Origin of the sequence: Bradyrhizobium sp. CCBAU 25338 (assembly GCF_028128965.1) — a bacterium.
Classification (GTDB): domain Bacteria; phylum Pseudomonadota; class Alphaproteobacteria; order Rhizobiales; family Xanthobacteraceae; genus Bradyrhizobium; species Bradyrhizobium liaoningense.
This window is the reverse complement of sequence record NZ_LFKY01000034.1, coordinates 57,672-113,508: the sequence shown is the minus strand read 5'-3', so window position 1 is coordinate 113,508 and position 55,837 is coordinate 57,672. Positions and strand designations below refer to the sequence as shown.

The 55,837-nt window shown below is 64.6% G+C and carries 57 protein-coding genes (2 of these 57 only partly in view); 32 read left to right on the top strand and 25 right to left on the bottom strand.

Annotated elements, in window-relative coordinates:
• The 8 genes from scpA to ACM42_RS14505 all read right to left on the bottom strand — a co-directional run.
• Positions 1-542: the beginning of a methylmalonyl-CoA mutase gene (gene scpA / locus ACM42_RS14540; protein ID WP_271528562.1), read on the bottom strand. It extends 1,615 nt beyond the left edge of the window; 542 of the gene's 2,157 nt are visible here — the first part of the coding sequence; the start codon lies at positions 540-542; the stop codon falls past the left edge of the window.
• Positions 543-565: 23 nt separating this feature from the next.
• Positions 566-1,030, bottom strand: a complete 465-nt coding sequence (locus tag ACM42_RS14535) for a GFA family protein (protein ID WP_271528561.1) — start codon at positions 1,028-1,030, stop codon at positions 566-568.
• Complete coding sequence (locus ACM42_RS14530; RefSeq protein ID WP_271528560.1) at positions 1,027-2,898, bottom strand: methylmalonyl-CoA mutase family protein; 1,872 nt, start codon at positions 2,896-2,898, stop codon at positions 1,027-1,029. Before ACM42_RS14530 ends, ACM42_RS14535 begins: the two co-directional genes overlap by 4 nt.
• Before the next feature lie 81 nt (positions 2,899-2,979).
• The gene (folK, locus tag ACM42_RS14525; RefSeq protein ID WP_271528559.1) at positions 2,980-3,471 is read right to left on the bottom strand and encodes a 2-amino-4-hydroxy-6-hydroxymethyldihydropteridine diphosphokinase; all 492 of its coding nucleotides are present in this window, start codon (positions 3,469-3,471) and stop codon (positions 2,980-2,982) included.
• A gap of 1 nt (position 3,472) precedes the next feature.
• Entirely contained in the window at positions 3,473-3,841 is a 369-nt protein-coding gene (folB, locus tag ACM42_RS14520) for a dihydroneopterin aldolase (protein WP_028176687.1), read from the bottom strand.
• Positions 3,838-4,698, bottom strand: a complete 861-nt coding sequence (gene folP, locus ACM42_RS14515; RefSeq protein WP_271528558.1) for a dihydropteroate synthase — start codon at positions 4,696-4,698, stop codon at positions 3,838-3,840. Before folP ends, folB begins: the two co-directional genes overlap by 4 nt.
• 272 nt (positions 4,699-4,970) lie before the next feature.
• On the bottom strand, positions 4,971-5,378 hold the full coding sequence (locus ACM42_RS14510) for a DUF4332 domain-containing protein (RefSeq protein WP_028176685.1): 408 nt from the start codon (positions 5,376-5,378) through the stop codon (positions 4,971-4,973).
• A 25-nt stretch (positions 5,379-5,403) separates the two neighbouring features.
• Positions 5,404-5,769 (bottom strand): DUF2267 domain-containing protein, encoded by a 366-nt coding sequence (locus tag ACM42_RS14505; RefSeq protein ID WP_271528557.1) that lies wholly within the window; start codon positions 5,767-5,769, stop codon positions 5,404-5,406.
• 345 nt (positions 5,770-6,114) lie between these two features.
• On the opposite strand from ACM42_RS14505, the gene ACM42_RS14500 reads away from it, so the two are divergent.
• The 3 genes from ACM42_RS14500 (at position 6,115) to ACM42_RS14490 (ending at position 10,660) form a co-directional block, all read left to right on the top strand.
• On the top strand, positions 6,115-7,737 hold the full coding sequence (locus ACM42_RS14500; protein WP_271528556.1) for a helicase HerA-like domain-containing protein: 1,623 nt from the start codon (positions 6,115-6,117) through the stop codon (positions 7,735-7,737).
• Positions 7,738-7,957: 220 nt separating this feature from the next.
• Entirely contained in the window at positions 7,958-9,241 is a 1,284-nt protein-coding gene (locus ACM42_RS14495; RefSeq protein WP_271528555.1) for a glycosyltransferase family 87 protein, read from the top strand.
• A gap of 24 nt (positions 9,242-9,265) precedes the next feature.
• Positions 9,266-10,660: a M20/M25/M40 family metallo-hydrolase gene (locus tag ACM42_RS14490; RefSeq protein ID WP_271528554.1), complete on the top strand. Its 1,395-nt coding sequence runs from the start codon at positions 9,266-9,268 to the stop codon at positions 10,658-10,660.
• A gap of 200 nt (positions 10,661-10,860) precedes the next feature.
• Here the strand turns inward: ACM42_RS14490 and ACM42_RS14485 are convergent, their stop codons facing one another.
• A complete protein-coding gene (locus ACM42_RS14485; protein ID WP_035671190.1) occupies positions 10,861-11,640 on the bottom strand; it encodes a class II aldolase/adducin family protein in 780 nt (259 codons plus the stop codon).
• Between the two features lie 210 nt (positions 11,641-11,850).
• The gene (locus tag ACM42_RS14480; protein WP_271528553.1) at positions 11,851-13,500 is read right to left on the bottom strand and encodes a glycosyltransferase family 39 protein; all 1,650 of its coding nucleotides are present in this window, start codon (positions 13,498-13,500) and stop codon (positions 11,851-11,853) included.
• Positions 13,501-13,812: 312 nt separating this feature from the next.
• Between ACM42_RS14480 and ACM42_RS14475 the strand changes: the two genes are divergently transcribed.
• Together ACM42_RS14475 and ACM42_RS14470 are read left to right on the top strand one after the other, a co-directional pair.
• On the top strand, positions 13,813-14,649 hold the full coding sequence (locus ACM42_RS14475; protein WP_271528552.1) for a DUF308 domain-containing protein: 837 nt from the start codon (positions 13,813-13,815) through the stop codon (positions 14,647-14,649).
• Between the two features lie 147 nt (positions 14,650-14,796).
• Positions 14,797-15,213: a MucR family transcriptional regulator gene (locus ACM42_RS14470; protein ID WP_271528551.1), complete on the top strand. Its 417-nt coding sequence runs from the start codon at positions 14,797-14,799 to the stop codon at positions 15,211-15,213.
• Between the two features lie 4 nt (positions 15,214-15,217).
• Here the strand turns inward: ACM42_RS14470 and ACM42_RS14465 are convergent, their stop codons facing one another.
• Both ACM42_RS14465 and ACM42_RS14460 read right to left on the bottom strand, forming a co-directional pair.
• Positions 15,218-15,646, bottom strand: a complete 429-nt coding sequence (locus ACM42_RS14465; protein WP_271528550.1) for a SufE family protein — start codon at positions 15,644-15,646, stop codon at positions 15,218-15,220.
• Between the two features lie 67 nt (positions 15,647-15,713).
• Positions 15,714-16,154 (bottom strand): DUF5330 domain-containing protein, encoded by a 441-nt coding sequence (locus ACM42_RS14460; protein ID WP_271528549.1) that lies wholly within the window; start codon positions 16,152-16,154, stop codon positions 15,714-15,716.
• 410 nt (positions 16,155-16,564) lie between these two features.
• Here ACM42_RS14460 and ACM42_RS14455 point away from each other — a divergent pair, with 410 nt between their 5' ends.
• The 4 genes from ACM42_RS14455 to ACM42_RS14440 all read left to right on the top strand — a co-directional run bounded on the left by ACM42_RS14455 (position 16,565) and on the right by ACM42_RS14440 (position 19,894).
• Positions 16,565-18,433: a PAS domain-containing sensor histidine kinase gene (locus tag ACM42_RS14455; RefSeq protein ID WP_271528548.1), complete on the top strand. Its 1,869-nt coding sequence runs from the start codon at positions 16,565-16,567 to the stop codon at positions 18,431-18,433.
• Positions 18,426-19,127, top strand: a complete 702-nt coding sequence (locus ACM42_RS14450) for a peptidoglycan-binding domain-containing protein (RefSeq protein WP_271528547.1) — start codon at positions 18,426-18,428, stop codon at positions 19,125-19,127. The genes ACM42_RS14455 and ACM42_RS14450 overlap by 8 nt, the downstream gene beginning before the upstream one ends.
• Positions 19,128-19,283: 156 nt before the next feature.
• Positions 19,284-19,496, top strand: a complete 213-nt coding sequence (locus tag ACM42_RS14445) for a hypothetical protein (protein WP_271528546.1) — start codon at positions 19,284-19,286, stop codon at positions 19,494-19,496.
• A 53-nt stretch (positions 19,497-19,549) separates the two neighbouring features.
• Positions 19,550-19,894, top strand: coding sequence for a DUF1491 family protein (locus ACM42_RS14440; protein ID WP_271528545.1), 345 nt, complete (start codon positions 19,550-19,552; stop codon positions 19,892-19,894).
• Between the two features lie 241 nt (positions 19,895-20,135).
• Here the strand turns inward: ACM42_RS14440 and ACM42_RS14435 are convergent, their stop codons facing one another.
• Positions 20,136-21,083 carry a DUF2336 domain-containing protein gene (locus ACM42_RS14435; protein WP_271528544.1) on the bottom strand — a complete coding sequence of 316 codons (948 nt, stop codon included), beginning with the start codon at positions 21,081-21,083 and terminating at the stop codon, positions 20,136-20,138.
• 255 nt (positions 21,084-21,338) lie between these two features.
• Between ACM42_RS14435 and ACM42_RS14430 the strand changes: the two genes are divergently transcribed.
• The 12 genes from ACM42_RS14430 (at position 21,339) to ACM42_RS14375 (ending at position 31,815) form a co-directional block, all read left to right on the top strand.
• Positions 21,339-21,527, top strand: coding sequence for a hypothetical protein (locus ACM42_RS14430; RefSeq protein WP_271528543.1), 189 nt, complete (start codon positions 21,339-21,341; stop codon positions 21,525-21,527).
• Positions 21,528-21,543: 16 nt separating this feature from the next.
• Complete coding sequence (locus ACM42_RS14425) at positions 21,544-22,305, top strand: hypothetical protein (RefSeq protein WP_271528542.1); 762 nt, start codon at positions 21,544-21,546, stop codon at positions 22,303-22,305.
• A 348-nt stretch (positions 22,306-22,653) separates the two neighbouring features.
• Complete coding sequence (locus ACM42_RS14420; protein ID WP_271528541.1) at positions 22,654-25,932, top strand: CHAT domain-containing protein; 3,279 nt, start codon at positions 22,654-22,656, stop codon at positions 25,930-25,932.
• A 23-nt stretch (positions 25,933-25,955) separates the two neighbouring features.
• Entirely contained in the window at positions 25,956-26,399 is a 444-nt protein-coding gene (locus tag ACM42_RS14415) for a hypothetical protein (protein WP_271528540.1), read from the top strand.
• Positions 26,396-26,593 carry a hypothetical protein gene (locus ACM42_RS14410; RefSeq protein WP_271528539.1) on the top strand — a complete coding sequence of 66 codons (198 nt, stop codon included), beginning with the start codon at positions 26,396-26,398 and terminating at the stop codon, positions 26,591-26,593. Before ACM42_RS14415 ends, ACM42_RS14410 begins: the two co-directional genes overlap by 4 nt.
• A 29-nt stretch (positions 26,594-26,622) precedes the next feature.
• Positions 26,623-27,363, top strand: a complete 741-nt coding sequence (locus ACM42_RS14405; protein ID WP_442868931.1) for a hypothetical protein — start codon at positions 26,623-26,625, stop codon at positions 27,361-27,363.
• A gap of 408 nt (positions 27,364-27,771) precedes the next feature.
• On the top strand, positions 27,772-28,191 hold the full coding sequence (locus tag ACM42_RS14400; protein WP_271528537.1) for a CopG family transcriptional regulator: 420 nt from the start codon (positions 27,772-27,774) through the stop codon (positions 28,189-28,191).
• Between the two features lie 3 nt (positions 28,192-28,194).
• Complete coding sequence (locus tag ACM42_RS14395; RefSeq protein ID WP_271528536.1) at positions 28,195-29,385, top strand: extracellular catalytic domain type 1 short-chain-length polyhydroxyalkanoate depolymerase; 1,191 nt, start codon at positions 28,195-28,197, stop codon at positions 29,383-29,385.
• A 152-nt stretch (positions 29,386-29,537) separates the two neighbouring features.
• Complete coding sequence (locus tag ACM42_RS14390; RefSeq protein WP_271528535.1) at positions 29,538-30,044, top strand: Phasin protein; 507 nt, start codon at positions 29,538-29,540, stop codon at positions 30,042-30,044.
• Between the two features lie 546 nt (positions 30,045-30,590).
• Positions 30,591-30,977: a nuclear transport factor 2 family protein gene (locus tag ACM42_RS14385; protein ID WP_271528534.1), complete on the top strand. Its 387-nt coding sequence runs from the start codon at positions 30,591-30,593 to the stop codon at positions 30,975-30,977.
• A 240-nt stretch (positions 30,978-31,217) separates the two neighbouring features.
• The gene (locus ACM42_RS14380) at positions 31,218-31,469 is read left to right on the top strand and encodes a hypothetical protein (RefSeq protein ID WP_271528533.1); all 252 of its coding nucleotides are present in this window, start codon (positions 31,218-31,220) and stop codon (positions 31,467-31,469) included.
• Positions 31,470-31,524: 55 nt separating this feature from the next.
• Positions 31,525-31,815 (top strand): hypothetical protein, encoded by a 291-nt coding sequence (locus tag ACM42_RS14375; RefSeq protein ID WP_271528532.1) that lies wholly within the window; start codon positions 31,525-31,527, stop codon positions 31,813-31,815.
• Between the two features lie 415 nt (positions 31,816-32,230).
• On the opposite strand, the gene arsC is transcribed toward ACM42_RS14375, so the two are convergent.
• From arsC to ACM42_RS14355, 4 genes are all read right to left on the bottom strand, one after another.
• Positions 32,231-32,632, bottom strand: coding sequence for an arsenate reductase (glutaredoxin) (gene arsC, locus ACM42_RS14370; RefSeq protein WP_271528531.1), 402 nt, complete (start codon positions 32,630-32,632; stop codon positions 32,231-32,233).
• A gap of 67 nt (positions 32,633-32,699) precedes the next feature.
• Positions 32,700-33,755, bottom strand: coding sequence for an ACR3 family arsenite efflux transporter (gene arsB, locus ACM42_RS14365; protein ID WP_271528694.1), 1,056 nt, complete (start codon positions 33,753-33,755; stop codon positions 32,700-32,702).
• A gap of 2 nt (positions 33,756-33,757) precedes the next feature.
• Positions 33,758-34,285 (bottom strand): arsenate reductase ArsC, encoded by a 528-nt coding sequence (locus ACM42_RS14360; protein ID WP_271528530.1) that lies wholly within the window; start codon positions 34,283-34,285, stop codon positions 33,758-33,760.
• Positions 34,278-34,640, bottom strand: coding sequence for an ArsR/SmtB family transcription factor (locus tag ACM42_RS14355; protein WP_271528529.1), 363 nt, complete (start codon positions 34,638-34,640; stop codon positions 34,278-34,280). Before ACM42_RS14355 ends, ACM42_RS14360 begins: the two co-directional genes overlap by 8 nt.
• A 128-nt stretch (positions 34,641-34,768) precedes the next feature.
• Here ACM42_RS14355 and ACM42_RS14350 point away from each other — a divergent pair, with 128 nt between their 5' ends.
• From ACM42_RS14350 to ACM42_RS14300, 11 genes are all read left to right on the top strand, one after another.
• A complete protein-coding gene (locus ACM42_RS14350; protein WP_100230259.1) occupies positions 34,769-35,086 on the top strand; it encodes an ArsR/SmtB family transcription factor in 318 nt (105 codons plus the stop codon).
• Between the two features lie 48 nt (positions 35,087-35,134).
• Complete coding sequence (locus ACM42_RS14345) at positions 35,135-36,499, top strand: NAD(P)-binding protein (RefSeq protein WP_271528528.1); 1,365 nt, start codon at positions 35,135-35,137, stop codon at positions 36,497-36,499.
• Positions 36,484-37,671, top strand: coding sequence for an MFS transporter (locus ACM42_RS14340; protein ID WP_442868929.1), 1,188 nt, complete (start codon positions 36,484-36,486; stop codon positions 37,669-37,671). The genes ACM42_RS14345 and ACM42_RS14340 overlap by 16 nt, the downstream gene beginning before the upstream one ends.
• Before the next feature lie 60 nt (positions 37,672-37,731).
• Positions 37,732-38,919: an MFS transporter gene (locus tag ACM42_RS14335; RefSeq protein ID WP_271528693.1), complete on the top strand. Its 1,188-nt coding sequence runs from the start codon at positions 37,732-37,734 to the stop codon at positions 38,917-38,919.
• Between the two features lie 158 nt (positions 38,920-39,077).
• Positions 39,078-39,443 carry a hypothetical protein gene (locus tag ACM42_RS14330; protein WP_271528526.1) on the top strand — a complete coding sequence of 122 codons (366 nt, stop codon included), beginning with the start codon at positions 39,078-39,080 and terminating at the stop codon, positions 39,441-39,443.
• 104 nt (positions 39,444-39,547) lie between these two features.
• Complete coding sequence (locus ACM42_RS14325) at positions 39,548-39,940, top strand: FixH family protein (protein ID WP_271528525.1); 393 nt, start codon at positions 39,548-39,550, stop codon at positions 39,938-39,940.
• 82 nt (positions 39,941-40,022) lie between these two features.
• Positions 40,023-41,444, top strand: coding sequence for an efflux RND transporter periplasmic adaptor subunit (locus ACM42_RS14320; RefSeq protein WP_271528524.1), 1,422 nt, complete (start codon positions 40,023-40,025; stop codon positions 41,442-41,444).
• Positions 41,441-44,632, top strand: coding sequence for an efflux RND transporter permease subunit (locus ACM42_RS14315; RefSeq protein WP_271528523.1), 3,192 nt, complete (start codon positions 41,441-41,443; stop codon positions 44,630-44,632). Before ACM42_RS14320 ends, ACM42_RS14315 begins: the two co-directional genes overlap by 4 nt.
• 178 nt (positions 44,633-44,810) lie before the next feature.
• Positions 44,811-45,422, top strand: a complete 612-nt coding sequence (locus ACM42_RS14310) for a class I SAM-dependent methyltransferase (protein WP_271528522.1) — start codon at positions 44,811-44,813, stop codon at positions 45,420-45,422.
• A gap of 51 nt (positions 45,423-45,473) precedes the next feature.
• Positions 45,474-45,965 (top strand): DUF411 domain-containing protein, encoded by a 492-nt coding sequence (locus tag ACM42_RS14305; protein ID WP_271528521.1) that lies wholly within the window; start codon positions 45,474-45,476, stop codon positions 45,963-45,965.
• A gap of 152 nt (positions 45,966-46,117) precedes the next feature.
• Positions 46,118-46,648, top strand: coding sequence for a Spy/CpxP family protein refolding chaperone (locus tag ACM42_RS14300; protein WP_271528520.1), 531 nt, complete (start codon positions 46,118-46,120; stop codon positions 46,646-46,648).
• Between the two features lie 68 nt (positions 46,649-46,716).
• On the opposite strand, the gene ACM42_RS14295 is transcribed toward ACM42_RS14300, so the two are convergent.
• The 8 genes from ACM42_RS14295 to ACM42_RS14260 form a co-directional block, all read right to left on the bottom strand.
• Positions 46,717-47,124 (bottom strand): GFA family protein, encoded by a 408-nt coding sequence (locus ACM42_RS14295; RefSeq protein WP_271528519.1) that lies wholly within the window; start codon positions 47,122-47,124, stop codon positions 46,717-46,719.
• A gap of 380 nt (positions 47,125-47,504) precedes the next feature.
• The gene (locus ACM42_RS14290) at positions 47,505-48,293 is read right to left on the bottom strand and encodes a DUF4198 domain-containing protein (protein ID WP_271528518.1); all 789 of its coding nucleotides are present in this window, start codon (positions 48,291-48,293) and stop codon (positions 47,505-47,507) included.
• Positions 48,290-50,236: a TonB-dependent receptor gene (locus tag ACM42_RS14285; RefSeq protein WP_271528517.1), complete on the bottom strand. Its 1,947-nt coding sequence runs from the start codon at positions 50,234-50,236 to the stop codon at positions 48,290-48,292. Before ACM42_RS14285 ends, ACM42_RS14290 begins: the two co-directional genes overlap by 4 nt.
• A 784-nt stretch (positions 50,237-51,020) precedes the next feature.
• On the bottom strand, positions 51,021-53,051 hold the full coding sequence (locus ACM42_RS14280) for a TonB-dependent receptor (protein WP_442868928.1): 2,031 nt from the start codon (positions 53,049-53,051) through the stop codon (positions 51,021-51,023).
• Positions 53,052-53,505: 454 nt separating this feature from the next.
• On the bottom strand, positions 53,506-53,889 hold the full coding sequence (locus tag ACM42_RS14275; protein ID WP_271528515.1) for a DUF2946 family protein: 384 nt from the start codon (positions 53,887-53,889) through the stop codon (positions 53,506-53,508).
• Between the two features lie 441 nt (positions 53,890-54,330).
• On the bottom strand, positions 54,331-54,915 hold the full coding sequence (locus ACM42_RS14270; protein ID WP_271528514.1) for a DUF1254 domain-containing protein: 585 nt from the start codon (positions 54,913-54,915) through the stop codon (positions 54,331-54,333).
• The gene (locus ACM42_RS14265; protein WP_028177842.1) at positions 54,912-55,490 is read right to left on the bottom strand and encodes a DUF1214 domain-containing protein; all 579 of its coding nucleotides are present in this window, start codon (positions 55,488-55,490) and stop codon (positions 54,912-54,914) included. Before ACM42_RS14265 ends, ACM42_RS14270 begins: the two co-directional genes overlap by 4 nt.
• A 9-nt stretch (positions 55,491-55,499) precedes the next feature.
• Positions 55,500-55,837, bottom strand: the 3' end of a protein-coding gene (locus ACM42_RS14260; RefSeq protein WP_271528513.1) for a transglycosylase domain-containing protein. It continues 1,951 nt past the right edge of the window; the window shows 338 of its 2,289 coding nt (coding positions 1,952-2,289); its start codon lies beyond the right edge, outside the window; the stop codon is at positions 55,500-55,502.

The following is a 55,837-nucleotide window of genomic DNA, read 5'->3' as shown; positions in this document are numbered from 1 at the left end:
AGCTTCTCCGGGGGCACGCCCTGTTCCTCGGCGGCCGCGACGTAGAGCGCGAGGATCGGCAGCACCGCGCCGTTCATGGTCATGGACACGCTCATCTGGTCGAGCGGAATCCCTGCGAACAGCGTGCGCATGTCGTAGATGGAGTCGATGGCCACACCGGCCATGCCGACGTCGCCGCCGACGCGCGGATGATCAGAATCGTAACCGCGATGGGTGGCAAGATCGAAGGCGACCGAGAGGCCCTTCTGTCCCGCCGCGAGGTTACGCCGATAGAACGCGTTGGAATCCTCCGCCGTGGAGAAGCCGGCATATTGCCTGACCGTCCAGGGCTGGTTGACGTACATGGTCGGGTAGGGGCCGCGCAGGAACGGCGCGATGCCCGGATAGGTCTCGAGGAAATCGAGCCCGGTAAGATCAGCCTCGCCATAGGCGGGCTTCACCAGAATGCCCTCCGGTGTCAGCCACGGCTCGGCGCTGCCTGACGGCGCGGCAGTGGTGGCTCGCTCGAAAGCGACATCGGCAAAATTGGGAATGCTGCTCATGGCTTCAACCATATCATAGACGGTCAATCATGATCCGGATGCTGATGGCTGACGATGGTCGCCATCTTCTCCGGTCCGTAATTCTGCTGCGTTGTCTGGCTCGGCAGGTTGGCGATGCCGACCACCCAGCCGAGGCGGGATTCAGTGCCGAACTGCCGCGTCGGGATCACCCGGTCGGGGCGGTCGAAGGTGCCGGTCATGATCTCGATGCGGTCGCCGTCGATGCGGCCGAAGCTCAGCGGCGTGCCGCAGGCGGCGCAAAAGCCGCGCTCGGCGATGGTGGAGGAACGGAAGAACGAGGGCTGTCCCTTGGTCCAGGCGAAGTCCGTCTTGTTGATGTCGGCAAAGGAGGCGAATGGCGCACCGGCTGCCTTCTGGCACATACGGCAGTGACAGATCGAGATCCTGGTCGGCGCCGTCATGACGGCAAAGCGCACCGCGCCGCATTGGCAGCCGCCGGTGAGAACGGGTTTGCTGGTGTCGGTCATGGCTGCTCCATCCGTCGATAGGCGTCTTGCAGTGTCGCAAGCGCATCGCCTCCGGCGAAGACAAAACCCGTGACGCCGGCGGCCCGCAGCGCCGCCTCGGCATCAGTCGGGCGGCCCGCCAGATAGATAAGTCTGCTGCCTGCCGTTTGCAGGGCCCGGGCAGCGGGTTCCGCCTGACCGGCATAGACCTTGTCGCTGGAGCAGAGGCACGCAAGCTCGGCGCCTGAGGCCTTGAACGCGGCTGCCAATTTGGCCGGATCGGCAAAGCCCTCGCTGTCCAGGGCCTCGATGCCGCCGGCTTCGAAGAAGCTCTTCGCGAAAGTGGCGCGCGCCGTGAAGTCGGCGGGCGTGCCGAGATTGGCCAGGAACACGTTTGGCCGCGCGCCACGTGCCTTCAACGCCGCGTCGGATTTGTCGCGCAGCGCCTCGAACGGTTCCGCCAGCCGGATCGGCGGCAGCGCATCGAACTTGTATTTCTGTTCCCCGTAAGGCGGAAGCGCGATCGGCGTTGTCGTCAGCACGGTCGCTTCGCGCTCATGCAGGTTCGGAAACTCGCTGGCGCCGGTCAGCACGTCGCGGCGCTTTGCGATGTTAGCCTCACGCGCCTTTCGCGCGGCCGCCACCTTGCTCTGGAACACGCCCTGCTGAAGCGCCGCGAAGGCACCACCGGCTGTCTCGCTTTCCTGGAACAGCGCCCATGCGGCGTCGCAAAGCTGCGCGGTCAGCGTCTCGATGCCGCCTGCGCCTGCCGCGGGATCGCTGACCCTGGCGAGGTTGCTTTCTTCCAGCAAGAGAAGCTGCGTGTTGCGCGCTACGCGCCGCGCGAACGGATCGGGCAGGCCGAGCGCCAGCGTATGCGGCAGCACTGTGATCGCATTCGCGCCAGCGAGCCCGGCGGCGAACGTCGCCATGGTCGCGCGCAGCATGTTCACGTAAGGGTCACGCTGCGTCAGCATGCGCCAGGCTGTATCGGCAGCGATGTACAGCGGTTTCGGCGTCAGCCCGCAGGCCTGCTCGATGCGTGCCCACAGCAGCCGCAGCGCGCGGAATTTGGCCATGGTCAGGAATTGGTCGGCATCTGCGGCAAGCCGCGCATAGACCATGCCCTGCGCCTGCTCGAGGGGAATGCCGGCGCCTTCGATCGCGCGCAGATAAGCGACGCCGCAGGCAAGCACGAAGGCAAGCTCCTGCACCTCCGAGCCACCGGCATCATGGATCACGCGCCCGTCGGCGGAGGCAAACGGTCCCTTGAAGCCGAGCGCGGCAAGGCCCTTGATGGCGCCGGCGACGGCAGGAACGATCTCGTCCCAGGTATAGGGGCTGTGGCCCCACACTGCGGCGGCCGCGAGCGGATCGAGGCCGAAGCGGATGTTGCAGGCTGCGGGATCGAGCCCCTTGCTCTTGACATATTCCGCGACATGGACCGCGGCCATCCGCGATTGCGGGCCGATCTGAAGCTCGAGGCCGATGCCGGCGTCGAGATGAATATCTTTCAAAACCTTTGCGACAGCATCCGCCGAAGGTTCCAGGCCGAAACCATGGGCGCCGCTGCCGCCGGCGAACACCAGCGCGAGCCCTGTCGCGCCGTTCTCGAGGTCGGTGAGGGCCTGGGCATTCGCGAGCGCCGCGTCGGGATGGTCGATCCGCTGCACGATCTGCCACGGCGCAGCCGGCGGGCGTCCCACCACGGCCGCAACGCCCTTGGCGCGCGGATAGAGCGGATCGATCCTGATGCCGTCATAGGTCTTGCCGACCAGCTTCTCGAACGGCGCGCCCTTGAGCACGCCGTCGACCAGCTTGCGCCAGTCCTCGACGGTCGCCTTGGGAAAATCCGCCGCCAGCGGCAGGTCGTCAGTCACGGAGGTCATGCGGCGAGGGGCTCCCAAACGTCTCGTTATTCGCAGGCGAAATTGCCACGGCAGACCGTCCCTGCAAACGGTTGTTTTTGGTTAACCGGTATCCGGAAGCCGCTCAATGCCTTGCGTGGAGACGCTGGCGAGGCCGTCACGCACACGAATGCCTGAGATCACGCGGTCGGGCGCAATTTCGGCCAGCGGCACCAGCACGAAGGCGCGCTCGAACAGGCGGGGATGCGGCAGCGTCAGGTCGGGCTTCTGCAAGCTGACGTCATCATAGGCGATCATGTCGAGATCGAGCGTGCGCGGGCCCCAGCGTCGCTCCTTGGTTCGCACGCGGCCGAATTTCTGCTCGACTTTCTGCAGCACGAGCAATAGCGCGTGCGGATCGAGACCGGTCTCGATCTCGATGCAGGCGTTGATGAAGGGATCCTGGTCCTCGTCGCCCCAGGGTGGGGTGGCATAGTCCGAGGAGCGTGCGATCAGCGTGCCTTGCGCCATGCCGCAGATATGGGCGATCGCCTTGCGGAACGTCGCGCGGACATCGCCGACATTGCCGCCGAGTGCGATCAGCACGTTCGCCATCTCAGGGATGCCGCGAGCGTGTCAGCATGATGCCGACATCGTCGAAGATCGCGGCGATCGGCGCATGCGGCTTGTGCACCGTGATCTTCACGGCGCGGACACGCGGGAAGTTCGACAGGATGGCGTCGGCCACCGCGCCGGCCGCGCGCTCCAGCAGCTTGTAATTGGTGTTCTTGAACGCCGCTGTCGTCGTCGCCACGACATCGGCGTAGGACACCGTGTCCGCGAGCCGGTCGCTGCGCGACGGCTCGGACAGGTCGGTATAGAGTTCGAGATCGATGACGAAACGCTGGCCGACTTCGGTTTCGTGATCCATCACGCCGTGGCGGGCATGGATCGACAGGCCGGTGACGAAGATCGTATCGGTCATTGCTTGCTCTCGATTGCATGCGCCACCCGCAGGGCCTGCAGGGTTTCGCCGACGTCATGGGTGCGGATGATCTTCGCGCCGCGCTGCGCGGCAATCAGATGGGCCGCGATCGAGCCGGCGAGCCGCTCTAATGGTTCCGACGGCGACACCGAGGCGATGAAGCGCTTGCGCGAGGCGCCGACCAGGATCGGCAGGCCGAACACGTCCAGCTCGCGCAGCCGCGCCAGAGCGGTCATGCTCTGCTCGGGCGTCTTGCCGAAGCCGATGCCGGGATCGAGCACGATCTTGTCGCGCACGATGCCCGCCTGCGCGGCGATATCGAGCGAGTGCCGAAAGAACGCCTTCATGTCCGCGATGATGTCGATCGCGGGATCGACGCTGTCGCGGTTGTGCATGACGACGACGGGAACGCCTCTTGCGGCGATCAGCGGCGCCATGTCGGCATCGCGTTGCAGGCCCCAGACGTCGTTGGCGATCGCCGCGCCCTGGTCGAGCGCGAAGGCCACCACCTGTGCCTTCATGCTGTCGATCGAGACGGGCACGCCGAGCGCCACCACATCGGCCAGCACCGGCTCAAGTCGTGCCAATTCGTCTTGCGCTGTGACCGGCCGGGCGCCCTTGTAGGGCCGGGTGGATTCGGCGCCGATATCGATGATGTCGACGCCATCGGCGATCATCGCCCGAGCCCGCTCCAGCGCCCGCGCGGGCGCGATGAACTCACCGCCATCGGAGAAGGAATCCGGGGTGATGTTGAGCACGCCCATCACCGCGGGAAGAGGCCGTTTCAGCAGCGTCCGCAGCGCATCAAGCCCGGCCGAGCCGGCCGGCGGGACGGAAGGGGAGAGCGAGGCGTTCATGCGGCCCGCTTTGCGCGGTCGGCGAGAGGGAGTCAAGACGGGATGGGCGGTGTCGGTGTCTGCGGGCGGCGTCGATATTGTGGCACTCTCGCGCATCACCCCAGTTGTCGCCCCGGCGAACGCCGGGACCCATAGCCCCAGGGAAAAGTTTGGCGAAGACTCGTAGTCCGGTACTCCACCGTCTACGATCGATAGATTCCGCGGTATGGGTCCCGGCGTTCGCCGGGACGACACCGAGAACGCCGCGCGAGAATCCGTTCGAGGGGACCGCCCTAATACGTGATCTTCGGCGGCAGCTTCTTGGCCTTGGCGATGATGTCGCCGACCGACTTCTCGGAAGGCAGGATGCGGACGAGCTTCTTCTTCTCGTTGGCTTCGCGCATGCTCTGGGCGAGCCTCGCCGGATTTCGATAGGCGAGCTCGCGCACGGTGGTGACGCCGGCGGCGCGGACCAGGCCGACCTTGGCCTTGCCCATGCCGGGAATGCGCATGTAGTCGGAGACGTTGGCCCATTCCAGCAGCGACTGCTCGCTGATGCCCGTCTTGGCGGAAAGCGCCTTGCGGCCCTTCACGGTCGAGGCCGCCTCGAGCAGCGCGTCGGTGGTGCGGATTCCTTGCGCCTTCAACTTGTTGGCTGCAAAGGTCGACAGGCCCTCAATCTCGGAGATTGGATATGTCATGACACTCGATGTGAAATGCGTGGCTTCAGGCGAATTGGCTGAGGCCTGGAGTCCCAGCGATGATCTTGCCCATCTGATCCGCTCCGATTTTGTCTCGCCCGTAGCGGAAAAGTTCACGGGCGACCTTTTGTATATCGGACATGCCAAGTCCCAGGCCCATCAGGCGCGTGCCGACCGCCATCAAGCCGCCACCCATCAGCCGCGACAGGCCACCGCCGCTCCTGGACGCCTCGATCGCAGCTTCCGCTCCAGGGATCTGGTCGATCAGGGCCTGCACGCTCTCGGAAGGACCCTCGCTGCGGAGGAAGCCCAGGATAATGCCGACGGTCTTTTCAGCGACAGCACCATCTATGCTGGCGCTTGCCGCCAGCCGTCCGATCAGCTCGTCCATAAGGCCCCTCAGCCGGTTTGCACGCCGGAGTATTGCTTTCGAAAATGATCTTGAGCCGGTGTGATGTGAAATTCAAGCGATGAACGCACGTGCGGTCGCGATTCATCCTCGAACGCGCGAAAAGTGTTGCAGCCGTGCAAGAGCCGAGATCGAATCGGCAAAAAATTGCCGCGCTGCGAATACCCCGTTCCTACTTTCGGCTGATGTTGCCCATTCGTGTCCGACAATGTCGCATGCTCGGGGCGCGTTGAACGGTTTTAATCGGTGTGCGACATGCGTTAAACTACGGAACTGGTGCATTTGAGTTTCAATACGCGAAACTCGGCAAAGAGATCAGAGAGAATAATGACCGCACAGGACAGCAAGCTCGGCGATACCGACGACAAGATTTTCGTCGGCAAGGGAAACGAGCAGGCATGGCTGACGCTGGCGCTCGCCAATCGCCACGGCCTCGTCACGGGCGCGACCGGAACCGGCAAGACCGTGTCGCTTCAAGTGATGGCGGAAGGATTTGCGCGCGCCGGTGTGCCGGTCTTTGCGGCGGACATCAAGGGCGACCTCTCCGGCATCTCCGAGCTGGGAGAGGCCAAGGACTTCATCCTCAAGCGCGCCACCGAAATGGGGCTGACATTCCAGCCCGATCAGTTCTCGACGGTGTTCTGGGATGTGTTCGGCGAGCAGGGCCACCCCGTGCGCGCGACTGTCACGGAAATGGGGCCGCTCCTGCTCGCGCGCATGCTCGACCTGAACGACGTGCAGGAAGGCGTGCTCAACGTTGCCTTCCGTGTTGCGGACGAGAGTCTTCTGCCATTGTTGGATATGAAGGATCTGCGGTCGCTGTTGGATGCGATCGTTCCCGCCAGCGGCAAGAAGGCAGCGGATGCCGAGGAAGATCCATTTGCCGAGATCCGCAAGGCCGCGCAGAGCTTCGGCAATGTCAGCAAGGCGACGGTTGGAACCATTCAACGCCAGCTCCTGGTGCTGGAAAACCAGGGCGGAACGAAATTCTTCGGTGAGCCGGCACTGGAGCTGAAGGATTTCATGAAGACCGATAGCGACGGTCGCGGCATCGTCAACATTCTGGTTGCCGACAAGCTGATGGAGAGCCCCAGGCTCTACGCTACCTTCCTGTTGTGGTTGCTGTCGGAGTTGTTTGAGGAACTGCCTGAAGCCGGCGATCTGCCGAAGCCAAAACTGGTGTTCTTTTTCGACGAGGCGCATCTGCTGTTCAACGATGCGCCGAAGGCACTGATGGACAAGATCGAGCAGGTGGTTCGTCTGATCCGTTCCAAGGGCGTCGGCGTCTATTTCGTCACGCAGAATCCGATCGACGTGCCAGACAAGGTGTTGGCCCAGTTGGGCGGTCGCGTGCAGCATGCGCTGCGCGCCTTCACGCCGCGCGACCAGAAGGCGGTCGCCGCTGCGGCGCAGACCTTTCGGCCCAACCCGAAGCTCGACACTGCCAAGGTGATCACGGAGCTCGGCAAGGGCGAGGCGCTGGTGTCCTTCCTCGAGGGCAACGGCACGCCGTCGATGGTGGAGCGGGTGATGATCCGGCCACCGTCGGCCCGCATCGGACCGATCACGCCGGACGAGCGCAAGGCGATCATGGCTGCAAGCCCGGTGAAGGGCAAATATGACACCGCCGTCGATTCCGAATCCGCCTACGAGATGCTCCAGAAGCGCATCGCCGACACGGCGGCCACGGCGGACAGTCCAGCGGGCGGAAGCGGCGGCGGCATCCTGGGCCAGATCGGCTCGATCGTCGGCACCATCTTCGGCACCAACGTCAAGCGAGGCCGTCTGTCGACCGGCCAGGTCATCGCGCGGGACGTGACGCGATCGGTCACCAATCAGGTGATCGGTGGGATGGCCGCCAATATCGGCAAGTCGGTCGGCGGTCAGCTCGGCGGCTCGATCGGCCGCACGCTGGTCCGCGGCGCGCTCGGTGGATTGCTGCGGCGGTAGGCAGAACGCCCGACGGGAAGGCAATTCGTCCGCCGAGCTCATCGACCTCTCCCCTGATCTGGTCCTGATGTGGGAGGGGCCGAACGTCGCACACATTCAGGTGAGGGGGGCTACTCCAAGCCTCTGCCGGTCTGCTACGTCCTGTTTCGTCGCCGCACCGGACTGCCCTCGCACCGTGACCCCGCCCGCCCCCTTAGCCAAGCCTGATGCGCCGAGACGTTTGTCGCTGCGTGCTCCGCTGGATCTGCTTTTTCTGTTCTGCTGCGTCCTCCTGACGGCTGACGTGCTCGTCCCCGAGATTTTCGGCCACGGCAAGACCAAGGATTACGTGCTCTGGTACTGGGCCGGACAGCAGGTCTTGCAGGATGGGCCGCTCTATCCTGCCACGGCCCGCGACTATTTCGACTTCATCTATCCACCGCTCCCCGCGATCCTGCTGGCGATCCCGACCTGGTTCGGCAAAATCCCGCTCTATGTCGTCCTGTCGATCTTGAATGCTCTGGCGTGGTGGTACACCGGGACGCTCTCCCACGTCATGGCCGGCTCGCACCGCAAGCCTGGCCGCTGGCTGGAAGCGCTGCCGGTCCTGGTCACCGTGGCCTTCGTGTTCGACATGTTCGATCTGGGCCAGCCGAATCTCGTCCTGCTCGCGATGGTGCTCTATGGCTTCTGGAGTCTGCGGCATCAGCGGGCGTGGCTCGCCGGCTTCTTGTTCGCGCTCGCCGCCGCCATCAAGGTGTTTCCGATCGCTGTGCTGCCCTATCTGCTCTGGCGGCGGAAGTGGGCCGCCCTCGTCAGCACGATCGCCTTCACCGGCATCCTGCTCTATGTCGTGCCGGCGCCGATCCGCGGTTTCGAGCGCAACGCGGCCGAGCTTTCGGTCTGGTATCAGGGCATGGTCGGGACGAGCTCGGAAAAGGGCTTTGGCCAGCGCGCGGAGCAGAACTGGTCGTGGGTCAACCAGTCCCTCATTGCCGTCACGCATCGCCTGGTCCGTCCGATCAACTACAATCAGGACGATCGCAACAAGCCGCCGCGGACGATGAACGTCATCGACGTCGATTACGGGACGGCGAACTGGATCGTGCTGGCGCTGTCGGCACTGCTCGGGCTCGGCTTCGTCGCGATCATGCCGCGGGAGGCGCAGCGGACCGAGCGCTCGGACGCCGAGGAGCTCGCCATCCTGTTTTGCCTGATGACGGTGGCCTCGCCGCTGGCGCGGCAATACTACTTCATGTGGCTGTTCTTCCCGATGACGGTGCTGATGCATCGCGCCGCCTTCGACGAGCGGGCGCATGTGCGGCTGGGAACCTGGCTCGCCTTGGCCGCCGCCGGCATCCTCATGCTGCTGTCGCTGCCGTGGTTTCCCAAGGTCATCCAGGCCTGTGGCAACAACCTCGCTGCGACGGCCGTCCTCGCAGGGTGCCTCGCCTGGCACATCCGGCATCCGCCAGTTGCGGCTGGCCCGAAGGCCGCTCCGGCGTTAAAAGCGCAGACACCTTGAGACCCCGCAATCAGGAACACCACAATGTCCAACACGCAGCTTCAATCCGTGCTCGACCACATCGACAAGGATTTCGACAACAGCCTGGAGCGCCTGTTCTCGTTGTTGCGGATCAAGTCGATCTCGGCCGATCCGGCCTTCGCGGATGATTGCAAGGCTGCGGCCGAGCATCTCGCCAAGGACATCGCCAGCTTCGGTGTCGCGACCGAGGTGAGGCCGACCGCGGGCCATCCAGCCGTCGTCGGCAGGACCGGAGCGGGCGGGCGGCCGCACGTGCTGTTCTACGGCCATTACGACGTGCAGCCGGTCGATCCGCTCGATCTCTGGCACCGTCCGCCGTTCGAGCCCGTTGTCGCGGATCATGCCGACGGCCGCAAGATCATCGTCGCGCGAGGCGCCGAGGACGACAAGGGGCAGGTGATGACCTTCGTCGAGGCCTGCCGCGCCTGGAAGAAGGTGACGGGCTCGCTGCCGGTCGACGTCACCTTCCTGATCGAAGGCGAGGAGGAGGTCGGCTCGCAGAATTTCGTGCCCTTCGTCGAGGCCAACAAGAACGAGTTCAAGGCAGACTACGTGCTGGTCTGCGACACCGGCATGTGGGACAGCAACACGCCGGCGATCACGACCTCGCTGCGCGGTCTGCTCTATGAAGAGCTGAAGATCACCGCAGCCAACCGCGATTTGCATTCCGGCGTGTTCGGCGGCACCGCGATGAACCCGATCCGGGTGCTCACGAAAATTTTGGGCGGCCTGTTCGACGACGACAACCGCATCACCATCCCCGGCTTCTATGATGGCGTGAAGGATACGCCAAACGACATCCTGGAGCAGTGGAAGAAGCTCGAGTTCACGCCCGAGACCTTCCTCAAGCCGGTCGGGCTGTCGCTCCCGGCTGGCGAGAAGGGCAGGCTCCTGGTCGAGCAGGCCTCGACGCGTCCGACCTGCGACGTCAACGGCATCTGGGGCGGCTATATCGGCGAAGGCTCCAAGACCGTGATCCCGTCACATGCTTCGGCCAAGGTGTCGTTCCGCCTCGTGCAGGGCCAGGATCCCGCGAGAATCCGCAAGGCCTTCCGCGACTACGTATCGGCGCGCATTCCCGGCGACTGCAAGGTCGAGTTCGGCGACCATTCCGCCGCGCCCGCGGTCGCGCTCGACTGGACCATGAAGCCGCTCGCCGCCGCCAGCAAGGCCCTGGCCGAGGAGTGGGGCAAGGAGACCGTGCTGATGGGCTCGGGGGCCTCGATTCCAATCGTGGCCGACTTCAAGCGCACGTTGGGCCTCGACTCGCTGCTGGTGGGATTTGGCCTCGACGACGACAACATCCATTCACCGAACGAGAAATACGACCTGCGCAGCTTCCAGAAGGGCATCCGCTCCTGGGCCCGCATCCTCGCCGCGCTGGCGGAGGTGAAGTAGGCAGGGTGCGGTAGGGTGGATTAGCCGAAGGCGTAGTCCACCAACTTCGTTCCGCATTCGCTGAAACGTGGTGGATTACGCTTCGCTAATCCACCCTACGAAGCCCTGAAACAAAAACGCCGCCCGGGATTGGGCGGCGTTTCATTCCAAAAAGGCGTAGAGGTTCGTTGGGCGCTACTCTACACCAGATCCAGAATATCTCAAGACCTGTAGCCGGGGTTGACGCGGTCGAGCTTGCGCAGCAAGGGCGGCCACACGAGGTTGGTCGCGCGCAGCTCGGCGCGGTCGCGGTTCGACAGCAGCTCGGTGTTCTTGTCGATCGCGATATCGTCGACCGGGTAGACCGGCGTGCCCAGCGCGCGCGTGCGCACCTGCATCGAGCAGGCGCGCTCGAGGTGATACATGCGCTCGAAGGCGGAGGCGACCGAGCGGCCGACCGTGAGCGTGCCGTGGTTGCGCAGGAGCATGTGGTTGTGGTCGCCGAGATCCTTCTGCAGACGCGGCCGCTCGTCGTGGTCGAGCGCAATGCCTTCATAGTCGTGATAGGCGAGGTCATGGGTGACGAGCTGGGCAGTCTGGTTCAGCGGCAACAGCCCTTCGGCACTGCTCGACACCGCAGTGCCGTCGAGCGTGTGGAGATGCAGCACGCAGATCGCGTCCTCGCGCACCTCGTGGATCGCCGAATGGATTGTGAAGCCGGCCGGGTTGATGCTGTATTCGCTCTCGGAGAGCTGGTTGCCGTGGAGGTCGACCTTGACGAGGCTCGAGGCCGTGATTTCCTCGAACATCAGTCCGTAGGGGTTGATGAGGAAGTGATGGTCGGGACCGGGCACGCGCGCCGAGATGTGGGTGTCGACCAGATCGTCCCAGCCGTACAGCGCGACGAGGCGATAGCAGGCGGCGAGATTGACCCGTTGCTGCCACTCCGCCTCCGTCATGTTCGACGGCACTTCCCTGAGGCGCGCTTCCGCTGGCGACATGGCTGGTCTCTCCGAAACATCGTTGTTGCGGGGAGGAAGCGTAGTCGTGGCGGTGGCCGGCCGCAAGGCGCGTCGGGAGCGCGGCAGTTCAGCGTAGCCCGCATGAGCGAAAGCGACATGCGGGGTTGCCCGTAAGCCCCGGACGTCGCTGGCGCTCATCCAGGCCGCGACTGCGTTCTTCTTGTGCAGCCCAGAGACCGGGGAAAGAATTTACGGCGCCGGGATCGACAGCAGGCTGGAGATGCCGCGGCCGCGGATGTCGTAGACGCGGGCGAACACCACGTCGTCGCGCTTGATCTCGACCATGACGGGCGCGGTGAGGCCCTTGCAGTAGAACTCGCCGAGCGTCATGGCGAAATCGGCCGCGTTGGAATCCCAGCCGATGGTAAAGTCGGGCCCGAGCGCGACCTGGGCCGGGCGTTGTGGACCGCAGACCGCGACCTTCCATTTGCGGTTGCTGGGCGGCACTTCCTGGCGCTCGACGAGCTGCTCGCGCAATTCGTCTGAGGCCTGCTTCAAGGCGAGGCCCCAATAGTCCAGCATGAAGCGGTCGTCGGCGCCGCGAACGGTCCCGGCGATGTGGTTGAAATGCGTGTATTGGTAGGGGTGCAGCCGGATCATCTCGGCGAGCGACAGCGCGAGCCCGAAGCAGAAGGTGGCGAGCACGACCGGCTGCCAGGTGCGGTGATTGGCGCGCAGGCGCTCCATGGCCCAGGCGAACGCGACGCCGCCGAGCACCGCCATCGGCGGGATCACGAAGACGAAATGACGGATGCCGTTGTACAACGCCGGGCGCTTCACCATCGCGATCACGAGCGGCAGGGTCGCAGCCAGCGTCAGCATCAAGAGGATGGTCTTGCGGCGCGCCGGAACCCCGCGTCGCGGCAGCATGGCGAAGGTGCTGAACACGGCGCCGGCGGTCAGCACCAGCATCACCTCCGGTAGCTGCAGTGCGAACAGCGTCGGCAGATAAGACCAGGGCATGTCGGGCACCGACACGATCGCGCCGTCGAACATCTCCTTCCACGGCTTCTCGAAGAAATGCGAGAAGTAGGTCAGCGCGTCGAAGGGATTGCCGGGCTCCATGATCGACCACGGCCAGATCAGGCCCATCACGAGGTAGCCGAGCACGAGGCCGGGCAGCAGCACATAGACGACATGGGCAAAGCGGCGGACCGACTCGCGCAAACCTTCGTTGCGCAAATCCTCCAGGAGGAGCGGTATGAAGCCGAGCACGGCGTAGACGAGTGCCAGCCCGCCGAGAATGCGACAGCCCAGCGAAAGGCCGGCACCCAGGCCGACGATGAGGACCGTGCGCGGCGACGGCCGCGGATATTCCTCGGCGAGACGGACGAGGCCGAGCATCAGGATGATCATGGCCACCGCGAAGGGCGCATCCTTCGGGTTCATGAACATGTGGCCGTAGAAGATCGGGCAGAGCGCGAGCAGCAGGAGCGAGGCAAGACCCGCAAGAGGTCCGCCGACGCGGCGGCCGAGCCGCCACGTCACCGCAAGGCCGATCACGCCGACGATGGCGCCGACCAAGCGGCGCGTCTCGAACAGTTCGAGCGGGATGAACTTGTGCAGGAGGGCCGCGACCATGTCGAAGCCGCCGCCATACATGTAGAGATTGGCGAAGGAGAGCGCCGCGGTGTCCTTGAAGCCGGAACCGAACATGCGCAGCAGCAGGTCGGCGTATTCAGCGTGGGTGTAGTCGTCCCAGCCGAGCCCGTAATCGCGGAACGTCAAGCCTGCGATGACGGCGACCGCAGCCAGCACCAGCATGGCGAGATCGTCGCAAGTCCGCTCAACCGAGCGCCGCAGGGGCGTGTCGATCACCGAAGTCGTGATGGATGTCATAGCGGTCGGTGCCCCGGGATCCCCTCTTGGCCCTGCCGGTGCGCGCGGGCCTGCTCCCCGGACTCCCTATAGCGCAGTTCCATTACCAAGTAATTGGGCATTATGGCTAAAATCCTGATGCGACGCAGCAATTCCCGTTCTTCGGAGGACCCTGAGCAGTACCGAGCCGGAGCTGAAGGGAATGTGAATAAGTCCCTGATTTCCTTCCCTTTAGGAACACCGCCTACAATTGGCCGTTGGCGTGGAACATCGTATGACGGTATCGTGGCGTAGCGGTTGTCGCGTGTGGATGCGCGGCCGGGGGTGAGTTCGATGAGCTTGGCATTGTTGATCGTGGGGATTTGCGCCGTCCTGGCGGGTCTCCTTGCGATCATTTTCGGCCTGACGATCAGGGAATTCAGCCTCGGAGGAACTCTCATAATCTCCGGCGCCATCGGCGTCTGCTCCGGAATGTTACTGGTCGGCCTGTATCTCGTGCTGCTTGAGCTCAAGGGTATAGCTCGCCGGCTGGCCGCTGCGATCGCTCCGTCCGAGGTTCGGGTCAGGCCCGTGCTGCCGGGCCTCGCCGTATCAGGCACGATCGCGCCCGAGCCGGCGCCGCCGCCACCGCCCGCAGGCCCGCGGCCGTGGCAGAGCGAAGCTGCCGCGCGCGAGCGTCCGCGGGTCGAGGGACCGCAGGAGGCCGAAGCTCCTGCGCCGCCACCCGCCCCGGAAGCGCCGCGCCGGCGCAACCTGCTGTTCACCTCGACCTCGCGCAAGGAGCGCGAGCGCGCGGAGAAGGCCACCGAAGGCGCGGCGTCGCAGCCGCCTGCGGAGGAGCCCGGTGAGGCGCCGGACCATCCGCCCGCGAGCTTTGACGTGGCCTGGCCGAAGCCGGATCGTATGCGCCCGCAGGAGCCGCCGGCTCCTCCCCCGCGCCGTCCGCCGCCGCGCTCCCCCTCGACCTTCGCGGAGGCCGCCCCACCGCCTGCACCCGAGCCGCCGCCACCCGTCGAGCCGGCACCCGTGACCGTGCTCAAATCCGGCGTCGTCGACGGCATGGCCTATTCGCTCTATTCCGACGGCTCGATCGAGGCGCAGATGCCGGAAGGTATGATGCGCTTTGCCTCGATCGACGAGCTCCGCGCCCATCTCGACCAGCGCGGTTGAGGCTGCCGCGCATAAGTAAAGCAGCGCCGTTCATCAGTAATCAGCGCGTCGTCGTCCGTTGTCTTATTTCAGCCGAACGTGTTGTTGACATGGAATACTCTGGCGTCGTCAATCCCGTGAGACGCAAGGTGGAGGGGAGGGCGGCTGATGTCGGACGCGGGGGCCAGGAATTTCATCGAACTGACGGCAAGCATCGTGTCGGCCTATCTCAGCAACAATCCGACGCCGGCGGCTGAGATTCCGAACCTGATCAGTCAGGTGCATGGCGCTCTGGTGCGGGTGTCGTCGGGCCGCACTGAGACGGCACCGCTCGAGCCCGCAAAGCCGGCCGTGTCGTTGAAGAAGTCGATCGCGCCCGATTATCTGGTCTGTTTGGAAGACGGCAAGCGCTTCAAGTCGCTGAAGCGCCATTTGCGCACGCAGTACAACATGACGCCGGAGCAATACCGCGAGAAGTGGGGCTTGCCGGCCGACTATCCCATGGTCGCCCCGAACTATGCGGTGGCGCGCTCGCAGCTTGCCAAGCAGATGGGCCTCGGACAGCAGCAGCGGAAGCGGAAGTAATTTCCTACGACGCCGCCGCGAGCGCCGCTTTTGCGTCGGTCTTGATGCGCTCGACCATCGAGCGCAGGCCATTGGAGCGCTGCGGCGTCAGGTGATCGCGAAAGCCGAACTCGTTGAACACGGCGATCGCGTCGGTATCGAGGATCTCACGCGGCGTGCGGCCCGAATAGAGCGCGAGCACGATTGCGACCAGCCCGCGCACGATATGCGCGTCGCTGTCGCCGCGATATCTCAGGATCGGTTCGCCATTACTGCGGTCGACCAGCTTCTGGAGCCAGACCTGGCTGACGCACCCCTGCACCTTGTTGGCGGTGGAGTGTTCCGCCTCCGGCATCGGTTCCAGGGTGCGGCCGAGCTCGATGACATACCGGTAGCGGTCGTCCCAGTCGTCCAGAAGCTCGAAATTGTCCCTGATTTCGTCGATCGTCGTCATGCTGGCCCATGTTCGCGTTTAGGCCAATATAAGGTCGCGAAGCCGTGAAATCGATAGGGTTTGGCCGCTAATTCGAGATCTGAGGTCCGCGCCATTCGAGCGCAAGGTCGTCCTGGGTCAGGGTGTCGCGCGGCGCCTCGCTCGCGGCGCTGTCGCCTTCGCCGGCCATCGCGATCGAGCCGGTATGGTCGGGCGCCTTCTTGTCGGTCTTCTCGTTCTTGTCCTTGTCGTTGGTGATCTGCTCTTTCTTGTCGTTGATGATCTGGTAGAGCTTCTTGGCGCCGTCCTGGGCCCGCTGGCCGATGATGGTCGCGGCCTGTCCGCCGACCTCGCAGGCGGCCGGTTGGCGCTTGCAGAAATGGGTCATGTCGGAGACGGCCGCAGTCGCAGCCTGCACCGCGTCGGCGGCGCCGATCTGCGGCAGCTTCTCCGATTCGGGCGTCTTGTCCCGCGGCAGGAGCACCAGCACCAGCCCGAGCCAGAATGTGATGCGAAGCAGAAAGCGCATCTTGCGACCTGTCCGTTAGATTCCGCCCGCGGCGATCTCCGCGGAAGTCGGACCTAGCAACTCTCGATAAATCGCAAGTGATTGCCTTGAGCTTAATTCGCGGAAAATTTGCGCAGGATTCTTCGAAGCCGACGGTGTCGTAAATTTTCGATTGACGCCCGCGCTCGTGATTCCGCCGGCTAGCCGCATCCACCAATTCGAAACCATGCGGAAGAAGGTGAAACCCTGTGTTCACCATCCCGACCGAAGACGTCGCCAAATCGTCTAAAAAGCTTCGCGATCGCGCGGTGTCCGGCCACACGCGGCGTCGCCTTAGCACTCGTTTAAGGTCGCTCTGACACGGTGGCTCAACGACAAGGAGGCGTTCCGGCGCGTCTTCCAAGAGACGATTGAGCCGAAGCGCGAGACCCGTGACAGTTTTGAGTATCATCCGCGATTGTCTCGATGCGCTGCTGCATCCCTCCGCGCGTTACGATGCGCTGATGCGAGCGCGCCATCGTGCCTTCATGGCGCCGCGGCTGCTCGGCAGCCTGGCCGCCTTCGCCGCATTTCCGGTTTATCTCGCCATGCGCGGTGCGCCGAGCGCGGTCGAGGTCGCGGCCTTTGCCTGGCTGATCGCGCCCATCATGCTGGCCTGGTTCCTGTCGCGCACCGGACGCTACGAAGGCGCGCATGTGCTGTCGTCGCTGGCGCTCGCCGGCCTGATCATGGCGGTCGCGGTCACGACGGGCGGCATCCAATCATTCGCCGCGGTCTGGCTGGTCGTGGTTCCCCTCGAAGCTGCGCTGTCGGCCTCGCGCCGCGTCGCGGCCTTTGCCTCGCTGCTCGCGCTGTCCTGCGCCGGGATGCTGATCCTGATCAGCCAGCTCGGTTGGCTGCCGGTGGAGGAGCCGAGCGCGGCCGAGCGCGGCGTGCTGATGGCCCTCGGCGTTGCGTCTGCGACTCTCTATGCAGCAGGCCTGGCCTTCGGCGCAGAATCGCTGGCGCGCACCAGCGTCGCGCTCCTGTCGCGCGAGGAGGAGCGTTACCGCCTGCTCGCGCGCAACATGAGCGACGTCATTTCGCGGCATCAGCGCAACGGGGCGGTGCAGTTCATCTCGCCGGCCGTGGAGGCCATGCTCGGCGTGCAAGTGGCGCAACTGATCGGCCACGGCCTGTTCGACCGCGTCCATGTCGCCGATCGGCCGGCCTATCTCACCGCTCTGTCGGATGCGGCGCGCGGCGACGTCGCAAGCGTCGAGTTCCGGCTGCGGCGGGAGCCCGTTGGTTCCGAGCGCGGTGAGGTCGATTTCATCTGGGTCGAGATGCGCTGCCGCCCGCTCGATCTGGATCTCGGCCGCCAGGATGCCGATCGTGACTCCACCCGCGAAGCCGAAGTGGTCGCGGTGATGCGCGACGTCACCGACCGCAAGCTCTTCGAGCAGGCGCTGGATCAGGCGCGCAGCGCCGCCGAGGCGGCCGACGCCGCCAAGACCCGCTTCCTCGCCACCATGAGCCACGAGCTGCGCACGCCGCTCAACGCCATCATCGGCTTCTCCGAGATGATCGCGCAGGAGCAGAGTCTGATGCTGGGGGCGGCCCAGCGCAAGGAATACGCCCAGCTCATCAACGATTCCGGCCAGCATCTGCTGTCGGTCGTCAACGGCATCCTGGACATGTCGAAGATGGAGTCGGGCAATTTCGAGATTGCGTCCGAGCCGTTCGCACCGCGCGCCTCGCTGCTCCATTGCTGCAATCTGCTGGCGCTGAAGGCGCGGGAGAACGGCATCGACCTGATCACCGACGCGCCGCAGGACCTGCCCGTCATGACCGGCGATCCCAGGGCCTTCAAGCAGATCGTGCTCAACCTCGTCGCCAATGCCATCAAGTTCACCGAGCGCGGCGGCCAGGTCTCCGTATCAGCCGCGGTGTCGGGTTCGCAGCTGACGCTGCGCGTCAGCGACACCGGCGTCGGCATCGCGCCCGACGACCTCAAGCGCATCGGCGCGCCGTTCTTCCAGGCCGGCAGGACCTATCAGCGCCGTCACGAAGGCACCGGTCTCGGACTTTCGATCGTCAAGAGTCTCGTGGCGTTGCATCTCGGCGAATTGACGGTACAAAGCAGGTTGGGAGAGGGCACCGCCGTCACCGTCAAGCTGCCGCTCGTCTACACGCCGCCGCAAGTCAGGCCGGCCGAGGGCAAGATCGCGACGCTGACGCCGGTGCTGCGCCAGGACCTTCACGACCAAGCTCACGACCAGTCTCAGGACCAACCCGCTCTGGTGAAGAAAAGTGCCTAAGAAGTCTGCCAAGGACGAAGCCGCTCCGCGCCGCCGTGGCGCCAAGGCCGCGGTCGTCGATGTCGAGACGGAGCGCAATCTCGTGCTGCGCGTGCTGCTGCACAGTCCCAAGGATACGCTGGCCGGCCTCGTCGCCGCCGCCGCGATCAGTGCGATCGTTGCCAATGCGCTGTTTCTCCAGACTGGCCGGCATCCCGCGCCGATGTTCGGCACGGTGATCAATCTTCCCGCGCCGTCGTCCGTGCCGCTGGCGAACCCGATGCCGCGTCCGCGGCCTGTCGGTGCCGATACCTCGCCGCTCGAGCCGCGTGCGACGGAGTTCCGCGTCGAGCCCAAACCTGCCGAGCGTGCCGTCGAGAAGGCGCCCGAAAAGCCCGTCGAGGCGACCGCCTCGACGCGCGCGAACGATCCGATGACGAACCTGGTCAAGGCGACGACCTCGACGCCGTCCTCGGCCTTGCGACCGCCGGCGCCGATTCCGGTGCAAAGCCCGGCCGCGCGGCGTATCGCCGGCGTGCAGCGCGCGCTGTCCGAATATGGCTACGGCAATCTGAAGATCACGGGCACGATGGGCAGCGAAACCCAGTCCGCGATCCAGAAGTTCGAGCGCGAGCACAAGATGCCCGTTACCGGGCAGGTGTCCGACCGGCTGCTGCGCGAGCTCGGCGCTGCGATCGGCCATCCCGTCGAGTAGCCGCACCGCCTGTCATTGACGCCGATCAATTCCGCATATCGCGCGTCCGCACATCAGCTCGGCGTCCGCGGGCGCGGGATTTGCTGAGGATCAATGACGGCCGGCGGCTTCGGGGAACATGATCGCTCATCCTCATCAGGGAAGAGCGAGGTCGTCATGTTCAAGGTTTCGATTCTGGTCTGGATCATGTTGGGAACCACGTTGGCTGGAGTCAGCCTGATCGTGGTGCTGATGGTGCCGAGCCTTGCGGCGGACGCCATCAAGAACATTCCCTACGCTGTTGCCGTCGGATTCGCGCTCGCGATGCCGCTGTCATATTTCGTCGCGACCCAGATTCGCGGTGGCCAGGATGGCGCGCGCAAGGCGTGAGGCGGACGAAGTGAGGCTGGCGTGAGACCTCGCGCTGGCCTATCGTCGAATCCATGCGTTTGAAATCCAACATTTGGGTGGCGGCTTACTTGCGCCGCTGCCAGACCGAGGGCGTGTTCGGCGCCGTGCGGCGCCGCGGCGCCGAGGAGGCGGGCGCCGTGTTCGTCAAGGTGTCGCTGCTCGACGGCAATGCGATGCTGTACGCGCCGGCGCCGCAGACCGTCTATGACGACGGCCGGCCGATCGATCGCTTCTTCGTGCCCGTCTCGCCGCAGCCTCTGCCGGAGCACACGATCGAGGAGCGGCTGACGAAGGAGATCCGCTTCGATTCCGACGCCTGGATCGTCGAGACCGAAGACCGTGCCGGACGGCATTTTCTGGAATTGGCGAAGACGTAACTGCTGCCCTGTCGTGTCCCGGACAAGCGGCAACGCGTCAGCGTTGCCGTGCAGAGCCGGGACCCAGAAAGCGGCATGAATGGACGCGGTGAAATGGGCCCCGGCTCTGCAGCGCACCGCCGAAGAGGCGCTGCGCTGCGTCCGGGGCACAAGGGGAAAGGTGTCTCTCGCTGCATTGGCAATGACGAGCTTGGGGCGCTCGCGCGTTTCACACCCGGCGTCAGCACCCGAGCGCGAGCAGTCAGCGGTCCGACGAACCCGTGCCCTTGCGCACCGTCGGGCTGGAGCCGGGCTGCGCGCCCGGCCGCGTCTGGCCCGCGACCGCACGCGCGCGCTGGCGTTCTCCGTCATGCAGTGCTGCCTGGTACTTTGCGCGCGTGACGGCGAGCGTCGAGCCGCGCCAGGCCGCCAGCATCACCAGCGCCGAGCGCTCGGCGAGGCGGTCGTAGAGCCGCGACAGCCGGTACACGGCGTTCACGGACGTCCCGATCTCCGGCTTGAAGAACAGCAGGATGCGCTGGAAGACGGGGCTCGGCATGTCGAGTGCGCGCGCGGCGACCGCGAGCGCCTCGCCGCTGGTATCGTCGACGATCTGGGCTGCGACGCGCGAGGGCAGGATCAGGCTGTCGCCGAGCTCGAAGGTGAAGTTCTCGACGTCGCCCGCGATCGCCGCCATTTCCAGGATCTGGATCGCGCGCTTGGCGCGCACGGTCGGGATGCGGGGCGCGGCCTTCAGCGGGGTCTGTGCCAGATTGTGCAGGATCAGCGCGCGCTCGGAGGCGCCGGCGCGGAAGAACATGTCGTGGATCTCGGCGGCCTCCTTCGGCTGCATCGCCATGTCGGCGGTCATGCGCTGCTCGGGCTCGGCCGGCGCGCGCGCCGGAGAGGGAGGTAATGGAACCCTGCGGCCTTCCTGCGTCGCGACCAGCCCGAGCTTCTGCAGGACCGGGACGGGCGTGTGCGGATAGACCGCGAGCCGCGCCTTGACGGCCGCGCGCGTCGCATCGTCGACCTGGTCGATCAGCCGCGTGGCGAGCTCGACGAACTGCCGCTGCTCGTCCTCGCTGTGGGTGCCGGTCTGGACATACAGGTCGGTCAGCACGCGCAGCAGCGTCGGACGGACGTCGACACCTTCGCGACGGGACAGGTTCATCAGCCCGTCGAATCCGGGAAACAGCGACTTGGTCATGGAGGCGTACGCAACTCGGAAAAGATACTTGCGAGCGAGTCTAGCGCAGGTTCTTTTAAAGCCTCGTTAAGGAAAATGATGCGTGAAGCCGGCCCTGTAATTCGAGGCGTTGTCGTGCCGCAACGGGACGGCGCGGCGCGCCCGTGCGGTTACGGTCCAAGGGGGCGCGTTTACATCCCGTTAACCATGAACTGATCTTAATGATCGCCACGTTGCAGAGGCGCGTTCGGTCGCACGGCAATTGAGAGAGCTGACATGGGGACCATCATCGAATTTCCGGCCGGTCGCCGGGTGGGCTCGTCGGGGGATGTCGTTCCGCGCGCGGACATGGGAACGGTCGTGATCCTTCCCGTGATCCGGATCGAGCGTGAGGCGGACGAAACCAGCGGCGATCGCGGGCCGGAGCAGGGCGCAGCGCCGGGGCGCCGTCGTCGCCGCCGCTGACATCCGGCTTCACGCAATGCCGGAATCCATCCGCCAGATCCGGCCTGTCCTCTCGGCCGTCGTGCTCGCCCTGCTTGGCGCCGGGCTGTGCGCCTGCAGCGGCGGCGATTTCGGCCGCACCCGCGCCGACATGCGCAGCGACGACATGCACCGCTGGCTGGGCGCGGAGGTCACCTCCAGCGTCGGCCTGCAGCCCTCGCAATTCCAGCTCACCGACGAAGAGCGCCAGCTTCGCGATCTCGCCTATCCCATGATCGAGCCGCCGCTGTCGCGGCCGGCCTGGAAGAGCGTGTTCGGCGACTACAAGGCGCTGCCCTCGCCCTGGCGGCAGAAGGTCGTGTTCGACCGCACCATGTACGGACGCACGCTGATCGACGAGCCGCACCGCTCGCATTCCTCGCGCTATGCGCAGCTGATCGAGGACGTCCGCAACGACATCACGCGGTTCGAGCCGTTCTTCGCCAGCGCGATCCGCGTCATCGATCTCGACAGGAAGCGCGATGCCAGCATGGCACGCGTCTCCGCGCTTTCGCCAAGGGAGAGGGACGATGCGGTCGCGCGCATGCAGGAGAACTCGCTGATCATCCAGTGGGTGCAGCAGTGCCTGGAGCAGCGCATCTCGTCCTACCGCTGGGCTCTGGAACGCCTGGTGATCCAGGCCCCCGACGGCATGGCCGCCGATGCCGACCGCCTGATCGGCGAGCTCGCCGCCCAGACCGCCAATCCACCGGTCGCGGCACAGCCGCCCTACGGCCGGGCGGTCGTCTCGAAGGGCTGACCATACAACCTCGCTGCCGGCCGAGCGCAACCATCTCGCCCTTGCGGCCAAGTCAGCGAAGCTAGCCTGAAGCCGCCGCCACCTCATGCCGGCCGCAGCCGCCTGGCCCGTTGAGGCATCCGGGAACCGCCTCGATTGCCCTTGTCCTTCCGTACGGTCCGGATAGGATGGTCCCGTTTCATCAAGTTAATTTTTCAAAGGTTGTTCGAGATGCGCTTGGACGCCATTGGTCCATTTAAGAGCCGTCTGGACCTTACCCCACGCCAACTGCTGACCCTTGCCCTTCTGCTAGGGTCAACCGGCTCTGCAACCGCGCTGACCAAGGAAGCGGCGCTCGAGAATTGCCGGATGACGGTCGGCAAGCCGATCGTGCAGGCCTGCATGCGCGCAGGTGGAGGGCCGGCCGGCGGTGCCAATCTCGAAGCTTGCCGCGCCAAGGCCTCGCCCCAGGTCAAGGCCTGCGTGATGGCGGCACTGAATGCCGCCAATGGCCGCGCCAATGTCGCAGTCGAGCTTCCCAAGGAAATGGCACCCAAGCTCGAGGCAGGCACCGCGCTCCCGAAGGATTTCGTCGCGCCGCCCCGCAGCATCGCCGACATCACGGCGATCCTCGACGGCGACAAGCCCGACGAGAAGACGATCGCGAAATTGAAGTCGGACGCCGAAGCCGCACCGACCGGCAAGCAATCCCGTCAGGATCTCGCCGAGCTTTATTTCGATCGCGCCAACGCGCGCGCGCAGCTCGGCCGGCTCGCCGAGGCGATGTCCGACGCCGACAAGGCAGTGGAAGTCGGGCGCGGCGCCGTCAGTCCGAATTTGCTGGCGCGGATGTTGCAGCTTCAGTCGCTGCAGCACGCTCTTGCGGGGGACCCGAAGCGCGCGCTCGAGATCATGCAAAGGCTTCTGCGCGAAGCGGCCAGCATGCCGGGCGCCAAGGGATGGCAGTTCAACACCAACCGCGCGGTCGCGGCCGTTCTCATCCAGATGGGCGACGTCGCGCAGGCTGAAGCCTATCTGCGCCGCAGCCAGACCGCGATCCAGGAGGCCCGGACCAGCGGCCATCCCAATTGGCGATCGGCTTATTCCAGGTTCGGCCAGAGCTGGGAAGGCGAGCTGGAGCTGGCTCGCGCCCTGATTTTCGAGGCGCGCGGACAGTTTGCCGACGCCGAGACCGCGTATCGCAATGCGGAGGTGCGCAAGCGCGCAAGCACGAAGGCGATCATGGAGTCGGACAACGCGCCGGCGGAAACACTCCTGCAGCAGGCGATCGACGGCACCGTGTTGAACCAGGCGCGGATGAAGGCGAAGCAGGGCAGGCTCGCCGAGGCCGAGGCGGACGCGCGCCGCGCGCTGCTCTCGCGCCTGAAGGACACCGGCAAGTACAATCCCGTCACGCCGCGTTTCGTGATGGGGCTGGCGGGCATTCTGGTCGATCAGGGCCGTTACGAGGAGGCCGAGAAGCTCGGGCGTGTGGCGCTCGAGATCAACAAGAGCGTGGGTGTGCCGGAGGACTCGCAGACGACGGTACAATTGCTGGCGCAGCTCGCCGGCATTCTGACGCTTCGGCGCCAGAACGCCGAAGCGAACGAGATGTTTGCGAGGATCGACAAGGCCGTGGCGGGTTGGGATCCGCAGCGCCGTCAGGTGTTCGAACTCAATCCGTCCCGGATCCTCTCGCTTTATGGCTCCGGTCAGTTGGACGCAGGCATCGCCGCGGCCGAGCAGCTCGTGAAGAAGCAGGTCGCCCGGGTCGGCGAGAATCATTTCGATTCCGCCTCGGCGCGCGGCACGCTGGCGGTCGGACTGATGCGCGCACGCCGCGATGCGGAAGCTATCCGGGAGTTCAAGGCTGCCATCCCGGTCATGGTGGCGAGCGCCGGAGAAAACGCCGACGATGAGAACACGACGGTGGTGGCCGCGCGCAGCCAGCGGCTGCAGACCATCGTGGAGAGCTATCTGCTGCTGCTTGCCAGGGCCGTAGGAACCGGCAAGGAGGTCGGCGAAGAGACGTTCGGCCTCGCTGATGCTGTCCGCGGCCGTTCGGTGCAGCAGGCGCTGGCGGCTTCGAGCGCGCGTGCGGCGGCAAAGGACCCTGCGCTTGCCGAGCTCGTGCGCAAGGAGCAGGACCTCACCAAACAGGTCAACGCCCAGCTCGGCACGCTCAACAACGTGCTCGCGCTTCCCGCGGCGGAACGGGACGAGAAGGGCGTTGCGCAAATCCAGGCTTCGATTGGCGCCTTGCGCGGGCAGCGCGACAAGGCGCGCCAGGAGATCAAGCAGAAGTTTCCGATTTACGCCGATCTCGTTTCGCCCAGGCCGCCGAGCGTCGCCGAGATCCGCGCTACGCTGGCCGACGATGAGGCCATGCTGTCGTTCTATTTCGGCCAGAACGGTAGTTTCGTCTGGGCCGTGCCGAAGTCCGGGCCGGTGGCATTCGCCGCCGTCCAGGCCAGGATCGGCGACATCGAGACGAAGATCCGCAAGCTGCGCGAAGCGCTCGAGCCGCAAGCTGCGATGATCTCTGACATTCCGCCCTTCGACCTCAAGCTCGGCCACGAGCTCTACGAACTGCTGCTCAAGCCGGTCGAGAGCGGCTGGAAGCCGGCCAGGAACGTGATCGTCGTGACCAACGGCGCGCTGGGATTGTTGCCGCTGTCCTTGTTGCCGACGGCGCCGGCGGAAGTCTCTGCCGACGAGGACCCGCTCTTCATCGGTTATCGCAATGTGCCGTGGCTGGCGCGAACCCATGCCGTGTCGACGGTGCCTTCGGCGGCGGCGCTGCGCACGCTGCGGCAATTGCCGCCGGGCAAGCCCGGCCGCGGCGACCTCGTGGCCTTTGGCGATCCCTATTTCAACAGCGAGCAGCAGGCCGAGGCGGAGGGCGGAGGGGAGAAGATTCAGGTCGCCGACGCCGGCGGCAACATCACCCGCGGCGGCCCGCTGAAGCGGCGCAACAGTCCCAAGCTGGAAGGCGTCGACAGCGCCGAGCTCGGTCTCCTGCCCCGCCTGCCCGACACCGCCGACGAGTTGAAATCGATCGCGCTGGCCTTGCAGGCGGACCCCTCCAAGGTGCTGTTTCTCGGCAAGAGCGCAACCGAGAGCGCGGTGAAGACCATGAATCTGTCCGGCTTCAGGATCCTGGCCTTTGCGACCCATGGACTGGTCCCGGGCGAGCTGAACGGGCTGACGCAGCCGGCGCTCGCTTTGTCGTCACCGGCGGTGACGGGTGAGGGTGGCGACGGCCTCCTGACCATGGAGGAGATCCTGGGCCTCAAGCTGGATGCGGACTGGGTCATCCTGTCGGCCTGTAACACCGGCGCCGGTGCCGGAGCAGGGGCGGAGGCGGCATCCGGGCTTGGGCGCGCGTTTTTCTACGCCGGAACGCGCGCGCTGCTGGTGACGAACTGGTCGGTCCACTCACAGTCGGCGCGGCAATTGGTGACCGACCTGTTCAAGCGGCAGGCCGACGATCCCAAGCTGTCGCGCAGCGAAGCGCTGCGGCAGGCGGCGATGGCCCTCGTCGATGGTCCTGGCTATCTCAACAGCGAAGGCAAGACCGAGTTTGCCTATGCGCATCCGCTGTTCTGGGCGCCCTACACCATCATCGGCGATGGCGGCTTGCGTTGACGAACGGGGAAGGGGGCAGGGAAATGAAGCGGAGAGTCTTGCTGGGCCTCGTGGCTGCAGGTTTGTCGTTCTCGACACCGTCGCGCGCCACGCTGTTGATCTCGGAGGAGGAAGCGAAATTGCCGCCGCCGAAGGGCGCGGTTGCCGTCGATCAGCGCGGCATCCTGCGCGGTCCCAAGGTCGAGTTCGTCTCGCCGGGCGGCTCGGCGAGCTCACCTCTCCGGCTGGTGTTGAAATTTCAATCCTATGGCGGGGCCAAGATCGATCCGGAGTCGGTCAAGGTGATCTTCCTCCGGACGCCGAACGTCGACCTGACCCCCAGGGTCAAGCCCTTCGTGCAGGCCGACGGCATCAACATGCAGGATGCGGAGCTGCCGCCCGGCGAATACACGGTGCGCGTCGATATCAAGGACAGTGATGGCCGGCCGGGTACGGCAATGTTCACCCTCAAGGTGGCGCCCAAGTGACGTGCCCCTACTGCCGGTCCGATAGTGCAGAGGGCGCGCTGGTTTGCGCCTCGTGCGGGCGCGACATCGCCGTTCCCGCCACGCTGATTGCCGAGCGCGACGATCTCCTGCGCAAGCGCGAGGAGCTGCGCGATGAACTGCGGCGGGCCAGAGACGAGGTCGAAGCCATCATGAGGCGGAGAAAGTCGCGCTAGCGACGGAATGTCCGTTCTGCTCCGAGACGATCAAGGACGAAGCCATCGCGTGCAAGCATTGTTCGCGAGACTTGCGCGTCGTACGGCCGACGCTGCTCGAGATTGACGAGATCGTCGCCGAGTTGGACAAGCTCAGGCGCGATCTCGATCGCGTCAATGTCCGCCTCGAGCGCTACAACAACCCGCTGTGCTATTATGGAACGCATGCGGTGCTCTACGTCCTCATTCCGTCCCTGCTGCTGGTGATCGCGCATGTGCTCGTGACCATCACCTTCAACGTGTCGCCGATCCCGCTTCGGATTGCATCGATCGTCATCCCGCTCCTGTTCGGATTCGTGGCCTATCCGCTGCACCGGGTCTCCGCCCTGACGGCATTCGTGCTGGCGTTCCTGGCCGCGAGCGTCAGCATCCTGGCGATGCTGACGGTCACCGGCCTGCACGATGATGTCCCGATCCTGCCGACGGTCTGGATCGAGTGGCGCGAGGTTTTCGAATATGGCGCCAGCATCCTGCTCGCTTTCGTTTCGGGAAACATTCTCAGCGTCGTGATCTTCCAGATCCTGCCGCGTGTGCTGACCCAGGGCGGCAAGCCGAATGCGTTCGCCTTCCGCGTGGCGCGACTGCTCGGGCAACACGTCGGCGAGGAGCAGCTGCGCCGCCGCGCCCGCCTGATCCAGGACCTGATGCAGACCGCGGGGCCGCTGGCCGGCGTCGCCGCGACCGGCGTCGGCTCGATCTATGCGGGGTTGAAGGGCTTCTTGCTCGGATAGCGGAAAAAGAGGCCCCAGCTCGCGGCGGTATTGGGGGGCATTGAGCTGGGGCCATTCGGGGTCGCCCTTGGGGAAGGGCAACGGGAAAACTCGGCAATTGCAGAGATGTTCCAGAAAGTCGTTCCGCCCAGCGAACGCACATGCGCCTTCTCTGGCCTGAGAAATCATGGGCACGGCACCTGCCGAAGGTGAAGGACTTATGACCGATTCGTTCCGCGAACTCACAGATTAGGTGCACCGCAAGGTGTTTCGCGAGAGTCGCCACAATTTGTCTAACGCTCCACAAGACGGTCCGTCTGCGCGAGCTGCTGGTCCAGGATTGAACGGCTCCATCACTTGAAAGACGCTCGGGAGCATCTAGATAACATCCAAAGACCATCCAGGGGGATGGTATACGGATGTTTCGATATGGCCGGTAACATACATGAGCTGCGACCCAAAGCCCCCGACACCGAGAAGATCACGATCAACCTTGGCTATGTCGACCTCGGTCATGTCGATCTTATGGTTCAGGAAGGGTTCTATTCGAACAGGACCGATTTCATCCGGACAGCAATCCGGAACCAGCTCGAGCGTCACGTAGAAGTCGTCAGACAGTCCACGGCCCGGAAGAACCTGGACCTCGGGCTGCGCAACTACACTCGCAAGGATCTCGAAGCGGCACGGAGCGCCGGCGAGATGCTGCAGATCAATGTTTTGGGCCTAGCCACCATCGCCGAGGACGTCACTCCCGAGTTGGCTCGCGCCACGATCGCGTCGGTCTCGGTGCTGGGGGCCCTACACGCCACTCCCGCGGTCAAGGCCGCTCTCGCCGACAGAACGAGGTGAACGATGCTGAATCGAGACATAGTCCGCGAAGCAACCCGCCTGACGCGTGCCGGCCAACTGGTCGAGGCCACCGCGCTGCTGCAGCGCATGCTCCAGGGCGGTAGCGCTCCAAGACCGGAGTCGCGCAGCGCCTCTCAGGCTCCGCGCTCGCGGCTCGATCCGCTTGCGATCGACGCCACGGCCGAGCTTGTCGAGGAGCGGGAAGCTCCGCAGATTGCACCGGCCCGCTCTGCTCAGGGACGCAGACGCTCCTTATCGCTCGGCGGCATGCGAGATTTTTCCGGGCTCGGCCTGCGAAGTCCGATCACGCGCGCTCCTCTGTCGCCATCGGACATCGTGCCCGAGGGCACACGCTTCATCGCCGGTACCTTCAGTAACGGCGCGGGAAGCCGGACCTACAAGCTGTTCATCCCAAGCCGCTGCCAGGGACAACGGCTTCCCCTGATCATCATGCTTCACGGCTGCACCCAATCGCCGGACGATTTCGCGGCCGGCACCCGGATGAACTTCCTGGCAGAAGAGCAGAATTGCTTCGTGGCCTATCCTGAGCAGCCGAGCGGAGCCAACCAGTCGAAGTGCTGGAACTGGTTCCGCACGAGCGACCAGCGCCGCGGCGGGGGTGAGCCCTCGATGATCGCCGGCATTACCCGCCGGATCATGCGCGACCATTTGATCGATCCGAAGCGCGTATACGTCGCGGGTCTGTCGGCCGGCGGGGCCGCCGCCGCCATCATGGGCGCAACGTATAGCGACCTGTACGCGGCCGTCGGTATTCATTCAGGCCTCGCGTGCGGAGCCGCGAGCGATCTTCCCTCCGCGTTCGTCGCCATGCGGCAGGGAGGCGGCTCCAAGGCAATTGCGGACGGCAAGACTTCTGTACCGACCATCGTTTTCCATGGCGATCGCGACACAACGGTGCATCCAAAGAATGGCGATCAGATTATCGAGCAGTCCGCCAGGGCAACGAGGCCGGCGATGAAGGTGCTTCACGGACGCGTCCCCCACGGCCATGCCTATACTCGCACCGTCCTGATCGACGGCGCCGGTCGGGCGATTTCCGAACACTGGAACATCGATGGCGCCGGACACGCGTGGTCTGGCGGCAGCCCTGCCGGGTCCTACACTGATCCGCAAGGACCGGATGCGACGAGGGAAATGCTGCGCTTCTTCCTCGAGCATTCGCTCGGTGAGTAGTCTGGCTTCACAGGGCGCTCAGAGAGCGCGCGTGCGATTTATCTCAGGTTATTCGACCAACAGTGCACGGGCTTGGAACGCCACGTCACAAAGCTTGTTGTCCTTGCAGAAATGACCGTTTTGGTCGCACCCCCATTTTCTTGGAGCGTCAGATGAGCAAACGCAAAGCGGCGACAGCGGCAAAGCGTGCCCGCAACCCGAAAATGGCCGCGCGGGCCCAACGGAACAAGCAGGCCATTGTTAGAAGCCCGAAAGAGAATTCACTTCACCCTGCTGCGGCAGACTCGGTCGAATCGCCTCTTCATGATGATCCTAAGCACCAGGTTCCCGTCATTGAGCCTGAAGCGGATGCTTTAATAGATGATCGCAGCCAGAGAATGACAGATAGCGATCCAACGAAAGGCTTTGCTCTAGCGACAGCAAACATGCAGGCGCAACAAGCGAAGCTTCTTGAGATAGCCGGGGCCAACGCGCAATTTGCTGTTGAATTCGGCCTGAGACTTGCGACGATCAGGTCACCAATCGAATTTTTCAGCGTCATTGCGGAGTTTACAAGCAGACGGGTCGATATGTTCGCGCAGCATTCGAAAGAACTGGCGGCATATCCGTTCTGGCGCATCAAGCCGCTCCGGGAAGTCACGGCTCTGCCGGGACGATAACTGCAGGCCGTACCCTGCGGCAAACGATGGACGCAAATGCGGATCACGCACGCGCCCATCAGGGTTGCTTGCTTTCGGCTGAGGAGGCCGGCTCACAACGAGGGAGCGGAATCAGCGCTGGCCATCTCGTGCAGCTGATCTGAGGTACCACCATCGCGAATATAGGTTGACACCTTTCGCAACTGAAGCCGCTCTCGACCGTCTCCGGTCAATTTTTGGCGGAGTGATTAGAAGGCCCAGCTTTGATGGGCTCTTCCACGGTCCTTGTCTAAGTCCTTGACCGTTCCGGCTTCAACTAGCTGCGGGTGAGGCAGGGGCAGATGTTCAGTTGTCGGTGTATCCGAGGTCCGCTGATGGCCCATCAGCGAAGCGGTGAGACCATTCATTGAGTCCGGTTGGTGGGGTAGAGCGGACTGACTTTGCTCACTCTAAGTTCTTCGCATTTTGACCCGAAGGCGACATCGACCAGACGTCTAATCGGCCCTTCAACTCACCTGTGTGCCCTTGTGTTATTGTATCCCTTTCGAGAACTTGATGGAGGGAAGGATGGACATTCGATCGAAATTGACGGCGCTGTGTGAAGCGTTCAACGCGCACGACTTGGATTCCATCATGGAGTTCTTTGCTGACGATTGTGTCTTGGAGATGCCGAGGGGAAGCAAGCCTTGGGGCTCCCGCTTCGAGGGCAAACGCAACGTACGAGACGGGCTCGCGACGCGCTTTGAAGGCTTACCGGATGTTCACTACGGCGACGCCGAGCATTTTGTGGATACGATGGCAAACACGGGCATTTCAAAATGGACGCTAACGGGCACTACAGGCGAAGGAAGAAAGATCGAGGTCCGAGGATGTGACTTTTACACTTTTCGCGCGGACGAGGTGATCCGCAAGGACTCGTATTGGAAGATTGTTGAAGGACCTTCGTCAGCCTAACGACGCACATGTCCGAATGTGGACCTTCGCAGACCCGAGCCGCGGATCAGGTGATGTCCGCTCACAGCGGGCAGAGCAGACCGTCTCCTATGGACGCGCCGACTTCCGAGTTTGACCTTTGTCAACTGCGGTTCCCGTAACGGGTCGGCAACGGCAGCTTGATGTGCGTCAAATCCCGACTTCAGGGCGGTGGTTTAATGAAGCAATTTTCACCGATCTGTCTCAACCGGAGGAACGTCCATGATCACCAAGGATTTTCTTGCTGCGCTGGCGGTCGCTTCTCTCCTAGTTGCTCCCGCAATGGCTCAGACCGCAACGAAAGACACTCAAGGCGGCGGTCACCACTATCAGGGTGGGCCGAAGACCGAAGTGCCTCATCACATGGGCAAGAAGGAAACTACCGGAAAGGCCTCAAGCGGCCAGTCCGGCGGACATCACTACACCGGCGGACCAGCAACATCGACGCCGCATCACAAGGGCGACAAGAAGTAAGCGGCCGGATGGCGTGGCGCACCGATGATACGCCCGCCTTATAGGAGTAACTGGCATGACCAAACTCCCTTATGTCCGAACTATGTTCGCAACATGCATGCTGTTTCAGGTGATCTACGTTCTTTGCGTGCTTCTCTGGGTGGCCTTCCCGGACTTGAAGGGCCATGAACTCCTGCCGATTGTCTTTCCCGGTTTCAAGATGATTGCGGTCGGCAGCTTCATCTACGGCCTTGTCGCCAGCATGGTCTACGGGTGGGCCGTTGCGATCATCTACGTCTTCTTCTTCAATCTTTGGCCGCAACTCGCGGCTGCTGTTATTGGACCGCGAGCGGTGCAACGCACCTAAAAACGGACGTCGGAGACCACTGACGAACATCTCGCCCGCCTGCCAACGACTGACTGGTTGGCTCGAACCAAACGGCGTCGAGATGTCAGCCTTTGGCCCGTCTGCGACCTCGGAGGCATCTGCTCTTCGGCCGATGCTGGCAGTCAACCGGACGTCAGGCGGGCTGTCGATTCATGAGTACATGCACTAGTGAGCGGATACGGATCGTCGGGAGTGCCGGATGCATTCAGGGGCACTCCAGCGGCAAGTAAGCCTTGTTTGCTCGTGGAGCTGCAAGCCGCCATCGAGACAGCACGGTCGCAACTGCGGCAGCAGAACCGGAACTGGCAGATTATGGCTCGACAAGACCGCGAGCACGCGAGAGGTCCCGAGACTCTGCGCGCCGGCCAATCGCCTGGCGCGAGGAGGCGCAAGCCTATCGCGCTTCGACCACTTCGCCGTCTTCCTTCACGAAGCGGCCGACGGGATTGTCCAGGAGATCAATCACGGCTTCCGACGGCCGGCACAAGCGCGTGCCCCTTGGCGTCACCACGACCGGACGGTTGATGAGAATGGGATAGGCGATCATGAAATCGAGGAGTTGGTCGTCCGTCCATTTGGGATCGTCCAGGCCGAGCTCCTTGTACGGTGTTCCCTTCTCGCGCAGCAGCGCGCGGACCGGAACGTCCATCGCCGCGATCAGCTCCTTGAGCTTGTCCCGCGACGGCGGCGTCTTGAGATATTCGATGACGACAGGCTCAGTGCCGCTCTGCCGGATCATCGCCAGGGTGTTTCGCGAGGTGCCGCAAGCGGGGTTGTGATAGATCGTGACGCTCATCGACGCATCTCCGTGACTGGCAGACCGGCATCCATCGTTGCCGCACCGCCGCCGGCAAATGATGAGTTCATTGGCGGGCCTCGGCAGCCGTCGGGACTTTACCCGCGCCTGCTTCGTACCAGCCCCGCGTGGCCTTGACGATGCGGACGACGGACAGCATCACCGGGACCTCGACGAGGACGCCGACCACGGTCGCCAGCGCCGCGCCGGAGTCCAAGCCGAACAGGCTGATCGCGGCGGCGACCGCCAGCTCGAAGAAGTTGCTCGCGCCGATGAGGGCAGCTGGGGCCGCGACGCACCAGGCCACGCCGAACCGCCGGCTCAGCCAATAGGCCAGGCCCGCATTGAGATAGACTTGCACAAGAATCGGGACGGCAAGGATCGCGATGACGCCGGGCTGCCTGACGATCTGCTCTCCCTGGAAGCCGAAGAGCAGCACCAATGTCGCGAGGAGCGCGACAAGCGAGAGAGGCTGCAGCATCCGCATGACGCGGTTGAAGCTGGCATCGCCGCCTCGCAGCAGCACCTTGCGCCACAGCTGAGCGACAATCACGGGAACAACAATGTAAAGCACAACGGACAGGAGCAGTGTGTCCCAGGGGACGCTGATCGAGGCCACTCCGAGCAGCAACCCCACGAGCGGCGCGAACAGGAAAACCATGATCACGTCGTTGAGTGCGACCTGGCTCAGAGTGTAGTGGGGCTCCCCTTCGCACAAATTGGACCATACGAACACCATCGCAGTGCAGGGTGCAGCCGCAAGCAGGATCAAGCCGGCGATGTAGGACGGGATCTGGTCGGACGGCAGCCACGGTGCGAAGAGGTGACCGATGAAAAAAGAGCCCAGCAGCGCCATCGAGAACGGCTTCACGGCCCAATTGATGAAGAGCGTGACGCCGACGCCGCGCCAATGCTCCCGGACCTGGCCCAGCGAGCCGAAGTCGATCTTCAACAACATCGGCACGATCATGAGCCAGATCAGCATCGCGACCGGCAGGTTGACCTTGGCGACCTCAGCGGCTGCAACCGCGCTGAAGAAGCCGGGCATGACGTGCCCCAGCGCGACGCCGACCACGATGCAAAGCGCGACCCACAAGGTGAGGTATCGTTCGAAGATGCCCATCGTCACGCCACGTCGCTCTTGCCGGACGTCGCCCCCTCGGAGCGGCCGATTTCCCGGAGCTTGGTCCCCAGCGAAAGCCGGTCGATGCCGCTGAGGGGCAGGTTCACGAACGCGCCGATACGGTTCTTCAAGTAGCGGAAGGCCCGCGAGAAGGCCGCAAGTCTTTCAATCTCGGTGCCTTCGACGGCCGCAGGATCTTCGATGCCCCAATGCGCAGTCGTCGGTTGACCCGGCCAGACCGGACATGCTTCGCCGGCGGCGTTGTCACAGACGGTAAAGACGAAATCCATCACCGGCGCATCGGCGGCTGCGAATTCCAGCCAGCTCTTCGAGCGCATCCCGTCGATCGGGTAGTCCATGCTCTGCAATGTGCGCAGCGCCAGCGGATGTACGGCGCCTTTCGGCGTGCTCCCTGCGGAGAAGGACCGAAAGCGCCCGGCACCGTCGTTGCGAAGGATCGATTCCGCGAGCACGGACCGGGCTGAATTGCCCGTACAGAGGAACAGCACATTGTAGACGCGATCAGGCATGGACCTTCTTCCTTCGCTTGGGAGCGCAGCACGATTGCAGGCTCTCGACGACGGGTTCGCAAACTTCCGGCCGTCCGCCGCAGCAATCGCGCAGCATGAAGAGTGCGACGTCGCGAAATTCGCCGAGGTTGGCGCGGTAGACGATCGAGCGACTGTGTCGCTCGGAAGACACGAGGCGCGCGCGGCTCAAAATCGACAGATGCGCCGAGAGTGTGTTCTGGGGGACTTCCAGCAGGCGCGCGAGGTCGCCTGCCGCAAGACCGTCAGGCTCGTGTCTGACCAGCGTCCGGAACGCCTCAAGGCGGGTCGGTTGAGACAGCGCGGCGAGCGCCAGGACGGCTTCTTCTGTTTCCATATATCCAGATTTATGGAATCATGTGGGCCGCGTCAACCTGAAAAATCCGGTTACCGCCGAGCTTATATTTCGAATCTTCTAGAAATAGCGTTTGACAGCTGATGTCGCGCTGGTGCATCGTGGCCCCCATGAAGATCGATGACGCAGCAGCGCGTTTGGAAGCCCTGGGGAACCGGACCCGGCTTCAGATCTACCGCGCATTGGTCCGGGCCGGGCACGCGGGCATGCCGGTTGGCCGCTTGCAGGACAAGCTGAAGATCCCGGCGTCAACGCTGTCGCACCACATCAAGACCCTGGTCTCGGTCGGGCTGGTCAGTCAGATCAGGGAATCGACGACCCTGATCTGCCACGCCAATTTCGACGCCATGCGGGGCCTGGTCGACTTCCTTGTTGCGGAGTGCTGCGCGGACGAAGCCGGATGTAAGGACGCCCAGACGGCAGCCTGATTCATTTGGCCAATTATTCCATAATTCTAGAAGGATGGAGAATTCGCAATGGACAAGAAGACGGTAGCGATCATTGGGGCGGGGCCGGTCGGTCTCGCAGCCGCCGCACATGTGCTCGAACGCGGCATGTCCCCCGTCGTGTTCGAAGCCGGACCCGAGGCCGCGCATGCGGTGCGGCAATGGCAGCACGTCCAGCTCTTCTCGCCGTGGGAATTCAATGTCGACAAGGCGTCGGCGCGCCTGCTCGCGCCGACGGGCTGGAATTCGCCGGACCCTCAGTCCTACCCGACCGGCGGCGAACTGATCGAGCGCTACCTCGCGCCGCTTGCAACGCGAACGAAGCTGCGCGAGACGATCCGGACGTCGAGCCGCGTCACGGCGATCAGCCGTGTCGGCTTCGACAAGGCGAAGACCAGGGGACGGGAGCAGGCGCCTTTCGAACTCCGTTATCAGAACGGCAAGGGTCCCGAGGTGCTGCGCGCCGACGCCGTCATCGACGTCTCAGGCACGTGGTTCTCGCCCAATCCTGCCGGCAGCAACGGTCTGCCCGCGATCGGCGAACGCGAGCGCACTGATCGCATCGCCTATGGCATGCCGGATGTGCGAGGCACAAATCGCGGCAGATATGCCGGCAAGACCGTGGCCGTGCTCGGTGCCGGCCACTCCGCGCTGGGCACGCTGATCGATCTCTCGCGGCTCGCCGAGGAGGTGCCCGGCACGCAGCCCGTCTGGCTGTTGCGCGGCGGCGATCCTGCAAAGGCCTTCGGCGGCGGCAGCAACGACAAGCTTGCCGCGCGCGGCGAGCTGGGCTCAACCTTCGCCGCGCTCGTGGCTGCCGGACGGATTCGAGTCGAGACCGACTTCGGTGTCACCCACATCTCGGACTTCGAAGGACGTCTCAGGATTTCGGCAGGTGCCTGCTGCGGCGCGCGGAGTGTGGTTGCGGATGAGCTGGTGGTGTCGACCGGCTTCCGTCCCGATCTCTCGTTCCTGTCCGAGCTGCGGCTTCGGCTCGACCCGGCGATCGAGGCGCCCGTCGCGCTCGCGCCGCTCATCGATCCCAACGAGCATAGCTGCGGAACGGTGCGGCCTCACGGCGCTCGCGAGCTGGCGCATGACGAGCCGGGGTTCTACCTCGCCGGCATGAAATCCTACGGCCGGGCGCCGACCTTCCTGATGACCACCGGATACGAGCAGGTCCGCTCGATCGTCGCCGACATCGCGGGCGACAAGGAGGCTGCGGCACGGGTCGAGCTCGTGCTGCCCGAGACCGGCGTCTGCACGCGAGCCGGCGTCGAGTCCGCCGGCGCAGCGGGATGCTGCGGCGGTCCGGCCAAGGCCGAACCCTCAGCCTGCTGTGCGGCCGATGAATCGGCCATGAAGGCAGGCGGCGCGGGATGCGGCTGCTCATGACGGGAGGCACTGCGAGCCCACTCGCTGTCGTCGTCGCGCTCGGCAGCGCCCAGACCATTGCCTGGGCGTCGAGTTACTATCTCCCTGCGATCCTGGCTGCGCCGATTGCGCACGATCTCGGCCTTGCGCCGACTTACCTGTTCGGCGCGCTGTCGGGAGCGCTCGTCATCTCCGGCCTGCTCGGCCCGAGAGTCGGGCATGCCATCGACACGTTTGGAGGGCGCAGCCTGCTTGCCGTCTCGAACCTCGTCTTCGCGGCAGGCCTGCTCCTGCTCTCCGTGTCCCATGGTGTGGCGCTGCTGATCACGGCCTGGATCCTGCTCGGGATCGGCATGGGCATGGGTCTCTATGAAGCTGCGTTCGCGACGCTTGCGCGCATCTACGGCGCCAATGCGCGAGGAACGATCACCGGCATCACCCTGATCGCCGGCTTCGCCAGCACCCTCGGCTGGCCTCTCACGACGTGGCTCGCCTCGGAGTACGGCTGGCGCGTTGCCTGCCAGGTATGGGCGGCGATCCATATCGGCGTTGCATTGCCGCTCAACCTTTCTCTGCCCCGTGCCGCTCCATTGGACCAGGACTCCCGGCCGGGCACCGGCACGACCCAACAATCCGGCGGCCAGAGCGAAACCTTCGCAATGATGCTGCTGGCGTACATCTTTGCGGCGGCAAGCTTCGTCAGCTCCGGAGTCTCGGCCATTCTGCCGACCATGCTGGTTGCGTTCGGCGCCACGCCGGCACAGGCGTTGTTCGCAGGAGCATTGGTCGGACCTGCGCAAGTCGGCGCCCGCCTTCTGGAGGCAGGATGGCTCAGCCGGTTTCATCCACTGCTGTCGGCAAGGCTCGCCATGCTCATGAATCCGATCGGCGTGCTTGCACTGGTCGCGGGCGGCCCTTGGCTCGCACCGGCCTTCACAGTGCTGTATGGCGCGGGCAACGGCATCATCACCATTGCCCGTGGTACGCTGCCATTGGCGTTGTTCGGGCCGGTGGGGTTCGGCAGGCGTGTCGGTGTGATCTCGCTGCCTTCGAGGGCAACAGGCGCCTTCGCGCCGCTTGCGCTGGGACTGATGGTAGAGCATTTCGGCAGCAGCGCACTCTGGATCAGCGCGCTGGCCTCGGCATCAGCCTTCTTCGCGCTGCTGCTGCTTCGTGCAGATCGGACGACGTGAGCACCCGCGGGATGGGAGGAGAGCATTCGTAGCTTGCGCGGCTGGCCGCTGATTGCGGCAATGTGCATCGGTCAGCTCGGCAATCTACTGCCGCATGTGACGTTGTCCGCGAATCTGGCGCAGCACCTGATGCCGGCGTGGGGGTTGTCCGCTGCGGAAGGCGGGCTGATGGCGAGCGGCTACGCGTTCGGCTACATGCTGGCGGTGCCCGTGCTCACGACCTTGACCGATCGCATCGATGCACGACTCGTGCTCCTGGGCGGCTCTGTCGTCAGCGGAGTTGCGACCGTCGCGTTTGGAATTTTCGCGCAAGGGTTCTGGTCAGGGACCATCATCTGGTCGCTCGCGGGTCTGGGTTTTGCCGGTGCCTACATGCCAGGGCTCAAGGCACTGACGGACCGGTTGCCCGCAGGCGACACCTCGCGAGCTGTGACGCTGTACACGTCGAGCTTCTCGGTCGGCGTCGGCCTGTCCTTCCTGATCGCGCAAGTCCTCGCCGATCGCTGGGGGTGGCGGACGGCATTCTACGTGACGGGTATCGGGCCCACTGCGATGGTGGTCGCGTGTCTTGCGATCGAGGGCCGCCGCCCCACTCCCAGAGCAGGACGCCTGCTGAACTTTGCGCCCGTTTTCGCCAACCGCGAGGCGCTTGGCTATATCTTCGGCTACGGCGCTCACTGCTTCGAACTCTATGGTATTCGCACCTGGCTGGTCGGATTCTGGACCTTCGTCGTTGCGCATCAAGGCGCGCCCTCATGGCTCTCTCCCGTCCTGATGAGCTTCTGCTTCGCGGTGATCTCGATGCCGGCCAGTATCCTCGGCAATGAGGCCGCCCTGAAATTCGGGCGGCATCGTGCGATCACGGTGGTGATGATCGCTTCGGCCTGCGTTGCGCTCGTCATCGGCCTCAACGCGACGGCTCCGGCATGGGCGCTGGCGTTGCTGCTGATGATCTATGGCCTGACGGTGCCGGCGGATTCAGGCGCGCTGACGGCGGGCATGTCGGCCGCGGCTGTTTCCGAGCATCGCGGGGCGACCCTGGCCCTGCATTCGACGGTCGGCTTCGGCCTGTCCGCGATTGGAGCGTGGGGAACCGGGGCTGCGCTCGATGCTGCTGGCGGTCCGCAGAGTGCGAAGGGCTGGTTGCTCGTCTTCATCGTGCTCGCGGCCGGAATTGCGTTGGGCCCGCTCGCGTTGCTGTGGGCGCGCATGACTTCGTCCGAGAAGCATCTATCGAGGTCAAGATAGCGAACCCGGGAGGTCGCTGCTCGGTCGGGGTGATCGCGGTGACAGGTGCCGAACCCGCGGTCACGAATGCTTGACCCGGATCAAAGAATGCTTTCGGCAGCGGGATATGTTACAAGCGCTGCGGTTCCAGAAAGTATCCAAACAGTAAAAGCAGATTGATGCGGATCGTCCGTACCGTCCTGGCACTCGCAATCGCCATATCCTTGGCGATGCTGCCGGCTGGCGTGTCCGCGTCTGGCCTCGCCGTGTCGTCGGACGACATGCACGCGGCCATGGTCATGAGCGGCGACGACGCTATGTCGATGGACGATTGTTGTCCCGACATGAAGGGAACGGGCTCCGACACCGGCGCGTACAAATGCGGGATGGGCTTCTGCTGCGTCGGCGGCACCGTCGCGCTTGCAGACATCCGTCCGCTGGCCTTCGAATTTCTTGCCGTAGCGGCAGGGAAAACCGCCATTCCCGCCGACCAGGTCGTCTCCTTGCTCGGCGGCAGCCCTCCCTTCCGGCCCCCTCGAATCTGATCTCGCCAAGCCGACGACGCGTGCAGCACGACGCCTGCGCGCGACGATGACTGACGGGCGCGCGTCATGCGTCACGGCGGAAGATCAATCCATGAGGACAGACAATGCTTTCCAAATTCAGCACCGCGGCTGTTGCCGCCACCCTTTCGCTCGCCGCTTCGGTCGCCATGGCGGGCGCGGGCGATTACGCCTTCGAGCCGGTCAATCCCGAGATGAAGAAGGGCGACGACATCACGCTCGCCATTCGCCTGACCAACAGGCAGACCGGCAAGCCGGTCGCGGATGCCGTCATCTTCAGGACTCGCGTGGACATGGCGCCGGACGGCATGGCCGAGATGGAGTCGGCGGTTGCGCCGCTGCCGTCCCAGGAGCCGGGCGTCTATGCCTTCAAGACCGACCTGCCGATGGCCGGCCGCTACCAGGTCACGCTCTCGGCGAAGGTGCAGGGCGAGCCTGAGACGGTCACCGGCAAGGTCATCGTCAAGGCGACGAAGTGAGCCTTCGGGCGCCACCGGACGGCGCCCGAACTTCTCTTTCCCGTTTACATGGACGCGCGCCCTGGGCGCGCGGTATCTGGCGATGAACACGCAGCGTCTTCTCACCGCACTCGCGCTGACCGGCAGCTTGGCCCTGGGCGGCTCCTGGCTCATGAACGACGGGCGCTGGTCCGTCCGTGCCGAGGTCGCCTCGGCCACGGCCGACGGCGCCCGAACTCCGCTCTATTACCGCGATCCGAGCGGCGCGCCGCTTTGGTCGGCCGGGCCCAGGAAGGACGAGCGGGGGCGGGACTATCTGCCGGTCTACGACGACGAACAGGCCGCCCCGGCGGCGCTAAAGCCGCAGCAGGCGACCTCGCCGCGAAAGATCCTCTACTATCGCAACCCCATGGGGTTGCCCGACACCTCGCCGGTGCCGAAGCAGGATCCGATGGGGATGAACTATGTCCCCGTTTACGAAGGCGACGACGTCGACGACGGGACGGTGAAGCTGTCGCCTGGCAAGATCCAGCGCAGCGGCGTGAAGTCCGAGCCGGTGGCGCGGCGGTCGATCCGGGTCCTGGTGAAGGCGCCCGGCACGATTCAGCTGGACGAACGCCGCGTCTCGGTGATCGCGATGCGCGCCGAGAGCTTCGTGCAGAGGATCGCGGACGTCACCACCGGCACCCGCGTGAAGGCGGGCCAGCCGTTGATGGAGATCTACAGCTCGGCGGTCGCGTCCGCGGCGGCCGAATACCTCGCGACGATCACCTCGAAGACGGTGGGCGGCGTCGAGTCGTACGGCCGCGGCTCGCGGCAGCGGCTGGTCAATCTCGACGTCCCCGAGCAGGTGATCGCCGAGATGGAGAAGACGCGCGTCGCGCCCGTCACCATCCATTGGACGGCGCCGCGCGACGGAATCGTGCTCGAGCGCAACGCGATCGAAGGCATGCGTGCCAATCCCGGCGATGTGTTGTTCCGCATCGCGGACATCTCGCTGGTCTGGGCGCTGGTCGACGTCGCCGAGCGCGATCTCGGCAACATCGCGGTGGGGCAGTCCGTTGCGGTGCGCGCGCGAAGCTTTCCCGGCCGCGCGTTCACCGGCAGGATTGCCGTGATCTATCCGCAGGTGAACCGCGAGACCCGGACGGTTCGCGTCCGGATCGAACTCGCCAATCCCGACGCGGTGCTGCTGCCGGACATGTATGTCGATGCCGACATCGACACGGCAGATGGCGCGCCCGTCCTGGCGATCCAGGATAGCTCGGTGCTCGACACCGGCACGCGCCAGGCCGTTCTCGTCGACAAGGGGGACGGGCGTTTCGAGCCGCGGGAAGTGAAGCTTGGCCGGCGCGGCGGCGGCTACATCGAGGTGCGGGACGGTCTTGCGGACGGCGAGGCGGTGGTCACTTCGGCCAACTTCCTGATCGATGCGGAGAGCAATCTGAAGGCCGCGCTCAAAGGCTTTGCCGAGGCTGCTCCTCAAGCCTCCGACGCGGGCCATGCGATGGGAGAGCACAAATGATCGCCCGCATCATCGCCTGGTCGGCGCGCAACCTGCTGCTGGTGCTGTTCGGCACCGGCTTTGCGGCCGCCGCCGGCTTCTACGCGCTGCTTCACCTGCCCCTGGATGCGATCCCCGACCTCTCGGACACGCAGGTCATCGTCTACACCGAATATCCCGGACAGGCGCCGCAGGTGATCGAGGACCAGGTCACCTATCCCCTGACGACGGCGATGCTGACCGTGCCGAAATCGAAGGTGGTGCGCGGCTTCTCCTTCCTCGGCGTGTCGTTCGTCTACGTGATCTTCGAGGACGGCACCGACATCTACTGGGCACGCTCGCGCGTCATGGAGTTCCTGAACGGCGCGTCGTCCAGGCTTCCCGCCGGCGTCACCCCGACCATCGGGCCCGACGCGACCGGCGTCGGCTGGGTCTACCAGTACGCCGTGATGTCGAGGGAATTGAACCTCGCCGACACGCGCACGATCCAGGACTGGAATCTGAAGTTCGCGCTGGCCAAGGCCGAAGGCGTCGCCGAGGTCGCCAGCATCGGCGGCTTCGTCAAGCAATACAACGTGGTGCTCGATCCGCAGCGGATGCGCGATCGCGGCATCAGCATGCAGAAGATCCGGGAGGCGATCCGCGCCAGCAATGCCGATGTCGGCGGACGCACGGTCGAGCTGTCGGAGTTCGAATACGTCATTCGCGGCAAGGGCTACGTCAAGAGCATCAACGATCTCGGCAACATCGTCCTGAAGACGAGCAACGGCACGCCGGTGCTGCTCCGGGACGTCGCCAATGTCGAGCTCGGACCGGACGAGCGGCGCGGCATCGCCGAGCTGAATGGCGAGGGCGAGGTCGCAAGCGGCATCGTGCTGCAGCGCTTCGGTGTCAACGCCCTCGACGTGATCGAGAACGTCAAGAAGCGCTTCGAGGAGATCGCGAGCAGCCTGCCGAAATCGGTCGAGATCGTCCCGGTCTACGATCGCTCCAACCTGATCTACGCGGCCATCGATACGCTCAAGCACACGCTGGTCGAGGAGAGCATCGTCGTCGCGCTCGTCTGCATCGTGTTCCTGCTCCATGTCCGCAGCGCGCTGGTCGCGATCCTGATGCTGCCGGTCGGCGTGCTGATGGCGTTCGGCGCCATGAAGCTGCTGGGCCTGGGATCGAACATCATGAGCCTGGGGGGCATCGCGATCGCGATCGGCGCCATGGTGGATGCCGCGATCGTCATGATCGAGAACGCCCACAAGCACCTCGAACGCGCCAAGCCCGGTCAGTCGCGCGTCCAGATCCTGATCGACGCGGCCTCCGAGGTCGGCCCTGCGCTGTTCTTCAGCCTGCTGATCATCACCGTCTCCTTCATGCCGATCTTCACGCTGGAATCGCAGGAGGGGCGGCTGTTCAGTCCGCTGGCGTTCACGAAAACTTTCGCGATGGCCGCTGCGGCCCTGCTGTCCGTCACCCTGGTGCCGGCGCTGATGGTGATCTTCGTCCGCGGCAGGATCGTGCCGGAGCACAGGAATTTCATCAACCGCTTCCTGATCTGGATCTACCGGCCGGTCATTAAGGGCGTGCTGCGTGCCAAGACGCTAGTGATCCTGGCCTCGCTCGTCGTGCTCGCCGTCACGATCTGGCCGGCCCGGCAGCTCGGCACCGAGTTCATGCCCACGCTGAACGAGGGCACGCTGCTCTACATGCCGACGACGCTACCCGGCATCTCGGTCACCAAGGCGGCCGAACTGATGCAGACGCAGGACCGCATCATCAAGTCGTTCCCGGAGGTCGCGTCCGTCTACGGCAAGGCGGGACGGGCGGCGACCGCGACCGATCCGGCGCCGACCGAGATGTTCGAGACCATCGTCAACCTGAAGCCGAAGGAGCAATGGCGTCCCGGCGTCACGATCGACAGCCTGGTCGCGGAGATGGACAAGGCGCTGCAGTTTCCGGGCGTCTCCAACGCCTGGACCATGCCGATCAAGGCGCGCATCGACATGCTGTCCACCGGCATCCGCACGCCTGTCGGCGTCAAGGTGATGGGCACCGACCTCGTCGAGATCGACCGGCTGGCGAAGCAGGTCGAACGGGTGATCAAGGCCGTCCCGGGCACGTCCTCGGCTTACGCCGAGCGCGGCATCGGCGGGTACTATCTCGAGATCGTCCCGGACCGCGAGGCGCTCGCCCGCTATGGCATCCTGGTCCAGGATGTTCAGGACACCATCGCGGCCGCTCTCGGCGGTCAGACGGTCACGACGACGGTCGAAGGCCGGCAGCGGTTCACGGTGAACATGCGCTATCCGCGCGACCTGCGCGACAATCCTAAAGTCATCGCCAGCGATATCCTGGTGCCGATGCCGGCGGGCGGCGCGGTGCCGCTCGGCGAGGTCGCGAAGGTCGAGCCGGCGCGGGGGCCGACCTCGATCCGGACCGAGAACGGCCAGCTCGCGACCTATGTCTACGTCGACATCCGCGATCGCGACATCGGCAGCTACGTCGCCGACGCCCAACGCGCGGTGACGGACAGCATCCAGTTTCCGCCAGGATACTATGTCGTCTGGAGCGGTCAGTACGAATATTTGCAGCGCGCCGCCGCCCGCCTGAAGATCGTGGTACCGGTGACGCTCACGATCATCTTCCTGCTGCTGTACCTGAACTTCAGGGCCATGACCGAGACGCTCATCGTCATGCTGTCGCTGCCCTTCGCGCTGGTCGGCGGCATCTGGATGATGTGGTGGCTCGGCTTCAACCTGTCGGTCGCCGTCGCGGTCGGCTTCATCGCACTCGCCGGTGTCGCCGCCGAGACCGGCGTGGTGATGCTGATCTACCTCGAGCACGCGCTGGCCGGGCTGAAGGCGAAGCGCAGCGCCGAGGGCAGGGTCTTCACCCGGCGGGATCTCCACGAGGCCATCATGGAGGGCGCCGTCGAGCGCGTCCGTCCCAAGATGATGACGGTGGTCGCCATCATGGCGGGCCTGCTGCCGATCATGTGGAGCACCGGCACAGGCTCGGAGATCATGCAGCGCATCGCGGTGCCGATGATCGGCGGGATGACGTCGTCGACGCTGCTGACGCTGATCGTGATCCCGGCGATCTTCGGGCTGGTCAAGGGCTTCCACCTGCTTCCCGAGTCCGAGGACAAGGGACAAACGACCGAAATGTCAAAGCCGATCAGTCCGAGATTGCGGGTGCTGCAGTCTGCCGAATGAGGTGAGTCATGATGAACGGCTGTCAGGAATGGTGGGGCGATGGAATTGATCACCGCATTGGTCGTCGCGCTAATATTGGGGACGGCGCTGGCATGAGAGGCGAACGTGCGGTGGTGATCTTTGCCGCACCTGAAGAGATCAGCAGGACCGTCGAGCGGCGATGCCAGGAGATGCGCGCATGGGCTTCTACAACGACGTCATTCTGCCACGGCTTTGCGACCTTGCGATGCGGAGCAAGGAACTTGCGCCCTACCGGCAACGCGCGACCCGTGCGGCTCAGGGCCGGGTACTCGAGATCGGCGTCGGGTCCGGCCGCAACCTGCCATTCTACGGGGCTACGGTGACGCAGCTTGTGGGGCTCGAACCCGCTCCAAAGCTTCTCGAGATGGCGCGACACGCGCCACATCCGGAAACTCCAGTCGATCTCGTTGTAGCTTCGGCCGAGGCGATTCCGATCGAGGACCGCAGCATCGACACGGTCCTGACGACCTGGACCATGTGCAGCATTCCGGACGTCGATCGCGCGATGACGGAGGCGCGGCGTGTGCTGAAACCGGGAGGGAAGCTGGTCTTCGTCGAGCATGGCCGCGCGCCCGAACCGAACGTGCGCTGGTGGCAGGATCGCCTGACTCCCGCGTGGATGCGCATCTCGGGCGGTTGTCATCTCAACCGGGACATTTCTGACGTCTTGACCCGGAACGGCTTTCGCATCGACGAGATGCGCACCGGCTACATGAACGGGCTGAAGCCCATGACGTTTATGTACGAGGGCCAGGCGAGCCCCCGTTGATGCCTGCGACGCTCCGGCCTTGAAATCCACGATGAAGAAAGGAATCCGAAGATGAGGGAACGCGAACATGTGATCACCCGTCGGTCGCTTGCAGGGCTGATGGCGGCCGCAGCGGCGGCAGTCCTGGCCAGGCCTGCCGTTGCGGCGCAGGCCGGAGAAACGACCGTCACGGTGCATAGGGATCCGAGCTGCGGCTGTTGCGCGGGCTGGGTGCAGCATCTCCGGGACGCAGGATTTGTCGTCCAGGTGGAGGAGACCGCCGATCTCGACGCGGTTCGGAATCGTCTCGGCATCCCCTCGGACCTGGCCGCGTGTCACACGGCGGAGGTCGCAGGTTATCTCATCGAGGGACATGTGCCGGCCGCAGCCGTGCGGCGCCTCCTCTCGGAGCGCCCCATTGCGAAAGGGCTCGCCGTGCCGGGCATGCCGGTCGGATCGCCCGGGATGGAAGGCGGCAAGCCGGAGCCTTACACGGTCGTGCTGTTCGGTGCCGATGGTCAAAGGCCATTCATGCGCTTTATCGGCTCGCAGGTGATCGGTTGAGAGCCCCTTGATCAGGGAGCGCTCCCAGCCTCCGGCCATGGAAACCGAGATCGCCACCTGCCGAAGGTCGCGCGTAGATCACGGACGATGTTGCCGTTTGCGCCATCGCCGAGTCATGATTGGTTGACGTCCTGCAACATGGGTGGAAAGTCATGAAGATCGTCGTTTTGATCATCGCCTTGCTCGCGCCGGCTGCCGCTTGGGCGCAGACACCGTACGCCGGCATGCAGTCCCGCCACATCAAGGCGCTCTCGGACCAGCAGATCGGCGATCTGCGGGCGGGGCGCGGCATGGGGCTCGCACTCGCGGCCGAGCTCAATGGATATCCCGGGCCCTCCCACGTGCTCGAACTCGCGGACCAATTGGGATTGAACGCGGAGCAGCGGAGGAAGGTCGAGGCGATGTTCTCCGAGATGAAGGCCGAGACCACTCCCATCGGCAGCAGATTGATCGAGAGGGAGGCGGATCTGGATCGGCAGTTCGCCAGCCGCACGATCACCGACGAGAGTCTGGGATCCGCCACCGCGGCGATCGCGAAGACGCAGGGAGAGCTGCGGCAAGCCCATCTCAAATATCACCTGCGCACCGCGGCGGTTCTCGATCAGGCGCAATTGGCAAGATACGCCGAGCTGCGCGGGTACACGTCCGGCGGCGCGGCGCAGCGCCATCGCCACCATCAATGAGCTGGCGCACGAGCGGAGCGTTGCCAATCCCTGGATGATGCCAAAAGAACCGGTGTCATCTTCCGCCGCTACGGCTGTGGAGGATAGCGGTCGAACGCCGGCAGTTCGTGCGCATGTTCCATCCAGCGAAGACGTTCGGCGACCTGGATCTGCATCGTCGCCGGCACGGCCTCGGGATCGTCATAGGTCGCGCTCTGGATGTCGATCATCCCGGGCAGCATGCTGGCATTGACATAGAACAGACCGGTGCCGCAGTCGCCGCAGAAGTGCCTCCGGCCATGTTCCGAGGAGCGGTACACCTTCGGCTCGCCCTTGGTCACCTTGACGGCATCCTCCGCGTACATCGTCCAGCCGACGACCGGTGCGCCGGCGTGAAGTCTGCAATCGCGGCAGTGGCACAGCGCATGCACGATCGCATCGCCCTGGACCTCATAACGGATGGCGCCGCAGTGACAGCCGCCGGTGATGGTGTTCATGCGTTCCTCCGATCGAGACGATTTTTTGAATCGATAGCCATCGAGACGTGCGGCTTCAACAGCGCAGGCGATTTGAAGTTGCGTCCTACTGTCGCGTGACAGCTGCTGCCATCGTGCACTGATGCGAGATCGGCTCCGGAGAATGGGCGCGGCCGTTCCGCGCGAGAGCGACAACGCCGCGCTTCCGAGGATCGTCAACAGTCACGATCGGGTCGAGGACGAGGACCGCGGTTGCAGAGGCCATTGAGCGCGGGCAGGGCACGCACTCAAGGGACCGCGCTAAAGCATGATCCGGAAAAGTGCGCAGCGGTTTTCCGAAAAGATCATGCTCAAACAACAACCTAAGGCGCGATGACGATTCGTCCTGATCTCATCGCGCTTTAGCGCTGCTTGGCCGCCACGTTGAACCACAGCGTCGCATTGTAGAGGTCGGCCGTCGCCTGATCCGGCGTGACGGACGGCGCCGCGCGATGATCGATCACCAGCAGATGGGGACCGGGCTTGGCGATGGGAACGGTCGCCACGCCTTCGGCGTCCGTCCTGAATTTTGGAATGTCCTTCTCCGCAACGACCGTCTTGCCGTCGCCACGTTCGACCTCCGCCTCGGTGAGAGGCTTGCCGCGAAACAGCACCTTGACCTTGAGCGTCTCACCTGGCCTCGCCTTGGCTGGATCGGTGAGCGGCACGAGTTCGAGGTCGTGTCCGAGCACCTCCTGCCACGGCGCGTCAGCCCCTGTGATCGCCTTTGCGAACTTACCGGACCAGAAGCTCTCGGTGGCGTCAGGCACCAGCCGCCGGGTGGCGTTGCGATAGAGGCCGTCTGCCGTCTTGACCCAGAATCCGTTGTCGTAGCGCGCCGCGAGCAGCGTATGCCCGGCATCGTCGAACGGTTTTGTTCGCGCGATCTGGATGCCGTTGTCCGATGCGCCCGCAAGTCCGTCGAGCAGCGAGCTGCGGCCCTTCGGCGTCACCATGAAGAGGTCCACGACCTTGTCCGCGAAAGCCGGCGGCCGGTCGTCCGGATGACCGTAGTTGACGATGGCGCGGCGTGCGGTGACCGGCCCCGAGAATGTGAGCCAGACATCATGCGCCGAAGCGGAGGCTATCGACCCGAGAACGAGTCCGGTCGCGAGCAGCGTGTGGGCGAGACGAGGGAAGGTATGGCTCATTTGGTCACCAGCTTTGGAGTTGTCCCGGCCATCACGGTCGGGAAACGATACGAAACGCCCGCAAGCACGGCGATTGTCGGCTGCGCGCTGACGAAGATGTCGGAGGTTCTTGCGCCGACGGGATCGCCGAAATTGATGGCGATTTCGCTGAGGCGATCACCGGGATACCAGGTCGCCTGCGTGAACGCGGTCCACCCCTCGGGCCAGGAATACGCGAGCTTGCCGGTCACGCGGGAGTAGGGTGAGGTCGTGATGAGCCCGTCCTGCGTCAGATTCTTCTTGCCGACGAAGGTCACATAGGCCGAACCGGACAGGACTTGCGCATTGACCGTCGCGACGTTGAAGTCAACGCCGACATTGGCGACGTAGCTCGGCACGTTCGGGACGAAATAGGAGGGCGCGGCGTCGACGAGGCGAGCCGAGACGCCGCCATAGTTGGCGAATAGCGAGACGTTGTTGACGGGATCCTTGATCACGGACCAGCGGGCATCGACGTCGTATCCGTTGCGCTGGGCTTTACCCAGCAACGTCACGGGCAGACCGGGCGCCGCCTGAAACGCTTCGTTGGCCGAGTCCGTCGTCCAATAGCTCGCGAGCAGTCTGAAGCGATCGAAGGTGAACTGGACGCCGCCCTCGCGGCTCACGATCCTGAACGGCTGAATGCCGGGATTGCCGATCAGCTCCGCGGGTACGTCGATGCTGCGGAAACCCTCGCCGTAATTGGCGAACAGCTCCAGCCATTGGAGTGGCGCGATGGCGACGCCGGCCTTTGGGCTTGCAATGCCGTTCGAAATGTTCGGCGTGCCGCCGGGCGTGATGCGGTCGTTGATGTCGTAGTAGAACTGGTCGTAACGCCCGCCGGCCGTGAACTTGAGCCATGGCAGCGGCTTGACCTGGACCTGACCGAAGCCGGCGATGTTCGTCTCGGTCAATCCGACATTGACTACGGCCGGGCCGGAGACTGCGCGTGCGATGGTCGGCGCCTGGAACGCCTCGATGAAATCGGTGCGCCAGTTGCTGCCGAGCAGGACCTGCACGGGGATGTCGTCGCCGATGGCTCCGCTCCAGACCTTGCTGACGCGGCCGCCAACCATCGTGCGGTCCTCGTGCTGCAGGCGCTGGCCGCCGCCGAAATCCGCGAACCGGTTCGAGAACTGGTGGCTGACGAACAGGGTGCCTTTCAGCTCCTGGTCCTGTGCGCCGGAGCTGTAGCTGGTGACGAGGTTTTCGAGCTGCTTGTTGCCGCCGTCGGTCGGATTGGTCGCCGAGCGTTCGGAGACCGTTCCGGCGGCAATGGCGTCGCGACTGGCATAGCCGGGCGAGCCGTATTCGGTGCCGTAGGCCTGCGCACGGAACGACACGGTGGCGCCGTCCGGAAGCGTCGTCGTGACCTTGTTGAAAGAATTGTAGCGGTTGATGAAGCTGTTATCGCGATAGCCGTCGGTGTGATAGCCCTCGAATGCCAGATAGGGCAGCCACGCGCCCTGCGTCGTGCTGTAGGTCGCAACGCCCCGCGCCGTGCCTTGCGTGCCTCCGGAGACGCCGACGCTGGCAAAGGGTTCGGCCTGCTTGGTCGTGATGTTGACCGAGCCGCCCATATTGGAGTCGCCGTACTCGACGGAAAACGGCCCGCGCACGATCTCGATGCTCTTGACGGTTTCCGGAAACAGCACGTTGAGGTCGGCATAGTTCGGCGTGTGCAGCGAGGAGACCTCGTTGAGCGGAACGCCGTCGATGTAATAGGCGATGTCGCGGCCGTGCTCGGATTCGGTATAGCCTCGCAGCGAAAGCCCGTAGCCGATCCCGCCCTGGCCATAGTTGGACACATTGAAGCCGGGGAGCGAGCGGAACAGGTCGCCATAGGTTGCGACCGCCAGCCGGCTGATTGCCGGTGCGTCCATCACCGTCACCGCCGCCGGCAGCGCGGTCACCGCGCTCGACACGTCCACCCGTCCCGGTGTCGCGCCGGAGGAGAGGCCCGCACTCGATTGCTGCTGCGATGAAGGCCGCGACTGCTGCGCCCGGCGCGCGGTGCTTGTCCTTGCCGAAGGCTCTGCGCGCCGTACGCGTCTGGGGGCCGCGTCGGGCGCCGCGACCGTAACCGGCGGCAAGTGCCCGGCCGCAGATCCCGCCGGTGCCGTCTGGGCGTGAACTGAGTCTTCGGCCGAAGCGCCTGATAACGCGATGCCGGCCAGAACCAGGCGCCAGGAAATTCTACGCAACTTAGCCCCCCGCTGTCACATCGGCGGCCGCGCGACGGTCTCCGGCAAGCGATGTGATGTTTCGTATGAGTGATCATACATTAGTATGACGACTTGAGTCGATCGTCATACTTGCATGAGCAAGTTGCGGGCCAATCACAGGGGGGCGTGGACGCGTGCGGCGGGAAAGCTGACGGGATTCAGGGTGTTGCGTGTTTGGACGTCGGGTGTTCGCAGCGCATCGGCGCCTCACGAAAGCGGTGTCTGTGGAAAGACGCTGTCCACCCCTGGAAACCGCCGGCGACAGCGTGACCGGTTGATGGCCCACCATGGCACTTTGCCCCAGGGCCTGCTGCAGAAATCCGAGTTGCTCCAGATTCCCGATCAGTCGGCGCAGTCGGCAGCGGCAGTGACAGCGCATTGGCGATTTCCGCGACCGGACGGTGGCTTCGCGCAACGGACGATCGACGGCCCCGGTCCGCCACGCGGCGATTTCGAATATATCGTCGCGTGGCATCTGGTCCGGTCAGAAGCTGACGCTGAGCCGCGCGTTGAACGAGCGGCCGGGTCCCCTGACGTTGTAGCCGTAGGCGGCCGAAGACCCCATCATCGAGACGACCTTGTAGTCGACCAGATCGGCGCCACCCAATGGCAGGTAGTAGTTCTGGTTGAACAGATTGTCGATGCCGAGGTCCAGCCGGACGTGCTGCCACTGGTAACCCGTACGCAAATTGAGCAGCGCATACGCCGGTGTCGTGAGCTCATTGTGAACCTGGCTGACCTGATCCTTCGAGCCGACGAGTTGCAGTTCGATGCTGTTGGTCCAGCCGCCAAGGAGATGGTCGAGCGCGAGTTTCGCGTTGATCGGCATCATGTGATAGAGGTCAACGCCATCGGTTCGTTGACCTCGAACATAGCCGATCAGGCCGCGCACCTGCCCCTGACCATAGATTGGATTGTCCCATACGGTCAGCCGCCCCTCGACATTGATGCCATAGAGCGTCGCGTCGTGATTGGCGAACTGCAGGTACACAAAGCCGGTGTTCGCCGTCAGGTTCGCGGGGTTGCTCGCAAGGCAGCTTGCAGTCGAGCAGCGATCGACATCGATGTAATCGTGCACATAGCTGGCATAGGGCGTGAGCTTCACGCCCCAGACCCGTTGCGCAGGATCGTGCCAGCCCGCAGTGAAGCTGACGGTGTGAGCTTTCTCCGGCCTGAGGTCCAGATTTCCGACATAGCCGTTGCCGTCGCCGAACCAGCCGATCATCTTCATCGCCATCGCATTGGTGGACCAGGCGTAGCGTTCGTAGAGATTGGGCGAGCGCGTCTTGCGGGCGAAGCCGAATTCGTACTGGCTCATGTCGTTCGGCTCGTAGCGGAGGAGGGCGGAGCCGTCGACATGAACGTCGGTGCGGGCACGGTCGAGCGCGTTGAAGGCAGCCGCATCCGCGCCGTAGCTCATCGCATTGTAGCCCTGCACGTTGCCGGTGTTCATCCACACCACGTCGTTGCGTAGGCCGACGATCGAGGTCCACTGCCGGTCCCAATGGCGTTCCCATTCGACGAACGCGCCGACGCGGTCGCGCGTGCCGCCGTTGATGTTGATGAACGTGTTCGGGCTCATCATCATCGATCCCGCCACCGGATTCCACCAGTCGTCGAGCCGGTTGAGCGCCAGCTCGTTGCCGATGCGGAGCAAGTCATGACCGGAGACGGCTACTGTTGCCTTCATCGAATAGCCGGCGTCGAGACCTTTCGTGTCCATCGGCATCTCGCCGATCTTGTCGGGGGCGATGAATCCCATGGTGTGCCGGATCTGGTGCACGAAGGCGCTGGCTTCGAACTTGCCCCAGTCGAACACGCCCTCGTAACGGCCGTTTGCATACAGGCCGCGGTTATAGACCATGTCCATGTACTGGTTGACATAGCCCTGGTACGGAATGAACTGACCGCCAATCTGGAAGGTAAAGAGATTGCCGAACGTCTGCTTCGAGATGCTGATGGCATGGTTCTGCGTCTCGTAGAGCGTCGACTTGACCGTCGTTCCGTCGCCGGCCTTGTAGTTGCCCGAGCGGACCCAGCCGCCTGTGTAGGTGACGCTCGTGTCGTGGTTGGCCAGGGTTGCAGTTGCATCGACGCCATAGGCGTTGCCGTTGCTGCGGAAGAAGCTCGAAAGCTGGGTGCTGGCCACCCAGCCGGCCTGTGCCGGCGCGAAAGCCGGCGGCGCAGTGGTGACGTCGATACGGCTGCCGATGTAGTCGCCGCCGACCGACACCGGTCCGACGCCGAGATAGGCCCGCATCTTCGCAATCATCGCCGGATTGACGAACGACAGCGGCGGATTCATCTCGTTCGGACAGGCGGGGCTGATCAGCATCGAGTTGACGGCGACTTGCAGCCGGTCGGCCCCAAATCCGTTGATGGCGGGCAGGCTCGAGACGCCGCCGGCACCCCATGCCGCGCCGCCCGGCAGGTCAGTGACGAGAGAGGCGGAGTCGCTCGACGACAGGCCGCGATCGAAACCCGCCCTTGGCGGCAGGCTGGCGGATGCGGGCACTGAACTCGGACTCTGATCTGCCGCAGAGATATCTCCGCTCCGTGCTGCCGCGGGCGGGGCGGCCGTGACGACGCCTCGCGGCTTTCGTTTGCGTTGTTGCGGAGAATTGACCGTTACGGGCGGCAGCCGCTCCGCCGATTGCGCGGAGGCCGTTGTGGCGAAAGGCGGAAGCAGCGAGGTCGCACAAAGCAGGGCAGGCGAGATGAGTGCCGTCGTCGCGGCCAGGAAGGACCGGCGCAGGCTGGTTGATGTGTTCGACATGAGCGTTTCTATGTGAGGCCAGTGATCACGCTGGCGCATGAGGGAAGCGGGGCGCGCGCTGGCGGCCCTGCCGATGATGTCGGGAATGAGCGATGGCCAGGCCCGATCGAGCTCCGCGCGCACGCCCCGCCGCTGGGGCAGGCATGCGATCAGAGCCGGGAGCGCGAATGTTCGCGCCGGCCTGGGGGCAACATCAGGTCAGAGCGGGTGGTCCACGCGACAAATGGTCGAAAGATCGCGCGTAGGCGATGATCCGCTGCCGAAACGAGTAGACCGCACTTGCCGTGAGCGGAATGCGATCGGTCAACGTGGGTTGAGGCGGCGGCAGAGCGCCGGAGACGTGGTGTCCCACGCAGAGCGGGCAGTGTACGCTCGTCTTCTTGCCGTGCTTGTCCGCATCGGTTCGCGCGGCATCTCCGTTGTCGCTGCCGATGCAGAGCTCTTGAGCCGCCGCGCCGGCGAGAGGGGAGATGCTGGCAACCAGCATGCTCGACAGGATGACGTTGAAAACCAGGGCGTAGGCTGCAACAAAGGCAGCGCCCCAGCCGATCCGTCGCTTGTAAGCGAACCCCGTCATTCACCTGCCCCCTGCGGCACAGGTATCACAGCGGAAGACCGAGTCAAACGCGCACAGCCCGCATCAGGCCGAGCATCTCGTTGTGTTGCTCGGCTACCACCCGGGCGGTGGTGATATCTTGCCGCTGTGTGGTCTCAGGAATGCGACGGGACGCGGGTCAGCTTCGCATGCTTGCTGGATCGAGCGCGAGAGCGCAGTTTCGGCCGCCGGGTCTGCCGGCGCTCCAGCACGAAAAAACCCGCGGCGGATTGCTCCGCGCGGGTGTGACGAACTTTCGATGATGCCAGTATGCCGGTGTTTTGCCCGACGAGTCAAAGGAGCGCGCGTCGCGCGGCAGCTTCGTTATCGCTGACCGAGGGGCATAATGATTTCAATGGCCTCGCTACTGTGCATGGGGTTGTTTTCGCGCTTTTATGTTTTGCAGCGCCAAAACGGCCGCGCTCAGCGCCGGCTGCGTGGCGCTTCGGCCTTGGCCGGCGGCTCGGTCTGCGGGACGCAGCTCGCGGCGGCGAGCGAGCCTTGCGCCTGCGGCATCAGGCCGGGCTCGGGGGCGAGCGCCTTCATCAGGATCAGGCCGGTCGTGCTCGGGGAATCGATGATCAGCCGGTCGGCCGCGGTGACCTCTTCGTCCTCGGGCAGCTCGCTGTGCTGCGCTTCGGTCATCAGGTCGAGCTCGATCACCTTGCGGCCCGCGGAGCGGTCGTTGATGGCGTAATAGGCGATCTCGTTGCGGGTGTAGAACGACACCGAGGTGTAGGCCTGGCTGACGGGCACCGTCAGCTTGATCGGTCCGCCCGACAGATCGTAGCGGCAGATCGCCAGCGCAAAGGCCGGATCCATGAACGGCATCGGCGAATTGTTGGGGTCGGCGAGGGGGAGCTGAGTGACGGCGTTCACCTTCGTCATCGGCGTCAGCCGCGAATAGGCATCCTGCGTCGCGATCCGCGGCAGCGCCAGCACGCTGACGAGATGGACCACGAGGCCCAGCACCACGCCGGCAACGATGGTGAACACGAGCCGGATCATGAGCAGCCTGCCGTCGTGATGCTGGGCATCGGCGCGTCGCGCTGGGTGCGCGTTGCGACCCCCACCGGGGTGTCGTAGAGGCGCAGCATCAGGGCGTAGCGCTCGATGCCGCCGGTTGGCAGCCAGTTGCCGGCACGGGAGCGCGAGGCGATGCGGATCTCGAACGAGCCGTCGGACTGCCGGACGATCTCCTGGCTGGTGAAGCCGTAGCGGGCAAGCGAATTGGCGACGAGATGGCCCTTGCGATCATACAGCGTCAGCGTCCAGAACCGCGCCGGCGGCGTCACGCCGGAGACGACGACGTCGCAGCGGCCGTCGAGCGCCTTCTTCTTGTCGTCGGTGGTGGCGGTGAAGGCGACGCCGTCGCCGGTGCCGATCGGCAGCTCGCCGTTGCGCACGATGGTGGCGCGCGAATAGGGGTCGGCGTCGGCGGTGCCGGTGCGTGGCCGCGCGGTCCAGGCGCCGATGGTCAGCGTGCCGATCTCGGTGCCGCGCGTCGTCGTCATCCAGGTCGCGCCGACGCCGACCACCGTTGCGAGAAGAAGCGCCGTCAATGTGATCAGGATCAGCCGCACGGGTTTCGATCAGTTCTTGCGCGGGGCGGAGGCGTTGACGTTCTCTTCCGCATAGTTCTGCGGGAAGGCGAGCGCGCTCGTCGCCGAGGAGGGCTTGGCCGCCTTGCTGTCGTCGGCCGCGGATTTATTCGCGGTCCTGGCCGCATCGTCGAGCAGCTTCTCGACGCGCACCAGGACGTCGGCACCGCGCTTGGTCAGCACCGGCGGCGGACCCGGCTTGGTCTCCAGCACCTTCGCCGCCGCATTGGCCTGCGCGTTGGCCACGTGCTGCGGCGGCAGCTTCTGGCCCATGCCGATGCCGGGGATCTCCCGGACCTCGACGCCCTGATGGGCCGCGAGCATGATGT

Bases quoted from the DNA above. Each gene is read 5' to 3' on its own strand.
- ACM42_RS14535 (WP_271528561.1), bottom strand. From the start codon at position 1,030: ATGACCGACACCAGCAAACCCGTTCTCACCGGCGGCTGCCAATGCGGC.
- ACM42_RS14530 (WP_271528560.1), bottom strand. From the start codon at position 2,898: ATGACCTCCGTGACTGACGACCTGCCGCTGGCGGCGGATTTTCCCAAG.
- folK (WP_271528559.1), bottom strand. From the start codon at position 3,471: ATGGCGAACGTGCTGATCGCACTCGGCGGCAATGTCGGCGATGTCCGC.
- folB (WP_028176687.1), bottom strand. From the start codon at position 3,841: ATGACCGATACGATCTTCGTCACCGGCCTGTCGATCCATGCCCGCCAC.
- folP (WP_271528558.1), bottom strand. From the start codon at position 4,698: ATGAACGCCTCGCTCTCCCCTTCCGTCCCGCCGGCCGGCTCGGCCGGG.
- ACM42_RS14510 (WP_028176685.1), bottom strand. From the start codon at position 5,378: ATGACATATCCAATCTCCGAGATTGAGGGCCTGTCGACCTTTGCAGCC.
- ACM42_RS14505 (WP_271528557.1), bottom strand. From the start codon at position 5,769: ATGGACGAGCTGATCGGACGGCTGGCGGCAAGCGCCAGCATAGATGGT.
- ACM42_RS14500 (WP_271528556.1), top strand. From the start codon at position 6,115: ATGACCGCACAGGACAGCAAGCTCGGCGATACCGACGACAAGATTTTC.
- ACM42_RS14490 (WP_271528554.1), top strand. From the start codon at position 9,266: ATGTCCAACACGCAGCTTCAATCCGTGCTCGACCACATCGACAAGGAT.
- ACM42_RS14485 (WP_035671190.1), bottom strand. From the start codon at position 11,640: ATGTCGCCAGCGGAAGCGCGCCTCAGGGAAGTGCCGTCGAACATGACG.
- ACM42_RS14480 (WP_271528553.1), bottom strand. From the start codon at position 13,500: ATGACATCCATCACGACTTCGGTGATCGACACGCCCCTGCGGCGCTCG.
- ACM42_RS14475 (WP_271528552.1), top strand. From the start codon at position 13,813: ATGAGCTTGGCATTGTTGATCGTGGGGATTTGCGCCGTCCTGGCGGGT.
- ACM42_RS14470 (WP_271528551.1), top strand. From the start codon at position 14,797: ATGTCGGACGCGGGGGCCAGGAATTTCATCGAACTGACGGCAAGCATC.
- ACM42_RS14465 (WP_271528550.1), bottom strand. From the start codon at position 15,646: ATGACGACGATCGACGAAATCAGGGACAATTTCGAGCTTCTGGACGAC.
- ACM42_RS14460 (WP_271528549.1), bottom strand. From the start codon at position 16,154: ATGCGCTTTCTGCTTCGCATCACATTCTGGCTCGGGCTGGTGCTGGTG.
- ACM42_RS14445 (WP_271528546.1), top strand. From the start codon at position 19,284: ATGTTCAAGGTTTCGATTCTGGTCTGGATCATGTTGGGAACCACGTTG.
- ACM42_RS14440 (WP_271528545.1), top strand. From the start codon at position 19,550: ATGCGTTTGAAATCCAACATTTGGGTGGCGGCTTACTTGCGCCGCTGC.
- ACM42_RS14435 (WP_271528544.1), bottom strand. From the start codon at position 21,083: ATGACCAAGTCGCTGTTTCCCGGATTCGACGGGCTGATGAACCTGTCC.
- ACM42_RS14430 (WP_271528543.1), top strand. From the start codon at position 21,339: ATGGGGACCATCATCGAATTTCCGGCCGGTCGCCGGGTGGGCTCGTCG.
- ACM42_RS14425 (WP_271528542.1), top strand. From the start codon at position 21,544: ATGCCGGAATCCATCCGCCAGATCCGGCCTGTCCTCTCGGCCGTCGTG.
- ACM42_RS14420 (WP_271528541.1), top strand. From the start codon at position 22,654: ATGACGGTCGGCAAGCCGATCGTGCAGGCCTGCATGCGCGCAGGTGGA.
- ACM42_RS14415 (WP_271528540.1), top strand. From the start codon at position 25,956: ATGAAGCGGAGAGTCTTGCTGGGCCTCGTGGCTGCAGGTTTGTCGTTC.
- ACM42_RS14400 (WP_271528537.1), top strand. From the start codon at position 27,772: ATGGCCGGTAACATACATGAGCTGCGACCCAAAGCCCCCGACACCGAG.
- ACM42_RS14395 (WP_271528536.1), top strand. From the start codon at position 28,195: ATGCTGAATCGAGACATAGTCCGCGAAGCAACCCGCCTGACGCGTGCC.
- ACM42_RS14390 (WP_271528535.1), top strand. From the start codon at position 29,538: ATGAGCAAACGCAAAGCGGCGACAGCGGCAAAGCGTGCCCGCAACCCG.
- ACM42_RS14385 (WP_271528534.1), top strand. From the start codon at position 30,591: ATGGACATTCGATCGAAATTGACGGCGCTGTGTGAAGCGTTCAACGCG.
- ACM42_RS14380 (WP_271528533.1), top strand. From the start codon at position 31,218: ATGATCACCAAGGATTTTCTTGCTGCGCTGGCGGTCGCTTCTCTCCTA.
- ACM42_RS14375 (WP_271528532.1), top strand. From the start codon at position 31,525: ATGACCAAACTCCCTTATGTCCGAACTATGTTCGCAACATGCATGCTG.
- arsC (WP_271528531.1), bottom strand. From the start codon at position 32,632: ATGAGCGTCACGATCTATCACAACCCCGCTTGCGGCACCTCGCGAAAC.
- arsB (WP_271528694.1), bottom strand. From the start codon at position 33,755: ATGGGCATCTTCGAACGATACCTCACCTTGTGGGTCGCGCTTTGCATC.
- ACM42_RS14360 (WP_271528530.1), bottom strand. From the start codon at position 34,285: ATGCCTGATCGCGTCTACAATGTGCTGTTCCTCTGTACGGGCAATTCA.
- ACM42_RS14355 (WP_271528529.1), bottom strand. From the start codon at position 34,640: ATGGAAACAGAAGAAGCCGTCCTGGCGCTCGCCGCGCTGTCTCAACCG.
- ACM42_RS14350 (WP_100230259.1), top strand. From the start codon at position 34,769: ATGAAGATCGATGACGCAGCAGCGCGTTTGGAAGCCCTGGGGAACCGG.
- ACM42_RS14345 (WP_271528528.1), top strand. From the start codon at position 35,135: ATGGACAAGAAGACGGTAGCGATCATTGGGGCGGGGCCGGTCGGTCTC.
- ACM42_RS14340 (WP_442868929.1), top strand. From the start codon at position 36,484: ATGCGGCTGCTCATGACGGGAGGCACTGCGAGCCCACTCGCTGTCGTC.
- ACM42_RS14335 (WP_271528693.1), top strand. From the start codon at position 37,732: ATGTGCATCGGTCAGCTCGGCAATCTACTGCCGCATGTGACGTTGTCC.
- ACM42_RS14330 (WP_271528526.1), top strand. From the start codon at position 39,078: ATGCGGATCGTCCGTACCGTCCTGGCACTCGCAATCGCCATATCCTTG.
- ACM42_RS14325 (WP_271528525.1), top strand. From the start codon at position 39,548: ATGCTTTCCAAATTCAGCACCGCGGCTGTTGCCGCCACCCTTTCGCTC.
- ACM42_RS14320 (WP_271528524.1), top strand. From the start codon at position 40,023: ATGAACACGCAGCGTCTTCTCACCGCACTCGCGCTGACCGGCAGCTTG.
- ACM42_RS14315 (WP_271528523.1), top strand. From the start codon at position 41,441: ATGATCGCCCGCATCATCGCCTGGTCGGCGCGCAACCTGCTGCTGGTG.
- ACM42_RS14310 (WP_271528522.1), top strand. From the start codon at position 44,811: ATGGGCTTCTACAACGACGTCATTCTGCCACGGCTTTGCGACCTTGCG.
- ACM42_RS14305 (WP_271528521.1), top strand. From the start codon at position 45,474: ATGAGGGAACGCGAACATGTGATCACCCGTCGGTCGCTTGCAGGGCTG.
- ACM42_RS14300 (WP_271528520.1), top strand. From the start codon at position 46,118: ATGAAGATCGTCGTTTTGATCATCGCCTTGCTCGCGCCGGCTGCCGCT.
- ACM42_RS14295 (WP_271528519.1), bottom strand. From the start codon at position 47,124: ATGAACACCATCACCGGCGGCTGTCACTGCGGCGCCATCCGTTATGAG.
- ACM42_RS14290 (WP_271528518.1), bottom strand. From the start codon at position 48,293: ATGAGCCATACCTTCCCTCGTCTCGCCCACACGCTGCTCGCGACCGGA.
- ACM42_RS14275 (WP_271528515.1), bottom strand. From the start codon at position 53,889: ATGACGGGGTTCGCTTACAAGCGACGGATCGGCTGGGGCGCTGCCTTT.
- ACM42_RS14270 (WP_271528514.1), bottom strand. From the start codon at position 54,915: ATGATCCGGCTCGTGTTCACCATCGTTGCCGGCGTGGTGCTGGGCCTC.